The following is a 51,460-nucleotide window of genomic DNA, read 5'->3' as shown; positions in this document are numbered from 1 at the left end:
TGTGGTTACCCCCCCCCCACCCCCCCCCCCCCCCCCCCCCCCCCCCCCCCTTCCCCCCCCCCCCCCCCCGCCTTCGTGTCCGCGGCTACTTCTCCAGCTCCCGCCGGGACGTCTCCGGCAGCGTCAGATAGACGAGGAACGACACCAGACACAGCCCGGCCACGTACCAGGGGAAGAGATCGGCGTGGCCGGCCTGCTTGAACCAGGTGCCGACATAGGGGGCCGTGCCGCCGAAGAGAGCGACGGTGAGCGAGTACGGGAAACCGATGCCGGCCGCGCGCACCCGCGCGGGGAACACCTCGGCGTTCACGGCCGCGGCGATCGAGGTGTATCCGGTGAGCAGCACCATGCCCGCGCACTGCACCAGCAGGAGCGAGACGAACGAGTCGGTGACCAGGTGCAGCAGCGGAACGGCCAGGACAGCGAAGCCCAGGGCGAAGCCGAGCAGCAGCGGTTTGCGGCCGATGCGGTCCGAGAGCAGCCCGCCGAGCGGCTGGAGCAGCGCGAAGAAGATGAGCGAGAGGGTCCCGACGGTGAGCGCCTCGCCCTTGTCGAAGCCCACGTTGACCTGCGCGTAGGTGGGCAGGTAGGTGGTCCAGGTGTAGTAGGCGATGGTGCCGCCCGCGGTGATACCGCAGATCAGCAGCGACTGGCGGGGGTGGCGGCGCAGCGCCTCGAAGAGGCCGGGGCGATCGGCCGCCCGCTTTTCATCCGGGGTCTCCCCCGCTCGGACGGAGGGGAGAGCTTGCGGAAGGGTCTCCTGGGCGCCGCGCCGGATCCACAGTCCCAGCAGGCTCAGCAGTGCGCCGATCAGGAAGGCCACCCGCCAGCCCCACTGTCCCATCTGCTGCTCGGTGAGCAGCATCGCGAGCAGCGCCGCGGTCCCGGACGCCAGCAGCTGGCCGGCGGTGGTGGACACGTACTGGAAGCTGGAGAACAGCCCGCGCCGGCCGGGCCCCGCCGATTCGACGAGGAAGGTCGTGGAGGCGGCGAACTCCCCGCCCACCGACAGGCCCTGGACCAGGCGGGCGAGGACCAGCACGAGCGGGGCGAGGACGCCGGTGGTCGCATAGGTGGGGGTGAGCGCGACCAGCAGGCTGCCGCCGCCCATCAGCAGGATGGTGAGGGTCAGTGCGGTCCGCCGGCCACGGCGGTCGGCAATCGCACCCATCAGCAGTCCGCCGACCGGCCGCATGAAGAAGCCGACCGCGAAGACCGCGAACGTCGAGAGCAACGGGACCAGGGAGTTGCCGGCGCCCTTCGGGAAGACCTGCTCGGCGAAGTAGACCGCGAGGAAGGAGTACGCGTACCAGTCGTACCACTCGACGGCGTTGCCGATGGAGGCCGCGGCCAGCTGCCGCAGCCGCGACGGCGGGCGGGCGCTGTCGGGCGCCCCGGCCTTGGCTATGTGTTCGGCGTTCGGCATGGTCCTCCGCTCCCGGTTCTTCTCCTCGCCCTGCTGCGGTGATCATGTCCCGGGTAAGCGGCCGGCCGCCAGGGGTTGGCGTGGCCGAAAGGAGAAGGCAACGTGCGCGTAGCACGGGCGGCGCTCGCGAGGCACGCGGCGTGGCTGGGCGTTCGCGGCGTTCGCGGCGCCCAAGACGTCCGGGCTGACCCGGGTTCGGGGGCCGCGGCCCGCAGGCCGGGCCGGGGATACCGGCCGGGAAGGGCTGCGACAGGTGTGCGACCCCGCTGTCAGTGGGGATTCCTACACTGATCGGGCTGCCCTTCGCACAGGCCGTGCGGGGGCGCGCGCCCGGGGGGAGGGAGCAGCAGATGGTGCTGCGGCAGGACTTACCACCACAGCGTTCCGGTGCGGCCGACCGCGCGCCCGTGGCGGATCCGGGCCCGCCGACCGACGCCGCCCCGCGGGCCCTGGCGCCGGCCCGGCTGCTGCCGTGGCTGGGGCGGCTGGGTGTGCCGGCCGCCGCGTTCGCCGTGTTTCAGGCGCTGTTGGGGATCCTGCCGCAGAATCTCGCGGGCGAGGCGGCGCGCTACTGCGTGGCGGCGACCGCCGGGTGCGGCGTCGGCGCCGTGGTGTGGCTGGCGGCGGCCCTGCTGCGGGCCCGCGCCGCGACCGCCTCCGCCGTACCACCGCCCGCCCCCGTGCCGGCGCCCGCCGGGTCGCTGCCGGAGCTGGTGGACGGCACCTACCAGGCGCTCCGGCGCGGTCTCACGGTGATCGAGGTGCCCGGCCGCGGACCGCTCACGGGCTGGCCGCACTCCCTCGCGGAGAGCGAACCGCCGGTGCATCCAACGGCGTTCGGCACGGCGTACGGGCTGCATCTGCTGCTGGACATCGCGCCCTGCGACGGCCGAATACGGGCCGGTGAGGTGGCCGAGACACTGTGGCGGCTGCGGCTTCCCGGTGGCGGGTGGGCCGCCCGTTCCCAGGGCAGCGGGGCGCGCCCCGAGGTGTCCGCGATCGTGCTGGGTGCGCTGGCACGGGCCGGTGCCGATCCACGGCTGCTGGAGGCCGAAATACGGTCCTGCGAGGTGCTGTGGGACCCGGACCACGACGCGTCGGGGCTGGCGAACACCTATGTGGTCACCAATGTGCTGCGGGGGCTGCTGCGGGCGGCGCCCGGGGCCGTCGCGCTGGACGGACTTCGGGAGGTGCTGGTCAATGGCGCCACGGCCGATCCGGCGCGCGGCCACCACCGCTGCTGGGGCGCGGCGCTGGCAACCGGCCACGGCAATCCGGCCCCGTCCGCGGTGCACACCGCGCGGGCGGTGGTGGCGCTGGACCGGGCCGCACGGGTTCTGGGTGAGGACGAACGGCAGCGTGCGGTGCGCGAGGAGGGGCTGCGCTGGCTGCTGGCCGGCCCGGCGGCGCCAGGGGGCGGCGCGTCCGATCTGCTGAACTGCCAGGAGGAGGTACGGCGGCCGGTGGAGGAGGATCCGCTGCATCAAGAGCTGCTGTCCGTACGCCACTTCGGGGCCGCGTGGGTGGCCCGTGCGCTGATGACGGATGGTGCCCGGCAGGTGGCGGCCGAGGAGGTGGGGTTGCCGGTGTGGGAGGCGCAGCTGACCGCTGCTGTGGCGCGGGTGCACGGTATGCAGCAGGGCGGGGTGTGGCGGTGGGACGACGGACCCATGGGCCATCCGGTGTGGATGGCCTATCAGGGCCTGTCGGTGCTGCGGCGGTACGCCCTGATGGTCTACCGGCCGTGAGGCGGCCCGGGTTCCGACGGGCGGGGTGCTGTCCTGGGCCGGTTCGGCTCGGGAGACGGGTGCGGGCCGGGGATCGGCGAAGGGGAGGCGGAGATGCAGGTCGAGGAGGCCCGGCGGCTGCTGGTGGAAGAGCTGGGCGCGGGGCCGGAGCCGCCGTCGCCCGAGTCGGCGCGCCGGGTGACCGCCCAACTGGCGCACCCCGGCACGCTCGGTCCGCTGGTGCGCCGATTATCCGTCGGCGATCTGGAGCTCGCGGAGTGCGTCCGGCTGTCGTACCGCCATGTGCTGGGCTTCGACAAGCTGTTGCTGCTGCCCGGTGCTCCCCGGTTCATGCTGCGGATCCACTTCTGGCACGGCGCGGCCGGCGCCGTCTCCGAGGACATCCACAATCACCGCTGTGCGATCGCCTCGGCGGTGGTCCGCGGCCGGGTGCGGATGGAGTGCTACGAGCCGGCCGCGGACGGTGTGCCCGCGGTCGCCTACCGGGAGACCATCGACGGCCCCGGCGGGGCCTGGCGCCTGCGGCGGGTCGGCGACGCACGGCTGCGGCTGCTGCGCACCGAGCAGTACGGCGCCGGGCGGAGCTATGGCCTGGCCGCCCGTACGCTGCACCGGGTGGTGAGCGAGGAGCCGACGGTGACGCTGTTCCTGGAGACCGCCCCACAGCGGTCGGTGACCGATGTCTATGTCAGGAGCCGCGGCCGTGTCAGGGACTGCGGCTCCGTCAGGAACATCGGTGATCCTGGCCGGACCGGCGGCGCCGGCCAGGCCACCGGCACCGGCCGGACCGGCGAGGCGCCGGCCGGCGGTGCGGTCAGGGCAGGCGCCGCCGAACGCGGGGATCCACCGCCCAAGACTCCGCTGTCGCCGGCCGTCTACCTTGCTGAACTCGACGCTCTGGCAGCCTCTTTGGGCTATTGAAAGGGGGCGGGCCCGGGTGCCCGAAGCGGGCCGTCATGGCGCGGAGCCCGGCGGCGTCCAGCCGGCCGCCGAGCGCCTGCCGGATCACCGTGAGGTTGTACGCGTCCACCCCGGCCTCGGCCAGCTCGGCGGGCCGCACCCACCGGAAAGCCTGGTCCGGGCTGGGCAGGACGACATCCAGGGTGAGCGGGCGGACGACGAAGTTCTCCTGATGGTTGTGGACGCGGCGGCCCCGGTAGTCGCTGAGGAAGCTGGTCGAGCCGGTGTGCGCGACGATGGTGCCGAGCAGCCCGGTCTCCTCCTTCAACTCCCGCAGGGCACCGCTCTCGGCGGACTCCCCGCGATCGAGCTTCCCGCACGGCACCCCCCAGGCGCCGGGCAGAAATCGCTCGCGGTAACTACGGCGGACGATCAGCACACGGGCGTGGTGCACCACCACCGCCGCGGCCAGATACGTGTCGGCTGCAATCTGGTTCATCGGACTTCTCGCAATCCGAAGAGACGGGCCTCAGGCCCGTGGCGGACGTCCACCGTACCGGCGATGAATCACCGGCGGACCGGTTCCGGAGCACCTGACACCCAGGCTTCCGGGCCCCCGGAGCGGCGGCACAAGCCCCTACCCCCGCAACTCCTCAAGACGTGCCAGCTCGTCGTGTACCGACTCCCGTTCCTGTGCGGTGAGGTGGACCGCGGCGGCCTCGGCGAGGGCGGAAGCGGAGGCCCGGTCGTCACCGAGGCGCCCGGCGACATCCGCCCGGAGTACGAGGAGGCGGAGCCGCTGCACGGGCGTGGGTCGCTCGTCCGCCATGTGCAGCACTCGGTCGATGATCTTCGCGGCGCCCGCGGGGTCGTCCTTCGAGTCCGCGAGGAGGGCCGCGTGGTGCAGGGCCCGGGAAAAGGTCCCCTTCGGTGCGGGCCGGTGGTGGTGGTCATCGCTGATCTGCTGCCCGATGCGCAGGCAGTTGCCGCCCGGATCGGTCACGAGGAACTGCCGCATACCGTGCGAGGTGTCCTTCAGCGACCCGATGCGCGGCAGTCCGCGGGTCGGGATTCTTCCGTACGCCGCCTTGAGCCCGGTCCGGAAGTCCTCGTGCAGCCCGTCGATGTCATCGGTACGGATATAGCAGGTGCTGTATGACTCCGCCGGGTCGTACCCCTTCATCCCGAAGAAGTGCAGCTGGATGCCGCCGCGCTGCACGACCGCGTACGGATTGGGGCTCTTCTGCTGGAAGGTCACCTCGAACCCGAGGACGGTGTAGAAGTCGAGAACGGGCTGGAGGGTCGGGCACGGCAGCATCGGAATGGTGTTCTCGGTCATGGTCGGGGAGTCTAGTCAAAGTTGAGTAGTGAGGGCGAGGGGTTTACTGGTGGTGGAGACACCAGGTTCAGCACACACTGTCGGTCATCGCGCCCTGCCCGCAGGCTGGTTGCCATGACACGACGCACCACCTTGATCACCGGCGCCACCCAGGGAATGGGCCGCGGCCTGGCACTCGATCTCGCCGCCCGCGGGGGCACCGTTCTGCTGCACGGCCGCGATCCCGCCCGTCTCGGGAAGGTGGCGGCCGAGGTACGCGCCGCCGCCCCCGGCTCCACCGTCCGCACCTACCTCGCGGATCTGGCCGACCTCGACCAGGTGTATGCGATGGCCGACCGGATCCGGGCGGCGGAGCCCCGGCTCGACGGAGTGATCAACAACGCCGTCGCCGGAGGGGGCACCGAGCCGCTCCGGCGCGAGGTGAGCCGGCAGGGACATGAGCTGCGGTTCGCCGTGAACCACCTCGCCCCGTACGCCCTCACCCGTGCGCTGCTGCCGCTGCTGACCGCCTCGGCACCGGCCCGCGTGGTCAATGTCGCCTCGATCGGGCAGGAGGCCCTCGACTTCGACAACCTCATGCTGGAGCGGGACTACGAGGGGCTGCGCGCCTACTGCCGGAGCAAGCTCGCGCTGATCATGGCGACCTTCCACCTGGCCGCCGAGCTGGCGGGGACCGGCGTCACGGTCAACACACTGCACCCGGCCCATCTGATGGACACCGACGGAGTGCGCGCGTACGGGCTGACTCCGGTCACCGGCATCGAGGAGGGGGTGCGCCCGACCGTCCGTCTGCTGCTCGATCCGGATCTCGACACCACCACGGGCCGCTACTTCGACCAGTTCACCGACACCCGGGCACATGCCCAGGCGTACGACATCGACGCCAGGGAGCGCCTGATGCGGCTGACCCACACCCTCATCGACCGGCCGGCTGCCGGACAGCCGTCACCGCGCCTCAGATGATCCGGCGCAGCAGCCGCTCCTTGGCCGTGGTGAAGGGCGGATAGACGGCCCGCACGGTGTCGGGGCGGAGCGGCTTGTCGAGAACGGCCTTGACGTTGCTGAACGTCTCGACCGAGTGCCGTCCGTGGTAGCGGCCGAGGCCGCTCTCGCCGACGCCGCCGAAGGGCAGCCCGGGGACGGTGAGATGGGCGTGCGGCAGCCCGAAGCCCACCGCGCCGGAGGAGGTTTCGGTGAGCAGCCGCCGTCTGGTCCGCCGGTCGGTGGTGAAGGCATAGAGGGCGAGCGGCTTGCCGTGGGCGTTGATGAAGGCGAGCGCGGAGTCGAGGTCGGGCATGCGCAGGATCGGCAGGAGGGGGCCGAAGATCTCCTCGGCCATGACGGGGGCGTCCGGTGCGACATCGGCGAGCACCGTCGGGGCGATGTAGCGGGCGGCGCGGTCGTGTCCGCCGCCGGTCACCACCCGGCCGTGGCCCAGCAGCGCGGTGAGCCGGTCGAAGTGGTGGTCGTTGACGATACGGCCGTAGTCGGGGCTGCGGGCGGGGTCCGGGCCGTACATGGTCCGGACGGCCTCGGTGAGGTGCCGCTCCAGGGCGTCGGCGGTGTCACCGATGGCCAGTACGTGGTCGGGAGCCGTGCAACTCTGCCCGGCGTTGAGGAACTTGGCCCAGGCGATCCGCCGGGCCGCGGTGGCGAGATCGTCCCCGGGGCCGACAAGTACGGGGCACTTGCCGCCGAGTTCCAGCGTGACGGGGGTGAGATGGCGGGCGGCGGCCGTCATCACGACGCGCCCCACGGCACCGTTCCCGGTGTAGAAGAGGTGGTCGAAGCGCTGCTCCAGCAGCGCGGTGGTCTCCCGGACCGCGCCTTCGACGACGGCCACGGCGTCCTGGTCGAGGTAACGCGGCAGCAGCCGGGCCAGCTCGGCCGAGGTCGCCGGGGCCAGCTCGCTCGGCTTGAGCACCGCGCAGTTCCCCGCGGCCAGCGCGCCCACCAGCGGCGCCAGCGAGAGCTGGACGGGATAGTTCCACGCACTGATGATCAACACCACGCCGAGCGGTTCGCGCACCGTCCGCGCCCGCGCCGGGAGCAGCGCCACGGGGACCGGCACGCGCTGCGGGCGCAGCCAGCGGCGCAGATGGCGCAGCGTGTGATCGATCTCGTTGGTGACGAAGCGCACCTCGGAGGTCAGCGTTTCGACCGGGCTCTTCCCCAGGTCACATCGTAGCGCCTCGACGAGTACGGGACCTTGCTCGGTCAACAAGGCGTGCAGGGCCGTTAGTTGACGGCGCCGCCAGCTCAAGGGCCGGGTCCGGCCGGTACTGAAGGTGTCCCGCAAGCGGGCGACGGTCCGCGCCGCCGCGTCGTTCGCGTCCGCCGCGCCCTGGGCCCTCTCGGCGAACAGGTGGTTCCGCACTGTGCCCCCTCCTCAGCAACGCAACGGTGCGTTGCGTTGCGAGGGTGACGGTAGCGCCCCAACCCCCCGTACGCAACGCACCGTTGCGTTGCGGCGCGACAGTTATGACTCTCGCACGAGGACCTGGGCCGGCAGCAGGGAACCGCCGCGCCTCACCGGCCCGGACCGGCGGCCTTGAGCGCCCGCCGGGCGAAGACGTCCTCGCGGCGGTCCTCCATCTGCCGCAGGGCGTCCTTGCGGTCCCGCTTGGAGAGCCGGTCAAGGTAGGTGTGGCCGATGAGGTGATCCGTTTCGTGCTGGAGGCACCGGGCGAAGTAGCCCGTCCCCTCGATGACGAGCGGGTGGCCGTCCTTGTCGAATCCGCGGACGACGGCACGGTCGGTGCGCGGAACCGCCATGGTGGCACCGGGCACGGACAGACAGCCCTCGAAGTCGTCAATGAGCCGGCGGCTCCCTGGATCGGGCAGCTCCAGCACCGGGTTGACGAGGTGGCCGACATGCCGGACCCCGGCGTCGTCCGGGCAGTCATACACGAACAGCCGCAGATCGACGCCGACTTGGTTGGCCGCCAGGCCCGCGCCGTCGGCCACATACATGGTGCGGAACATGTCGTCGATCAACGCCGACAGCTCCGGGGTTCCGAACGCGGTCACCTCCCGGCACCGACGGCTCAGCACCTCCTCCCCCACCACCGTGACCCGGCGCACCGCTCCCCGTTCCGCCTCCGCGGGCAGCGCCGGATACGAGTCAACCGGCCGGCCCTGCAGCCGCACCCGCCGGTCGACGGGACCGGACCGCTCGTGACGAACAGGCATGACTGTCTCCCCTTTTGCGCACGCCACAGATGCCGCGGAGGTCACCGCGACGGAATACCGGCAGCAGGACTGCCGCTTGCCAACTCCTTTGCAAAGTAGCAGACTTTGCAAAGTGACCGAAGATGACCTCAACGCCCCGGACGAGCGGACGGCCGGTACCGACGGCGCATTGCGCGAGCACGAAGTCCGCACCGCCCTGTTGGACCTGCTCGCCGAAGTCGGCACCGTCACGGCCACCGAAGCCGCCTCCCGGCTGGGCTACAGCTCGGGGCTCTGCTCCTTTCACCTGCGGCAGCTCGCCCGGCACGGATACGTCGAGGAGGCACCCCACAGCGGGGGCCGCGCACGCCCCTGGCGCCTGCGGCAGCACACCCCCGCTGCCGACGGACCCATGGAGAAGCAGTTCGGCGATCTGGCCCGGGGGCTGGAGGACGAGAGCTGGCAGCGGTGGCTGACCCAGCGGGAGGAGGCACCGCCCGCATGGCGCCACGACGAGGCCTTCAGCGCCGTCACCTACCTGACGCCCGAGGAGATGAGCCGGGTCGCGGACGTGATCCGGCGGGCGCTCGCGCCTTACCAGGACCGCGAACAGCGCCCCCTGGCCCGGCCCGACGGCGCGCTGCCGGTGGCCCTCATCACGCGACTGTTCCCGCTGCTTCCCCACCCGGGAGACGGCGCGGAGCGGGACTGAGGAGCCGCCGGCCGTCCCACTGGACGACCGGCCCCGTCCGTACGGTGCCCGAAGCGGAAGGCGGTGACCGGCAAGGGCCGGCGGGAAGCCGGAGCTGACACGGCTTCCCGCCGACGATTGAGTGCGGCGGCCACCCCGACCAATGAACTGGCCGCCGCGCCTTCGACCTTACCCGTGGGTCACTTACGGGGTCATCACTTGCTCGGCGACGGGGGTGAGGTATGCGTCACGCCGTACCAGCGCCGCATAGCGCCCGTCCGCGGCGAGCAGCTCGTCATGGGTGCCGCGCTCGGCGATCCGGCCGGCGTCCAGCACGACGATCTGGTCGGCGTCGCGGACCGTGGACAGGCGGTGCGCGATGGTGAGGGTGGTGCGGCCCGCGGACAGCTCGTCGATGGCCTGCTGTACGGCGTGTTCGGTGCGGGTGTCCAGGGCGCTGGTCGCCTCGTCCAGGACGAGGACCGGCGGGTCCCGCAGAATGGTGCGGGCGATCGCGAGGCGCTGTTTCTCGCCGCCGGAGAAGCGGTAGCCGCGCTCGCCGACGAGGGTGTCGTAGCCGTCGGGGAGGGCGGCGATGTGGTCGTGGATCTGGGCGGCCCTGGCGGCGCGTTCGATCTCCTCGTCGGTGGCGTCCGGTTTGGCGAAGCGGAGGTTGTCGGCGACCGAGGCGTGGAAGAGGTAGGTCTCCTGGGAGACCACGCCGACCGAGCGCGCGAGGGTGTCGAAGTCGAGGTCGCGGACGTCCGCGCCGTCGAGGGTGACCCGGCCGCCGGTCACGTCGTAGAGCCGTGGCACGAGATAGCTCAGGGTGCTCTTGCCGCTGCCGGTCGGGCCGACGATGGCGAGGCTGCCGCCGGCGGGGACGGTCAGATCGATGCCGTCGAGGGTGGCGGCGGCCTCCGGGTCGTAGCGGAACGTCACGTTCTCGAAGCGGACTTCGCCCCGCGGGGCCGGGATACGGACCGGCTCGGCGGGTTCGGTGATGGCGACCGGCAGATCGAGGTATTCGAAGATGCGCTGGAAGAGCGCGAGTGAGGTCTGTATCTGCACGCCGGTGGACAGCAGCGAGACGGTGGGACGCAGCAGGCCCTGCTGGAGCGAGACGAAGGCGACCAGGGTGCCGAGGGAGAAGACCGGGCCGCCGAACTGGAGGACCAGACCCGCCGCCCAGTAGATCAGTGCGGGCATGGCCGCCATGACGATCCCGATGGTGGCCATCCGCCAGCGGCCGGCCATGTTGGCGCGGACCTCCAGGTCGACCAGGCGCTCGGATTCGCCGGCGAAGGTGCGGGTGAGGGAGTCGGCGCGGCCCATCGTGCGGCCGAGCAGGATGCCGCTGACCGAGAGGGACTCGGTGACCATCGCGGACATGGCGGCCATCTGCTTCTGCCGCTGGGTGGTGATCTTCTTGCGTTCGTTGCCGACCCGGCGGCTGATCCAGACGAACAGCGGAAGCAGCAGCAGCGAGACGAGGGTCAGCCGCCAGTCGAGGGCGAGCATGGCGCAGACGGTGGCGAGGACGGAGGTCAGGTTGGAGACCAGGGAGGTGGCGGTGGAGGTGACCGTCGCCTGCATGCCGCCGATGTCATTGGCGATCCGGGACTGGACCTCGCCGGTGCGGGTGCGGGTGAAGAAGGCCAGTGGCATCCGCTGGAGCTTGGCGTAGACCGCGGTGCGCAGATCGTGCATCACCCGCTGGCCGACGGTGGTGGACAGCAGGGTCTGCAGCACACCGAACACGCTGGTGGTGACGGCGGTGACGATCATGCCGAGGGCGAGCAGGGTGAGCAGTCCGGTGCGCCGGCCGGGGATCGCCACGTCCAGGATCTCGCGGAGGAGGAACGGGGAGGCGACCGAGACCAGCGAGGAGGCGCCGACGAGCAGGCCGACGAGGGCGAGCCGGGCGCGGTAGGGGCGGAAGAGCGCGAGGATCCGCCGCAACGGGACCGGCTTTCCCGGGTCCTTGGGCGGTGGGGTCCACTGGGGTTCGTCGCTGCGCATGGGCTCCTTCGAAGGGGTGCGGAAGACAGGTGGTGCAGACGGGCGCACAAGCATCGTGGAGCTTAGCTCATTGTTACCTAAGCTCACAATGAATAAGATCCTGCTGTCCGCTATCCTCGCGGTATGCCCTCCCCCGAGCCGACGGTCAGCACCACCAACCTCGCCGAGCAGCTGGTACGGCTGACCCGCCGGATGCACCGCGCCCAGAAGCACCATCTGGAGCACCTGGACCTCGCCTTCACCCCCGCGCAGTCCCGGCTGCTGCGGATCGTCGGCCACTACGGCGACACCCCGCCACGGATGGCCGACCTCGCCGAGCGGCTGGAGGTCGTCCCCCGCGCGGTGACCACGCTGGTGGACGCGCTGGAGGACCGTGGCGCGGTGCGCCGGGTACCCGATCCGGCCAGCCGGCGGGTGATCCGGATCGAGCTGACCGACACCGGCCGTTCCACACTGCGGGCGTTGCGCAGTGCCCGGCGGGCCGCGGCGGAGGAGATCCTGGCACCGCTCACCGCCGAGCAGCGCGAGGTGCTCGGTGAACTGCTGTCCACCCTGGTCGACGGACCGGGGGCCGCGCAGTGAGCCGGGGCCGGTCCGGTGGACCGGTGGTGCACACCGTCCCACCGGACCGGCCCTGACACCCAGTCAACCGGAGGAGTGCCGCCATGCCCCTGCTGGAGCCGGACCCCCAGACCCTGCGGCCCACCGCCCCCGGCGGCCCGGCCCCCGACCGGGTGGCCGGCCCGCGGGCGTCCGGCACCCCCGAGCCGCTGCGCGGTGACCTGATCGCGCTGCTCGGTGCGGACAAGGTGCTCCACTCGCTCTCCGACCTGGTCCGCTATGCCTCCGACGCCAGCCCGTACCGCTTCGTACCGCAGGTCGTGGTGGTGGCCGAGGGCCTCGACGACATCTCCGCGGTCTTCTCCTACGCGCACGGCAAGGGCCGCAAGGTCGTCTTCCGGGCCGCCGGGACCTCGCTCAACGGGCAGGCGCAGGGCGAGGACATCCTCATCGACGTACGCCGGCACTGGACCGGCATCGAGGTGCTCGACGGCGGGGCCCGCGCCCGCATCCGGCCGGGCACCACCGTGCTGCGCGCCAACACCACGCTGGCCCGCTACGGCCGGCTGCTCGGGCCCGATCCGGCCAGCGCCGTGGCCTGCACGCTGGGCGGCGTGGTCGCCAACAACGCCTCCGGTATGACGGCCGGCACCACCCGCAACTCCTACCGGACGCTGGCCTCGGCCACCCTCGTGCTGCCCTCGGGCACCATCGTCGACACCGCGGAACCGGATGCCGACGCGGAGCTGGCGCACGCCGAACCGGCGCTGTGCGCGGGCCTGCTGGCGCTGAAGGCGGAGATCGAGGCGGATCCGGAACTGGTGGCCAGGATCCGCGCCAAGTACGAGATCAAGAACACCAACGGCTACCGCCTGGACGCCTTCCTCGACGGCACGACACCCGTGGAGATCCTGCGCGGCCTGATCGTCGGCTCCCAGGGCACCCTCGGCTTCCTGGCCGAGACCGTCTTCGACACCCTGCCGCTGGACCGGTACACCTCCAGTGCGCTGCTGTTCTTCCCGACGCTCGGCGCCGCGGCCGCGGCCGTACCGCGGTTCAACGCGGCGGGCGCACGGGCCGTGGAGCTGATGGACGGCAACACGCTGCGCGCCTCGGTGCGGGTGGCCGGGGTGCCCGCCGACTGGGCGGCGCTGCCCAAGGAGACCACCGCGCTGCTGGTGGAGTTCCGGGCGCCCGACGAGGCGGGCCGGCAGGCGTACGAGCGGGCCGCGGCGCGGGTGCTGACGGAACTGGAGCTGGTCGCGCCGGTCCCGTCGGTCACCAATGCCTTCACCCGGGACGCGGGGGCGATCGGCGGCTACTGGAAGGCCCGCAAGGCGTTCGTGACGGCGGTGGGTGGCTCCCGGCCGCCCGGGACGACGCTGATCACCGAGGACTTCGCGGTGCCGCCGGCCCGGCTCGCCGAGGCCGGGACGGCCCTGCTGGAACTCCAGTCCCGGCACGGCTTCGACGCGGCCGTGGCGGGCCACGCCGCACACGGCAATCTGCACTTCCTGCTCGCCTTCGACGCCTCGGAGCCGGCCGAGGTGGCGCGCTACGCGGCGTTCATGGACGAGTTCTGCCGGCTGACCGTGGAGCGCTTCGACGGATCGCTGAAGGCCGAGCACGCCACCGGCCGGAACATCGCGCCGTTCCTGGAGCTCGAATGGGGCCCGCGGGCAACGGAGTTGATGTGGCGGATCAAGGAGACCGTGGACCCGCACGGCATCCTGGCGCCACGCGTCCTGCTCGACCGCGACCCGCGGGCGCATCTGCGCGGTCTGAAGACCCTCCCCCGGATCGAGGCCCGCGCCGACCCGTGCATCGAATGCGGTTTCTGCGAACCGGCCTGCCCCAGCGGAGACCTGACCACCACACCCCGCCAGCGGATCGTGCTGCGCCGCGAGATGCTGCGCCAGCCGGCCGGCTCCCCCGTCACCACCGCACTGCTCGGCGCCTATGGCTATGACGCCGTGGACACCTGCGCCGGCGACTCGGTCTGCCAACTGGCCTGCCCGGTGGGCATCGACACCGGCGCCCTGATGAAGGACTTCCGGCACCTGCGGCACACTCCGCGCGAGGAATGGATCGCCGCGCAGTCCGCCCGGCGGTTCAAGGCCGTCGAGCGGGGGGCGCGGCTGGCGGTGGCCGCCGCCGGCCGGATCGGCGACCGGCTGCTGCGGCCGGTGACCGGCGCCGCCCGTAAGGCCGTACGCCCCGACCTGGTGCCCGAGTGGCTGCCGCGGATGCCCGGCGCGGCGCCCCGTACGCGGCCGGTGACCCGGCGGGCGGGCGCGGTCGCGGTCTACTACCCGGCGTGTGTGAACCGGATCTTCGGGCCGCCCGCCGGGTTCCCCGGGCTGTCGCTGCCCGAGGCGGTGGTGACGGTGTCGCGGCGGGCGGGCCGCCCGGTGTGGATCCCGCCGGACGTGGCCGGCACCTGCTGCGCCACGATCTGGCACTCCAAGGGGTACCGGCGCGGCACCGAGGTGATGGCCAACCGCATCGTCGAGGCAGCCTGGGGGTGGACCGCGGGCGGCCGGCTGCCGCTGGTGGTGGACGCCTCCTCGTGCACCCTGGGCCTCGCGCATGAGGTCGTGCCGTATCTGACGCCCGGCAATCGCGCGCTGCACGAGGAGCTGACCGTCGTCGACTCGGTCGTCTGGGCCGCCGAGGAGCTGCTGCCCCGTCTGGAGACGGTGCGCGCGGTCGGGTCGGCGGTGCTCCATCCGACCTGCGCCATGCAGCACTTGGGCAACGCGGCACAGCTGCGCCGGGTCGCCGGGGCCTGTGCGCGGGAGGTCGTGGTGCCGGACGAGGTGGGCTGCTGTGCGTTCGCCGGGGACCGCGGGATGCTGCACCGGGAGCTGACCGAGTCGGCCACCGCGAAGGAGGCGGCGGAGGTGACCGCGCGGCACTTCGACGCGCATCTGTCGGCGAACCGGATGTGCGAGGTCGGGATGGACCATGCGACGGCGGGCCGGGGCTATCACTCGGTCCTTCAGGCGCTGGAGCTGGCCACCCGGCCCGCCTGAGGGTGTCGCCGGGCGGCGTCCGGCCCGCATCCGCCGGAGCGTCAGGCCCACCGGCGGATGCGGGAGTGGGGGTCAGCGCGCGACGTGCAGCGCCACCGCTCCCCTGGCGGGGACCGAGAGCTGTGCCTTGCCGTCGTCTCCTACGGTGACCGTGTGGCCGTCGCACGAAGACGGTGCGGCCGCCACGACATTGCAGTAGGTGCCGGCGGGCAGTGAGGTCGCGAAGGTCTGCTTCAGCTCCCCGGCACCGTTGTTGAGGGCGACGAACCCCTTGCCGTCCCGGCCGAAGGCGATCGCGCTGCCGCCGTTGTCCCACCAGTCGGTCAGCTTCGCCGAGCCCACCGCGTTACGGAAACCGACCATCCCGGTGACCGCCCGCTTGGCGTGCTGACGGGTCCAGCCGTTGTTGCCGCTGGGCGGTCCGGCGTCCTTGTCGGACCACTCGTAGCCGGAGTAGACATTCGGCGACCCGTAGGGCGAGGCGAGCATGAAGACATGGGCGAGCGTGTATGCCGCGCCGTCCTTGTAGGTGAGCGTCGAACCGTTGCGCTCGGTGTCCCAGTTGTCGACGAAGGTACGGGCCTTGTCGCTGCCGAGCTTGCCGTCCGCGACGGACTTGAGCTGGGCGAGATTGCCACCCTGGAAGGCGCTCTTGAGGTGGTGACCGTAACGGAACTCGTCCACGTCGCCGTTGCCGGTGTACTCCTCGGGCTGCACCGCCTCACCGGCGCCGTGGATGACTTCCTGCACCCAGTAACCCGGGGCGCGCATCTTGCTCTTGATGGCGGCGAGGTCGGCGGCGGAGATGTGCTTGGCGGCGTCCACCCGGAAGCCGTCCACGCCCAGTGACCGCAGGTCGTCGAGGTACTTGGCGAGGGTGGTGCGGACGTAGTCACGGCCGGTGTCGAGGTCGGCGAGGCCCACCAGTTCGCAGGTCTGGACGTCATTGCGGTCGCCGTAGTCGGAGATGCTCTTGCGGCAGCCGTGGAAGTCCTGGTCCTGATAGGTGCCGGGGTAGTCGTACTTGGTGTACTTGGTGCCGCCGGTGCCCGTACCGGAGCCGGCCGCCATGTGGTTGATGACGGCGTCGGCGACGACCTTGACGCCCGCTCCGTGGCAGGCACGGACCATCGAGGCGAACGCGGCCCGGTCGCCCAGCCGTCCGGCGATCTTGTAGCTGACGGGCTGGTAGGAGGTCCACCACTGGTCGCCCTGGATGTGCTCGGAGGCCGGTGAGACCTCGACATGGCCGTAGCCGGCCGGGCCGAGCTCCTCGGTGCAGGCCTTGGCGACGTCCGCGTACTTCCACTCGAACAGCGTGGCGGTGACGGTCTTTTCGCCGGGCGGGGTGGCCTGGGAGGACCACGGCGCGAAGGTGGCGAGGCCGGCCGCGGCCAGCACACCGGCCAGCGCCCCGCCCAGCACACGGGAACGTTGCTGCATCTTGCGGCTCCTTGGTCATGGGGCGCGGCAGCGCGCACCGCGCCCACGAGAGCAGCCACGCGCCGGGCCGCCGTGGGGGGATTTCCGTACCGGAGCCTGCCGTTTGCCTTGTGGACACGTCAAGGCTTTCTGCAAGGCTTTTCAGTGCCTTGCGAAAGGTCGTGACGGCGGCGCGTCCGGCCTTGCCGTGATGGATCCGCTCTTGCGGCAAAGAGTCCAAGCGTGCCGTAACAAGAGTCCAATCGGCCCTCTTGTGCCTCGGGCCGACGGCCGACAGGGTCCTGACCGAGGTTCACGTATGCCCCGGCACCCCACCGTTCCTGGAGGACCGATGAACGAGGCACCATCGCAGAACCACGACCCCAACGAGGCCGGTCCGAGCCGCCGTTCGGTCCTGTGGACCGCCGGTGCGGCGGGCGCCGGACTGGGGCTCGGCGGCCTCTCGGCCGGACCGGCCGCGGCGGCCGCACCCGGCGCGGCAGCTCCCGCGACCGCCGCGGCGGCGCCCCGCGCCACCGGCCGGACGATGATCGGAGTGCCCTTCGAGCGGCGCGGCACCGTACGCGTCGGCATCATCGGCCTGGGCAACCGGGGCGGCAGCATGATCGACCTGTTCCTCGCGGTGCCGGGCGTCCGGGTCGTCGCCCTGTGCGACCCGGTGAAGGAGAAGACCGCCAGGGCCGCCAAGAAGGTCACCGACGCGGGGCAGCCGGCGCCCGCCGTCTACACCAAGGGCGACCATGACTTCGAGAACCTCTGCAAGCGCGGCGACATCGACTTCGTCTACGCGGCCACGCCCTGGGACTGGCACTTCGACATGGCGAAGACCGCGATGCTCAACGGCAAACACGTAGGCGTGGAATGCCCCCTGGCGCTGCGGCTGAACCAGCTGTGGGAGCTGGTCGATCTCTCCGAGCGCACCCGCAGACACTGTATGCAGCTGGAGAACTGCTGTTACGGCAAGAACGAGATGCGGGTGCTGCGGATGGCCCATGCCGGCCTGTTCGGCGATCTGCTGCACGGCGCCGGCGCGTACAACCACGATCTGCGCGGCCTGATGTTCGACCCCAAGTACTACGAGGGGCCCTGGCGCCGGCTGTGGCACACCCGGCTGCGCGGTGACCTCTACCCCAACCACGGGTTCGGTCCGGTCGCCAACTACATGGACATCAACCGCGGCGACCGCGCCGTACGCATCTCCAGCTTCGGCACCCCCGCGCTGGGTCTCGCCGCCTACCGCAAGGAGCACATGCCGGCGAACGACCCCAGCTGGAAGGAGTCGTACATCGAGAGCGACCGGACCATCAGCCTCGTCCAGACCGCCAAGGGGCGGGTGATCCGGCTGGAGCACGATGTCTCCACCCCGCACCCCTACAGCCGGATCAACAGCCTCGGCGGCACCAAGGGCGTCTTCGAGGACTATCCGGAGCGGATCTATATCGAGCCGGACCAGAGCAACGACGAGTGGGGCGACTTCAGCAAGTACGCGGAGTGGGACCACTGGCTGTGGAAGGAGCACGCCAACCCGCCCGGCGGGCACGGCGGCATGGACTACATGCTGGTCTTCCGGCTGATGCAGTGCATGCGGCTGGGCCTGGTACCGGACTTCGACGTCTATGACGCGGCGACCTGGACCGCTCCGGTGCCGTTGAGCGATCTGTCGATCAAGGCGAAGGGCGCGCCGCAGGAGATTCCCGACTTCACCCGCGGGCTGTGGAAGAAGGCCCGGCCGGGGATGGATTCGAAGAAGCCGGAGGAGTAAGAGGGAGCGGCGCTCCGGGGCCCGGCGGGCGGTGGTGGCGCGCCGGCCGGGCCCGGCCCCGTCCCCGGCCCCGGCCCCGCCCCGGCTTCGTACGTCCCGTACGTCCCGTGCGCTCCGTGGCGCCGCTCAGGCCGCGAGGTGCGCCTTGTCCCCCATGACGATGACGGGGTGCCGCGCCGGATCGAGGGCGCGCAGCAAGGCCCGCATCCCGGCCTTCGGGACGCTGACGCAGGCGGATGTGCCGCTGCCGTGGTCCAGATGCAGCCAGACCCCGCCGCCCTTGGACTGCCCCTGCGGCCGGGTCGGGTCCAGCGGGGAGGTCCCCTTGACGCGGTTGTAGTTGATCGCGACGACGTAGTCGAAGTCGTGGCGGGTGTTCTTGGACCAGTACGACGGCGGGGTGAACGCCGAGGAGTGGGTGTAGGGCAGCTTGGCGCCGGGGTCCGGGAGCACACCGCCCGCATCGGTCAGCGGGAACACGCCCACGGGGCTGCGCTTGTCCCCCTCGTGATGATTCACCGTCCAGCCGCGCCGGCCGTTGTGCCCGCCCCAACTCGCCTTGCGGTCCCAGCCGTTGGCGTTCTTGTCGTAGAGGACGACGGTGGCGTCGGCGGAGTTCACGCCCGCGCCGTAGACCGCCACCACCTGCCGGGAGGCGGCCGGGATCCGGGACCGCAGGGCCGTGCCGACCTCGGGGATGTTCTTGAGGTGTGTGGTGGACGACCCGCCGCGGGCCGGGCCGCCGGGGCGCTCCCCCTTCGCCGCACCGTCGTCCTTGCCGCCGCCGTCCCGGCCGCCGCCCGCACCGCCACAGCCCGCCAGAAGAACCAGCCCCGCCGCGGCCACCGCCGCCGTCCGTATCGCACTGCCCGCTGTCCGCATGGCCCCATGGTCGCACCCTGCATCCGACGCCCGGTCAGCACTCGCCCGCCGCGCACCGACCACCGGCCACCAGTCACCAGCCGCCAGCCGCCAGCCGCCAGCCGCCGCACGATTGTCCGAATCGCGTGGTCACAGCGGAAAAAACCGTTTGAAATCCGCCCAGTCCGCGGGCCAATCTTCCAGGACCTCCACCGGCGACGAGACATCCGCGGAGGGGCATTTCGCCTGCCGGGACGGCCTGCTGCCGCCCCTTCACCACGACTCCGGCTGGGACACCATGCACCTTCGTGACCTTCCGCACCCCGACCCGGGCGTCCCGGACGTCCGTACGGGCGGCGCCTTCCTCCGGTGGCTCTGCCGCCGGCAGCTCGGCGGCCAGCTCAAGGCCCTGGCCTGGGGGCTGGTGAACATCGGCGCCATCGCCGCCTCCCCGCTGCCGGTGGGCCTCGCCGTGCAGGCCGTGGTGGACCGCGACGGCGGGCGGCTCCTCCTGGCCGGCGGCCTGATCCTGGTCCTGGGCGCGCTGATCGCGGCCGGCGATACCATGCTGCACCGCGCGGCCGTGACCAACTGGATCACCGCCGTGGCCCGGATGCAGCAACTGCTCGCCCGCAAGACCACGGAACTGGGCTCGGTCATGACCCGGCGGGTGGCGGCCGGCGAGATCGTCACCGTCAGCACCGGCGACCTGGAGAAGATCGGCTGGTTCGTCGAGGCCCTCTCCCGGTTCGCTGCGGCAGCCCTGACCACCCTCGGCGTCTCCGTCGCCCTGGCCTTCTACCAGCCGGAACTGGGCATCCTGGTGGCCGTCGCGGTACCCGTACTCGCGCTGGCCGTCCTGCCGCTGCTGCCGCCCGCCACCCGGCGCGCCGACGCCCAGCGCGAGAAGGCCGGCCAGGCCACCGAGCTGGCCTCCGACACCGTCGCCGGGCTGCGGGTGCTGCGCGGCATCGGCGGCGAGGAACTCTTCCTCGGCCGCTACCGCAGCGCCTCCCAAGAGGTACGCAAGGCCGCCGTCCGCAGCGCCCGGATGTGGGCCCTGATCTCGGCCCTCCAAGTACTGCTGCCGGGCCTGCTGCTCATCGCGGTGGTCTCGTACGGCGCCCGGCTCGCCCTCGACGGCACCATCGCGGTCGGCGATCTCGTCACCCTCTACAGCGCGGTCACCTTCCTGCTCTTCCCGCTGCGCCGCTTCGAAGAGATCGCCCAGGCCTACTCCTTCGCCAAACCCTCCGCGAAGCGCACGGCCCGCGTCCTGTCCCAGCACCGCCCGGCCGGCGGACGGACCGGGGACCGCGGGACGCCGCCCACCGGCGCGCTGCACGATCCGGTCAGCGGTCTGACCGCCCCGGCCGGCCGGCTGACCGCGGTGGTCTGTGGCGACCCCGACGCCGCGGGCCGGCTCGCCGAACGCCTCGGCGGACACCCGCCGCGGGCCGACGAGGACGGCGCGGACGGCGCCGGGCTGTCCGTCGTCCTCGGCGGCACCCCGCTGGACGACCTGCCACGGGACACCGCCCGCAGGGCCGTACTCGTCCAGGACAAGGACCCGATGCTGCTCTCCGGCACCCTCGGCGAGCTGCTGGACGTCCCGGCCTCCGGGCGGGTGGGCGCCACGGACGCGCTGGCCGCGGCCCAGTGCGGCGATGTGCTGACCGCGCTGGCCCAGGCCTCGGTGGACGACTCGGGCGACCCGATGCGGACCTACATCACCGAGCGCGGCCGGTCGTTGTCCGGCGGGCAGCGACAGCGGCTGGCACTGGCCCGGTCGCTGGTCACCGACCCGGAGGTGCTGGTGCTCGACGAGCCGACCAGCGCCGTCGACGCCCACACCGAGGCCCGGATCGCCGACGGTCTGCGGACGATCAGGACCGGCCGGACGACGGTCGTGTTCACCTCCAGCCCGCTCCTCCTGGACCGGGCCGAACAGGTGGTGTTCCTCCAGGAGGGCAAGGCCGTCGCCACAGCCGGCCACCGCGAACTGCTGCGCAGCCACCCCGCCTACCGCGCGGTCGTCACCCGCGAAACGGACCCCGAGCCGGCGCTGTCGACCGGCCAGATCGAGGAGACCGCATGATCGGCCTGGCGCCTCCGGCATACGATCCGAACGCCCCGCAGACCCTTACGACGCTCCCCGTCGGCTCACCGGCCACCGTCCGCAGCTACGTCCGCGGCCTGATCCGCCGTCACCGCACCGCGTTCACGGTACTGATCGCCGTCAACGCGGCCGCGGTGATCGCCTCCATGGCCGGCCCGTATCTGCTCGGCGGCATCGTCGAGGACCTGTCCGCGGGCGCCCGCGATATCCCCCTGGGGCGCACGGTCGCGGTGTTCGCCGTCGCGCTGGCCGCCCAGACGGTGTTCGTCCGTATGGTCCGGCTGCGCGGGGCGATGCTCGGCGAGCGGATGCTGGCGGATCTGCGGGAGGACTTCCTCGTACGGTCGGTGGCGCTGCCGCCGGGCGTACTGGAGCGGGCCGGCACCGGCGATCTGCTGTCGCGGATCACCACGGACATCGACCGGCTCTCCAGCGCGATGCGCGAGGCCGTACCTCAGCTGGCCATCGGCGTGGTGTGGGTGGCGCTGCTGATCGGCGGGCTGACCGTGACCGCGCCGCCGCTGGCCCTGTCCGTGCTGATCGCGCTGCCGCTGCTGACCGTCGGCTGCCGCTGGTACTACAAGCGGGCGCCGGGCGCCTACCGTTCGGAGTCCGCCGGGTACGCCGCGGTGTCCGCCGTGCTCACCGAGTCCGTGGACGCGGGGCGTACGGTCGAGGCCCACCGGCTGGGCGCCCGCCGGATCGCGCTGTCGGAGCGCCGCATCCGGGAATGGACCCAGTGGGAGCGCTACACGCTCTATCTGCGCTCGGTGCTCTTCCCCGTCATCGATCTGTCCCATGTGCTGCTCCTGGCCGCGGTGTTGCTGCTCGGCGGCGCGTTCGTCCTGGAGGGCTGGATCAGCCCCGGGCAGCTGACGACGGGGGCGCTGCTGGCGCAGATGATGATCGATCCGGTCGGCATCATCGTGCGCTGGTACGACGAGCTCCAGGAGGCCCAGGTGTCCATCGCGCGCCTCGTCGGCGTCCGGGAGATCGCCCCGGAAGCCACCGACGCGGACCGGCATCCGGACGGCCGGGAGGTCCACGCCGACGGGGTGAGCTTCGGCTACCGTCCGGACGTCGACGTGCTGCGCGAGGTCTCGCTACGGGTCCGCCCGGGGAGCCGACTGGCGCTGGTCGGTCCGTCCGGCGCCGGCAAATCGACGCTGGGCCGGCTGCTGGCCGGTATCTACGGGCCCCGGGTCGGCAGTGTCACCCTGGGCGGCGCCGAGCTCTCCAGGATGCCGGCCGAGCGTCTCCGCGAGCAGGTGGCGCTGGTCAACCAGGAACACCATGTCTTCGTCGGCTCGCTCCGCGACAACCTCCTGCTGGCACGCACCGGAGCGGCCGATGCCGAACTGTGGGCCGCGCTCGGCGCGGTGGACGCCGACGACTGGGCGCGGGCCCTGGACAAGGGGCTGGACACCGAGGTCGGCTCGGGCGGACACACCCTGACTCCCGCCCAGGCCCAACAGATCGCGCTGGCCCGGCTGGTACTGGCCGATCCGCACACCCTGGTGCTGGACGAGGCGACCTCCCTGCTCGACCCACGGGCGGCCCGCCACCTGGAGCGCTCACTGGGAAGAGTGCTGGACGGCCGTACCGTGGTGGCCATCGCGCACCGCCTGCACACCGCACATGACGCCGATGTGATCGCGGTCGTCGAGGAGGGCCGGATCAGCGAACTGGGCAGCCACGACGAACTGGTCGCCGCCGACGGTGCGTACGCGGCACTCTGGCGGTCCTGGCACGGCTGAGGTGGGGCCCGGCCGTGGCCGGTCGTTGCTGCCGTACGGCGACCGCTACGGAACGGCGGCGCAGACCTTGAAGTCCGCGCCGCCGTTCCGCTGTGCGGGACGACGGGTCAGCCGGCGGAGCCGCCGCGCATGGCCGTGCGCAGATCGCTCGTCTGCTGCGCCAGCGTCTTCAGGTCGATCTTTTTGAGGGAACGCGTGGACGCCCCGCCCACGCCGATCACGTCACCGACCGAGGTGCTGTCGGCCCAGATGCACAGGGGGATGTAGTCGCCACCGCCCTGGGCGACGCCGCAGCGCAGAACGGCTCCCTTCGCGTCGGGGCCCTGGAGAGCGAAGTCCTTCGGCGCGACGGCCATCGAGTTCGGGCCGAAGGCCGCCTTCACCCGCTGCGCGGGGTCGGTCACCGTACCCGTACCGGTGTGGACGCCGAGGGTGACCGAGGGCTTGTCCTGCGGGCGGTAGACCGCGTCGGTCTGGGTCAGGCCCTTCATCTCCGGGTACATCTCGGGCTTCCGCTTTTCCGGCGGGTACATCTGCGCGGTGCTCTTCGCGTCATAACGAAGTTCCGTCGGACCCGACTTCACCACCTTGGGGACGGCCAGCCCCTTGGGGTTGCTCTCCCCCTCGCCCGTGCCCTGTCCCTGCCCCGGGCCCTGGCTCGGTCCCCGTTCCTGGCTCTGCTCCCCGCTCTGACTCTGCTCTTGCCCCTTTCGCGCCTCGGGGTCGTCGCCGCCCCCGAGCTGTGACCACGCCAGGTAGCCGCCCCCGGCGAGCAGCACGACGGCGACCAGGACGACGGTGAGGATCAGTCCGGTGCGGCGCCGGGGAGGCGGCGGAGGCGGCGGCACGAAGCCCGGGCCCCCACCCTGGCCCGGCAGCCCGGCCGGCGGCGTCTGGCCGTTCTGCGGCGCGACCGGTGCGCCGGGGTAGGACGGCAGCGGGGCGCCAAATCCGGGTGGTGGTGTCTGCGGCGGCTGGTGGGTCACAGTTGTCGGTTCCCTCGTCATCGGTTGCAGGAGCCCGGACATCCTTCCGCATCGCTCGAAGTCACCGACGTCAGGGGGCTGGTGCGGAACAACCGGGCAGCCACCCACTCGGCCGGTGACCGACGCTCGTCCAGCCGGCGTCAGCTGCTCGTGAGGATGACGAGTCGCTGGGTCGCCCGGGTCATCGCGACATAGCGGTCGACCGTTCCTTCGATGCCCTGGCCGAACTCCTCCGGATCGATGAGGACGACCAGGTCGAACTCCAGCCCCTTCGACAGCTCCGGGGTCAGCGACCGGACGCGGGAGGTCGTCCGGACGGTGGGGTCGCCGATGACACAGGCGATCCCGTCGCTCTGCGCGGCGAGCCAGCAGTCGAGGACCGAGTCCAGATCCGAGGTGGAGCCGTGAACGACGGGGATGCCGCTGCGGCGGATGGAGCTCGGCACATTGGCGTCCGGGAGCACGGCCCGGATGACCGGCTCGGCTTCCGTCATGACTTCTTCCGGCGTCCGGTAGTTGATGCTCAGGGAGGCCAGGCTGACCCGGTCGAGACCGACCCGCTCAAGCCGTTCCTGCCACGACTCCGTGAATCCGTGCCTGGCCTGCGCACGGTCCCCGACGATGGTGAAGCTCCGCGACGGGCAGCGGAGCAACAGCATCCGCCACTCCGCGTCGGTCAGTTCTTGCGCCTCGTCCACGACGATATGCGCGAACGGGCCGGCGAGCAGGTCCGGTTCGACGGCGGGCAACGCGGACTCATCGACCAGGGTGTCCCGCAGGTCCTGGCCGCGCAGCATCGTCACCGCACCCTCGCCGTCGTCATCGGCCGCGAGCACATTGTCGATGACATCGGCCATACGCTCGCGTTCGGCGGCGACCGCGGCCTGGTGCCGGCGCTGTCGCCGTGCCGTCTCCGGGTCACCGAGCCGCTGCCGTGCCGCGTCCAGGAGCGGCAGGTCGGACACCGTCCAGGCGTCGGGAGCGTCCTTGCGCTGCAACTTCCGTACCTCGTCGGCGCTGAGCCACGGAGCGCACATCCGCAGGTACGCGGGTACCGACCACAGGTCTCCGACGAGATCGGCCGCTTCCAGCAGCGGCCAGGCGCGGTGGAGTGCGGTCACCAGTTCTTCGTCGCGCAGCAGCGACCTGCGGAAAACGTCGGGCGGCACATCACCGTCGTACTTGCCCCGCAGGATCGTGAGCAGCTCCTCCCAGATCTGCTCGCGCGCCTCGTTGTGCGGGGTGCCCGGTTCCGGTGCGTCGAATGCCTCGGCCCAGTCGTCGGCGCTCAGCCAGAGGTCGGCCCAGTCGGTCGTGACCGTCATCCCCTCGGCGGGCGGCTCCTCGTAGAGCCTGACGGCCGCCTCGATCGCCTGCACCAGCTTCGCGGACGACTTCAGACGCGCCACCTCCGGGTCGGCCTCGACCGCTGCGGTCGCGCCCTCGGCGACAAGGTCCCGCAGGGTGCACGTCTGCACACCCTCCTCTCCGAGGCTGGGCAGGACGTCGGCGACGTAGGCCAGGTAGGGGCGGTGCGGACCGACGAACAGCACACCGCCCCGACGGTGACCGAGACGGGGGTCGGAGTAGAGGAGGTAGGCGGAACGGTGCAGCGCGACGACGGTCTTCCCCGTACCCGGACCGCCGTCAACGACGAGAGAGCCACGGGAGCCCGCACGGATGATGGCGTCCTGGTCGGCCTGGAGGGTGCCGAGCACATCACGCATCCGTGCCGACCTGTGGCCACCCAGGCTCGCGATGAAGGCGGACTGGTCGTCGAGCGCGGCATGCCCGGCAAACACGTCCGAGGTGAACACCTCGTCCCAGTAGTCGCTGATCCGGCCGCGGGTCCACCGATATCTGCGGCGGCTGGCCAGACCCATGGGGTGGGCGTGGGTGGCTCCGAAGAACGGCTCGGCCGCGGGAGAACGCCAGTCGAGCAGCAGCCGGCGCCCCGCGCTGTCCGTAAGGCCAAGCCGCCCGACGTACACCGGCTCGGGGTCGTCCGCGCCCACCATGTGCCCGAGGCACAGGTCCAGCCCGAAGCGACGCAGTGCGCGCAGGCGCGCGGTCAGCCGATGGATCTCCGCGTCCCGGTCCATCGCCTGCCGGCCCACCCCGCCGGGCGCCCTGCGCTCGGCATCGAGACGGTCGGACAACTCGGCGATCACCTGCTCCAGGCTCTCCGCGAGAGCCGCGAAGTGCTGCTCATCGCCGCCGATCAGCGCCGGGTCGGCCTTGGCGGAAAGACGCTCGGGAAGGTCAAACACGCTGGTGGTCAGCGGGTTCACGGCATGGACTCCGATCTGCGGGCGCGCGGTCATGGCGCGCGGCAAGGTGTTGGGAATGGAGTGCGGAATGGGGTACGGAAACTGGCGGGCGGCGTGACGGGCGAGCTGCGCTTCGGCGGGCAGGGCACGGGGCGTCGTTGATTCAGCCCGCTGTGGTGGGCGATTCAGTTCGCCAGGGTCTCCCCACCAGCGGTTCAACGTCCCCGCGCGACCCACGCGACCTCTACGTGGAGAACACCCCACACACCACACGCACTTCACAGCCCCGTTTTCCTGCATTCCGGTTCAGGCCGGTGATTCTGCGGCACAACGGGGGCCTTGCCGCAAGCCCCCCAGTGCGCTATATCTTGAGAGTGGAAAGGAGCGGATATCTCCTTTCCTTTTCTTTTTCCTCCTCCGCGTTCTCCTTCTCCCGGCCTAGCGGGCGTTGCGATCAGTGGCGGGAAAAGCGTTGAAGGGATGAAGACCGGGCTGGTAGGCGGCAGTTGCCGTGACACCGCCCGAGGAGGTGAGACCCAGGAACGCTGTATCGGTGTGGGTGCGGTTCTTCGCCCGGCATCTTGGCCAGACGACCACCTCACCGCCCTGAAGGTGAGCGGCAGAGGCATCCGGTCCGCCCATCGGGCGCCGCTACCGCGGCCCGGGTTGAGGATGCGTATCCCGAAGATGGATCCGCGTAGCGGGAGCCCAGTCATGTAGCGGGAGCCTTGCCACGTAGCGGGAGCCCTGCCACGTTGCCGGAGCCCTGCCAGGTAGCTCGCGGGCATCTTGAGCGAGCACCGCGAAGCCCCCTCGTACCCGGCCTCACGAGACTTGTGCAGGGTCGGCGAGCGCGCGGTCAGAACCAATGCAGGCAGTGCGGGGAACGGTCGGCGCGGAAGAGGGCATCGGCGAGGGCGGCCGCGCGCGGGCGGTGGGCCCGGATGTGTCCGGCGCGTACGAGCGTGCTCGGCGCGGTGCCGCCGAGGTAAACCGCGCCCAGGTCGCTCACGCCCAGGGAAAGATCGGGCTCCCGGTCCGTCGGGACGCAGTCCGCCTTGCCGTCCCGAATGGTCAGCAGGTAGCGGCCGTGTTCGCCGAGGAATGGGTCGTCGACCTCCAGGACGAGCTCGCCGTCCGTGAACCAGCCGCGTGCGGTCAACGCACGCGGGACGTCCAGCAGCCGCACCCAGAGCCAGTCGGTGTCGTCGCTCACCTCACCGGCGCGGAAGTCCGCGAGCTGCCAGCGCAGCGGGTGCTCGGGCGGAAAGTGCTTGAACACGACCCGACTGACCAGGTCATGTCCGAGCACGAACCGGGCCAGGGCCGTGAAGACGGCGTCGTCGGTGGCGATGGTCTCGTCGACCGTCAGGGTGCCGGACTCGACCGAGTAGCTGGCGTACCCGTCCGGGACGCCGTCGGCATCTCGGTGGACGGCGATGTAGCGCGGCGCCGGAGAGAGCGGGGGCTGCCCCGCGCCCACGGCCCACCAGCGGTGCGGCCGGGACAGCGCGCCGGGCTGTGCACGGCGGTACCGGTCGTAGACCTCTTCCAGGATCTCGCCACACTCGGCACGCCGCAGCACCTCGACCGAGCCCGTGTCCGATCCGCTCGCTGGGACGCCGGCTATTCCGCGCGCTCGGGGGAGGGCGAAGGCGGCCTGGTGGCGCGGCACCGTCAGCCGCTGCGTGTAGGTCGCCGGTCCGTAGCCGAACCTGCCGTAGATCGGGGCCTCGGAGGCCAGCAGTACGGAGAGGAACTCCCCGCGGGCCCGCAGTTCGGCGAGCTGATGCTGCATCATCGCGCTGAGGACGCCCTGGCGCCGGTGCGAGGGCAGGACGCCGACGGCGGTTACTCCGGCGGCCGGGACAACGGTCTCGCCGGGCAGGGTGAGCGCGAAGGAGTAAGCACCGGCGGTGCCGACGGGCCGCCCGTCCGCCGTCATGGCGAGCAGGTTGCGGTCCATTTCGAGCGCCGACCACCAGACCCCGCCGCCGCCCTCGGCCGGGATTTCCGGGAAGCGCCCGAACGCGGCATGGAGTGTGTCGACGAAGACATCGAGATCCTCGTCGGTCGTGGAACGGATCTCCATTGCTGCCGCTGCCTCCCCCGGGATACCGGCACCACGACTCGTGATGCCCCGCCACAGTGCAGCCTTCATGCGTGTGCCGGGGCAAGCGAATTACGGCCGGGCCCGCGGCGGGTCGCAGGACAGTCCAGTCCCAGTCCCAGTCCGGCCCCCCGGGGGGGGGTGTTGCGATGGTCGGGGTGGGTTGCGATGGTCGGGCTCGGCAGCGGGGGGCTCGGCGGCGGTGAGCCCCGCGCGGGAGCGAAGGCGTCAGCTGTGACTGGCAGTGGTCAACCGCCGCCCCCAGACAGCGTCCTGGAGACGGCCATCGAACCGGTCCACCTTCATCACGCCAGCCGCCCTGAGCCGACACCACCGCATCGGTGACCTGCCGCTGTCCTGCCTACGTCGGAGGAGTGCGCCGGCTCGGGGCATCTGATGCTCAGCAGATGGCAACGCAGCGGGCCCAGCCCGACGGGTCAGATGTAGCCGAGCGCGCCCAGACCACCGAGGCCGCCGAGCACCATGAACAGCGGCATCAGCACCTTCAGCTCCACCCAGCTGCCGGCCTTGAAGCGCATGCCCTTGGGCGGGCCGACGGGGTACCAGCGCTTACGGCCTATCGGGATGGGCCACAGGACGGGGCAGCCGGAAACGGTCAGGGCATCGCCGATGTCATGGACCAGCGCGCCGAGGACGACCGGCAGACCCAGCCAGAGGTACTGCTGCCCCGGCTCGGTGAACAGCCAGCTCGCACCATTGCCCGGCTGGTCGAGAACGCCGGCCAGGATCCACGCCGAGGCCGCACCCAGCAGCCACACCAGTACGTCGCTGGAGACCCGTGCCGCCCGCCACAGCAACCCCTCGATGGCGAGCACCATATGGACGAACAGGATGCCGAGTACCGCCCAGCGTCCGCCCTGCATTGCCAGCAACGACATACCGCCGCCGACCAGCACGGCCCAGACCCAGGTGTGAGTGAGCGTGCGATGACCGCCATTGCGGTTCGAGTCGCCGCGCATCTTTGTCGCCTTGTAGACAGCGTGCGAGATGGCATCGACCACCTCGCACAACATCCGCGACAGCGGCCCGAAAGCCCGGGAGATGGTCGCGGATTTGTGGTCGAGGTCGGGGGCAAGCGCCGCTCCGGCGCAGATCAGAGCCCCACACACGAGCACCGGCCAGGGCATCGGATGTCCTGCGGCAGCCGCCGCCGCACCCACCCCCAGCCAGGCCGCGGCCCCGGACAGCGAGTGCGCCGGTCCCATCATGGTTACTCCCACCCCTTGTTCTCTCGCGCATGTCCACCTGCGCGGCACGTCGATCCCGCACTGCTGAGCCGCGCCACTGACGCCCGGTCGGCGACTCAGCGTAGCGCCAGATGATCTCCACCCGAGGAGCGGGTAAGCCAACTCCTCCCTGCTGGGCCGGGCCAACCCGCTGCTGCTGGGCGGAGGCGTGGGGTGCCTGGGGAGCACTGGCCATCGACGACGCAGCCCTAACGCCACGTCAGTTCCTGCACAAGGTCGCCGACTACAGCGCGTTGCTGGGGCGAGAACGAGGAACAAGGGGAGCCGCAGCGGGGCGAAGGGGCGAGCGGGGGTCAGGGGGGAGCAACGGGGAGGTGGAGGTGGGGAGGGTGGGGCCGAGAGGGGCGAGCAAAGGCGGGGCGGCGGGGACGAGCGGACGTTGGCGAGTGCCCAAGAAGGGCGAGCAAAGGCCGCAGGACGAAGAGAGCGACCACGCGCCGGGGTGGGAGGACTAAGGCGTGTCCGTTAAATGCGAGCCCAGACCAGCGCTGCGGCGAGGACCGCAGCCGAGCGGTAGACGATCGCGAGCTTGTCGAACCTCGTGGCCAGGCCCCGCCACTGTTTGAGCAGGGCGAAGGACCGCTCGACCACGTTGCGGTTCTTGTAGGCCACCAGATCGAACTTCGACGGACGCCCGCCTGCTGAACCGCGGCGGCGACGGTGCTCCTGCTGGTCACGCCGTTCAGGGATGACCGCGGTGATCCCGCGGGCCTTGAGCGCCGCTCGGATCGCGCGGGAGGAGTAGGCCTTGTCCCCGAGCAGCATGGTCGGGGTCGTGCGCGGGCGGCCTGCTCCGGTCCTGGGGACTCGCAGGTCGCCCAGCAGCAACGGCAGGGTCTGGCCGTCGTTCGCCTGCCCGGGCGTCACGACGACGGCCAGCGGTCGGCCCTGACCGTCCACGGCGTGGTGGATCTTCGTGGTCAGCCCGCCACGGGAACGGCCGATCGCGTGCCCGGCGGGCTCTCGGTGGGCGTCGAGGCCCTGCCCTCGGGCTGCAGCCTGGCACTTCCTGGGGCGGCGGGTGTTGGTGGCGTGCTGGTGGGCCCGGGTGATGGTGGAGTCCACCGCCACTCGCCAGTCGATCAGCCCATCGTCGTCCGCGCGGGCGAGCAGGACACCGAGCACGCGGTCCCAGGTCCCGTCGGCGGCCCAGCGGCGGTGGCGGGCCCACACGGTCTTCCAGGATCCGAACCTGGCTGGGAGGTCTCGCCAAGGAATACCGGTGCGGTACCGGTAGACGATCGCCTCCACAATGCGGCGGTGATCGGCCCACGGCCTGCCACGACGACCGGTACTGGAGGGCAGCAGAGGTCGGATGCGGTCCCACTGCCGGTCGGTCAGCCGGGCGTGACGAGGCATCAGGATCGGACCGCAGAGGTGCGGTGCACCTGAGCCGGCAGCCTGGCCGGGCTCAGTCGATCGTCTTGATCACCCGGGCAGGCACTCCCGCGACCACGGTGCCGGCAGGAACATCACGAGTGACCACCGCACCGGCGGCGACCACCGCACCGGCACCGATGGTCACCCCCTGCGTGATCACGGCAGCCGTCCCGATCCAGACGTCGTCCTCGATGACGATCGGCGCGAAGGAGAGGTACTCGCGGCGCTCGGCCAGGGACAGTGGATGGCCTCCGGTGATGAGGCTGACCTTCGGGGCGATCATGACGCCATTGCCGATACGGATGCCTCCCTTGTCCATGAAGGTGCATCCCTGGTTGACGAAGACGTTCTCACCGAACGTCGTGTTCAGCCCGTACTCGGTAAAGAACGGCGGGTAGATCATCACCGACTCCGGCAGCGGGCCACCGAACACAACAGAAAGTAGTTCCGCACGACATTCGCTGTCGCTGAACGGAAGCACGTTCAGTCGAGACGTCGCATCGGACACCTCCACGATCCGCTCCGCATGACGCGCGAACTCAGGCGTCTGTACATACATAACCTGCTCTGTGCGGGTAGACATGCGTTGATCCCACCACCGCGCAGAACACCCGATCAAACAACCCTGCATCACACCAGACACAACCAATGGTTGTGGAAGTAAGTGTGGATGTTGAAGCGCTGCGGACGTTCCTGACCGTCGCCGAGACCGGCCAGTTCCAGGCTGCGGCCGACGAGCTGGGGATCAGCCAGCAGGCGGTCTCCAAGCGGATCGCGGCCCTGGAGAGGCACATCGAGGTCACGCTCCTGGTGCGGACCTCCCGAGGCTCCCGGCTGAGCCTGGACGGGCAGGTCTTCCTGCCGCACGCCAAGAAGGTCCTGGCGGCCATCGAGCAGGCCGAGCAGGCCGTGCGCCCCGGCAGCCGTCCCTTGCGCGTCGATGTCCTCAATCGGCGCATCTCCCCGGCCCAGGCCGTCTACCGGTTCTACCGCTCCCACCCCGAGACGGACCTAGACGCGGTCACGTTGAGCAAGGAGAACGCCGCCCAGGCCGCCCAGGCGGTGCTCGAAGGGACCGTCGACGCGTCCTTCCGTGCCCTGCCGGCAGACCAGGTCCCGGCCGGGGTCAGCGCCGAACGACTCCTGGACGCACCCCTGGAGCTCCTAGTCGGACCCGGCCACCCGCTGGCTGACGCGCCCTGGGTCAGTCCTGCGGACCTGGCCGGCCACCGCATCTGGATCCCCGGGATCAGGCCGGGCACGGAGTGGGCGGCGTTCTACCAGGCGTTGTCCGAGGCCTTCGGCCTGAGCATCGACGCTCTCGGCCCCAACTTCGGTGACGAGGCCCTGATGGACGCGCTGGCCGGCTCGGCCTCGCTGGCCGCCCTCGTCGGCAGCGGGGACCGATACCTGTGGCCCGAGACCCACGACCTACGGCGCATCCCGTTGCACGACCCGACCCCGGTCTACCCGCACGTGCTGCTGTTCCGCAGCGGAGACCAGCACCCCGTGCTGACCGCGCTACGCGACCAGGACGGCGAGGATGAGGGTTGGGAGCGGGGGCGGGATTGGGGGCGGATTCGGGGTGCGGCGTGGCGCACAGCCGGAGACAGGACGACCGTCGGGGGCCTGGGGCAGGGGGTGGGTGAGGTGGGATGGGGCGGGCTCCTTGGGGGCTCCCCTCCCCCTCCCCACCCCTCCCGCCACCACCTCCACCCCAGCCCTCACCGCTCACGCTCGCGACAAGGCACCCCCCATCGCACGATGCACCGCTCCCGCGACGCCCCGACAGCGCCACACCCCCCGCGCCCCCGCCCCGGAACGGACACCCTCCCGCCGCCTCTGCACCGCCCACCTCGGGTGATCTCCGACACGCACCGAGCGCGCTGCCGCGCCAGGGCGCCTTGACCGCGACAGTGCGTCCGCAGTCGTGTACGGGTTGTAAAGACCTTGCATGGAAGCCTCCCTCTATGCCGGGGCTACTCGGAGCATCCAGGCACCGCCGCGATCTTGCTTCCCTCGGCGCCGCAGGTCCGCTCACCCCTGCGAGAAGTGACCACCCCCGGGTGCGACGGCCTACGTTTCCGCAGGTCAGGCCAGATATCGCGGCAGCTACCAGGGCTACGTCTGCGGCCTTCCAAGGAAGGGCCGGGCCGCAGGGGGACCCGTGTACGGCGCTGTCGATCTTTGGCTGGGCTCCCCTTTGGCCGCCGGTTCCCTGATCTGGGCCGAAGACAGGCAGTATGGGGGCGTGACCCTCATCGATCATCTGCCGAACGACGCCGACCCCGATGCCCTCTTCGAAGCCTTTTCGGGCTGGGCCGAGCAGCAGGGCATCTCGCTCTACCCTGCCCAGGAGGAGGCGCTGATCGAGGTGGTCTCCGGAGCGAACCTCATCCTGTCCACCCCCACCGGCTCCGGTAAGAGCCTGGTGGCGGCCGGCGCGCACTTCACCGCTCTCGCCAATGATCAGGTCACCTTCTACACCGCGCCCATCAAGGCGCTGGTCTCGGAGAAGTTCTTCGATCTGTGCAAGCTGTTCGGCACCGAGAACGTCGGCATGCTCACCGGTGACGCATCGGTCAACGCCGACGCACCCGTCATCTGCTGCACCGCCGAGGTGCTCGCCTCGATAGCGCTGCGGGACGGCAAGGACGCCGACATCGGCCAGGTCGTGATGGACGAGTTCCATTTCTATGCCGAGCCGGACCGTGGCTGGGCCTGGCAGATTCCGCTGCTCGAACTGCCGCAGGCGCAGTTCATCCTGATGTCGGCGACGCTCGGCGACATGTCGCGCTTCGAGGAGGATCTGACCCGGCGCACGGGGAAGCCGACGTCGGTCGTGCGCTCGGCCACGCGGCCGGTGCCGCTGTCGTACGAGTACCGCACGACGGCGCTGACGGAGACGCTCACCGAACTGCTGGAGACCCGCCAGTCTCCCGTCTACATCGTGCACTTCACTCAGGCCGCCGCCGTGGAGCGGGCGCAGGCCCTGATGAGCATCAATATGTGTACGCGTGCCGAGAAGGACGAGATCGCTCAGCTCATCGGGAACTTCCGGTTCACCACGAAGTTCGGCCGGAACCTGTCGCGGTATGTCCGCCACGGCATCGGCGTGCACCACGCCGGCATGCTGCCGAAGTACCGCCGGCTCGTCGAGAAGCTGGCGCAGGCGGGTCTGCTGAAGGTCATCTGCGGTACGGACACGCTCGGCGTGGGCGTCAATGTGCCGATCCGTACGGTGTTGTTCACCGCGCTGACGAAGTACGACGGCTCGCGGGTGCGGACGCTGCGGGCGCGGGAGTTCCATCAGATCGCCGGCCGCGCCGGCCGGGCGGGCTTCGACACCGCGGGCTTTGTGGTCGGGCAGGCTCCCGAGCATGTCGTGGAGAACGAGAAGGCGCTGGCGAAGGCCGGCGACGACCCCAAGAAGCGCCGGAAGGTGGTGCGCAAGAAGGCGCCGGAGGGCTTCGTCAACTGGGGTGAGAACACCTTCGAGAAGTTGATTGCCTCCGACCCCGAGCCGCTGAACTCCCGTTTCCGGGTGACGCACACGATGCTGTTGTCCGTGATCGCCCGGCCGGGTAATGCCTTCGAAGCGATGCGCAAGCTCCTCGAGGACAACCATGAGCCGCGCAGGAACCAGCTCCGGCATATCCGGCGGGCCATCGCGATCTACCGCTCGCTGGTGGACGGCGGGATCGTGGAACGGCTGGCGGAGCCGGACGCGGAGGGGCGGATCGTCCGACTGACCGTGGACCTTCAGCAGGACTTCGCCCTCAACCAGCCGCTGTCGACGTTCGCCCTGGCCGCGTTCGACCTGCTCGACCCCGAGTCGCCGTCGTACGCCCTGGACATGGTCTCGGTGGTGGAGTCCACGCTGGACGATCCGCGGCAGATCCTGGCCGCGCAGCAGAACAAGGCCCGGGGCGAGGCCGTCGCCCAGATGAAGGCCGATGGCGTCGAGTACGAAGAGCGCATGGAACGGCTCATGGACGTCGAGTACCCCAAGCCGCTGGAAGAGCTGCTCTTCCACGCCTACGGCCTCTACCGCAAGAGTCACCCGTGGGTCGGCGACCACCCGCTGTCGCCGAAGTCGGTCATCCGCGATATGTACGAACGCGCCATGACCTTCACGGAGTTCACGTCCTTCTACGAGCTGGCGCGCACCGAGGGGATCGTGCTGCGCTACCTGGCGAGTGCGTACAAGGCGCTGGATCACACCGTGCCGGACGATCTGAAGTCCGAGGACTTCGAGGACATCATCGCCTGGCTGGGCGAGATGGTGCGGCAGGTCGACTCCAGTCTGCTGGACGAGTGGGAGCAGCTCGCCAATCCGGAATTGGAGACGGCGGAGCAGGCCGCGGAGCGGGCGGATCAGGTCCGGCCGGTCACGTCCAACGCGCGGGCGTTCCGTGTGCTGGTGCGCAATGCGATGTTCCGGCGGGTGGAGCTGGCGGCGCTGGACAAGGTCGAGGAGCTCGGCGAGATGGATGCCGATTCCGGCTGGGACGTGGACGCCTGGGGCGAGGCGATGGACGCCTACTGGGATGAATACGACGAGCTGGGCACCGGCCCGGATGCGCGCGGCCCGAAGCTGCTTCAGATTGAAGAGGATGCCGCGCACGGGCTGTGGAAGGTGCGGCAGACTTTCGCCGACCCGAACGGCGATCACGACTGGGGCATCTCCGCGGAGGTGGATCTGGCCGCCTCCGACGAGGAGGGGCGCGCGGTCGTGCGGGTCACGGACGTGGGTCAGTTGTAAGGCGGTGGCTTCGGCCGAAGCCACCGGAGGATATGACGGAGGGCCACCGGTCATGACCAATCCCGCCGAGAGGCTGGTCGATCTGCTGGATCTCGAGCAGATCGAGGTGAACATCTTCCGGGGCCGCAGTCCCCAGGAATCGCTCCAGCGGGTCTTCGGCGGGCAGGTCGCGGGCCAGGCGTTGGTGGCGGCCGGGCGGACCACGGAAGGGGACCGCCCGGTCCACTCGCTCCATGCGTACTTTCTGCGGCCCGGCCGGCCAGGAGTGCCGATCGTGTACCAGGTCGAGCGGGTCCGGGACGGGCGGTCCTTCACCACCCGACGGGTCGTCGCCGTCCAGCAGGGACGCACGATCTTCAATCTGACCGCCTCCTTTCACAAGCCGGAGCCCGGCTTCGATCATCAGTTGCCGATGCGTCGGGCGGTGCCCGACCCGGAGGAACTGCCGACGGTCGCGGACGAGGTCCGCGAGCGCCTGCGCGATCTGCCCGAGGGTCTGGAGCGGATGGCGCGCCGGATGCCGTTCGAGATCCGGTATGTCGACCGGCTGCGCTGGACGCCGGACGAGATCGAGGGCGCGGAAGCGCGCAGCGCGGTGTGGATGCGCGCGGTCGGGCCGCTGGGCGACGATCCGCTAGTCCATACCTGCGCGCTGACCTACGCCAGCGATATGACGCTGCTGGACGCGGTCCGCATCCCCATCGAACCGCTCTGGGGACCGCGGGGGTTCGACATGGCCTCACTCGACCACGCGATGTGGTTTCACCGTCCGTTCCGCGCGGACGAGTGGTTCCTCTACGACCAGGAGTCGCCGATCGCCACCGGCGGCCGGGGCCTGGCCCGCGGGCGGATCTACGACCGGGAGGGCAGGCTGTTGGTGTCAGTAGTCCAAGAGGGGTTGTTCAGGAAACTCGGCGGCTGACCGGGGCGAGCGGCGGAGGTCGCGGCGGCGGGTGTCCGCAGGCGTCCCGGGGCTTCCCTGCGGGCCGTTTCGAGTTCTCGGGAGAGGTTGACGCGGTACCACATCACCTCGTCGAAGTCGTCCGCCGTCAGCACGCGCTCGTAGGATTCCCGGGCGGCCGGGGTCACCGTGATCACGGATGCCAGGACGGGCCTGAGCCGGCGCAGCAGGGCCCGCTCCCGCGGGTCCTCGGCCACCGAGGCGAGTTCCTCCGGGGGCAGCACGGCGGCGATCACCGCGGCCGTTGCCCAGGGGTCGTCGGTCTGGCCCATGAGCTGGGCGACCCGTCGGCTGCGCCACTGGCGGGCCCGCCAGTCCTGTCCGCTGTCGAGCATCACCCGCATCGCCGCAGGGGTGTTGCCCCGCATCAGGTCGGGTTCACGGTCGGCGAAGTCGGAGACCTCGGCCGCGAGATAGAGCCAGACCACCGCGCCGAAGCGGTTCACATAGAACCTGACGGGGCCGAAGCAGCCGGCCCGGGTCAGGCGCAGGACGCGGCCGGGGCCGATGCCCATCAGCGCGGCGGCCTCGTTCGTGCTGACCGTGCGGATCCGTTCGCGGAGCGCGTCCGGGAAGCCGGGCTCGGCCTGGAGGCGGGTGATTTCCTCCGCCGGGACCCGGCGGCGGCCGAGCGATCCGGCGGCTCCCGGCCGGCCGTCGGGCCCGGCCGGGACCGTCCGCACTTTTCCGAGCTGGGTGGCGAGCTCGAACTCGCCGTTCCTCAGCTCCAGTTCACGGGCCGCTCGTCCCATCGTGAGCGTCTGCTGCCCGTCGCACATCACTGTCATGTCGTTTCCCCCGCAACTCGGTCGATCACTGACAGTGACGACTGTAGCCGCAGGCGATGACAGCGGGTCAACCCCCGCCTCAGACCTGTGGATAACTTTCCGGCTGGCGGGCCGCGACGCCCAGATGCTCGCCGACACGATTGACCAGCAGCGTCATTTCGTAGGCGACCTGGCCCAAATCGGCGTCGGCCCCGGCCAGCACGCACAGACAGCTGCCGTCGCCCGCCGCCGTCACGAACAACAAGCCGTCGTCGAACTCCACCATGGTCTGGCGCACCCGCCCGACGCCGAAGTGGAGCGCAGAACCTTTCGCGAGGCTGTGCAGTCCCGAGGCGACCGCCGCGAGATGCTCGGCGTCGTCGCGCTGGAGTCCTTCACTCGCCCCGGTCACCAAACCGTCGTTGGAGAGCACCAGCACATGCCGTACCTTCTCCACCCGTTTGGTCAGGTCGTCCAGCAGCCAGTCGAGTCCGCTGCTCAATGCCATTGCTGCTTCCTCCCCGTGTCTGTGCCCGCACTCGTGGCCGGACCGCGGCCCGTGGTCCGTTCGAAGGCCGTCGTGCCAGCCTGTCCCACCTCGGCCGTCTCGGCAAGCGGCCCCTCGTACCGGCGTGCCAGGGGAGACCGGTTCGTGCCGCATGGCCGAGGATGTCGGCATGGCACACAAGATGACGAAGGACGAGTGGCAGAGGTTCCTTTCCGAGGGGACCCGGACCGGCAAGCTGGCGACCGTACGGGACGACGGCAGCCCGCACATCGCGCCGGTGTGGTTCCTCATGGACGGTGACGAGCTGGTGTTCAACACCGGGGAGGAGACGGTCAAGGGCCGCAACCTCGCCCGCGACGGCAGGATGGCACTGTGCGTCGACGACGACCGGCCACCGTTTTCCTTCGTGGTGGTGCACGGGACGGCGGAGATCAGCAGCGATCTGGCGGAGGTCCGTCACTGGGCGGCCAGGATCGCGGCCCGCTACATGGGCGAGGAGCGGGCGGAGGAGTACGGCGCCCGCAACGGCGTGCCGGGCGAGCTGGTGGTGCGGGTCAGGATCGACAAGGTCGTCGCCCTGGCGGCCGTGGCGGACTGAGGGCGCAGGTGGCGCGGCCCGTCCGCGCCGCGCCACCTGCCGCCGCGGTCATCCCACCGAATCCAGCACCCTGCCGGAGTGCCGCCGCCCCGCGTGCTCGACGAGCCGTACCAGCACCTCCTTGCCGGAGTCGCGGTCCCTCGCGTCGCAGAGCACGACGGGGGTGCCACGGTCCAGATCCAGCGCGCGGGCCACCTCGTCGGCGCCGTAGGACCGGGACTCCGCGAAGCAGTTGACGGCTACCAGGAACGGGATCGCGCGGCGCTCGAAGTAGTCGACCGCCGGGAAGCAGTCCTGGAGCCGCCGGGTGTCGGCCAGGACGACGGCGCCCAGGGCGCCCTCCGACAGGTCGTCCCACAGGAACCAGAAGCGGTCCTGCCCCGGGGTGCCGAAGAGATAGAGCGACAGGCCCTGCCGAATGGTGATGCGGCCGAAGTCCATCGCCACGGTGGTGGTGCCCTTGAGGTCCACTCCCCCGGTGTCGTCGACCGTCTCACCCGCCTCGCTGAGCCGTTCCTCCGTACGCAGCGGGTGGATCTCACTGACCGAGCCCACCAGTGTTGTCTTGCCCACGCCGAAGCCGCCCGCGACTAAGATCTTCAGGGTCAACTCGGCGTCGAGGCCCGGGGCTGCGCCCTCCGGGGCCCCTTGTGCGGCGTTCATCGGCCGTCTCCTCCAGGATGCAGGGTCCTGCGTGTCACGGGGTGTGCGGATCCATGGCTCGACGGGGGGGAGCCTTCGGCGGCAGAGGGCCGCCCGAAATCCATGGCGAGGACCGTACCGCCCGCTGACAGGGATTTTCCCGGAATTGCCAAAGCCGTCACGTCATCCGATCAAGAAGCCCATCAGCCTCCGGATTCGTGATAGTTGGGCCGAGGAGCGGCATCCGCCGCCGGAGGCCGGGCCGTCCGCGGCGGCGTTCGCCCGGTGACCGGCCGGGCCGTGCGGGATCATGGGCTCATGAGGCGGCAGCAGGCACCGGAGCGGCGCGGATCACCGCTCGTGACGCATGTCTCGCCGGGTGCCGTCGAGTGCCACGGCGTCGCCGTCCTCGCCGTCTCCGCCGCCCGTCGCATCCCCGGAGGAGCCCGATGACCGACCACCACGCCGACCGTCCGCAGGAGGTCCGTGCGTTCTTCGCGTCCCGCGCCGCCACCTGGGACACGAAGTTCCCCGACGACGGCCCCGCCTATGCGGCCGGCGTCGCCGAACTGGGCCTCCAGGAAGGCGAACGGGTCCTGGACGCCGGCTGCGGTACCGGACGCGCGCTACCCGCGCTCCGGGCAGCCGTGGGACCGCGCGGAACGGTGCTGGGCGCCGATCTCACGCCCGAGATGCTGGCGGCCGCCGTACGGGCCGGGCGTGACCGGGACGCGGCGCTGCTGCTCGCGGACGTGGCCCGGCTGCCGCTGCCCGATGCCGCGCTGGACGCCGTTTTTGCCGCGGGGCTGCTGTCGCATCTGCCGGACTCGGCGGGCGGCCTCACCGAACTCGCCAGGACCGTCCGCCCCGGTGGCCGGCTGGCCCTCTTCCACCCCATCGGGCGGGCCGCCCTCGCCGCGCGCAAGGGCCGCCCGATCACGCCCGACGATCTGCGGGCCGAGCCGAATCTGCGGCCCCTCCTCGCCGGCTGCGGCTGGGACCTCATCCGGTACGAGGACGAGGACTCCCGCTACCTGGCGCTGGCGGTCCGCCAGGGCTGACGCCCAACTGGACGGGACACCCACCCGGACGGGACGCCCGCTCGGATGGACCGGTCTCAGGACGCCGGGCCCTCCCCGTGCGGAACCGGGCAGGTGCCGGTGGGACGGGAGGTGGGGAAGGTGCCGAGCTCGGCCACCCGGAAGCCGTTCGGGTAGCCCTTGATCTCGGGGTTCTGGCGGGCGTAGTGCGGGGTGCGGCGGGGCGGCAGCAGTCGTACGGCCTTGGCGCGCAGCTTCAGGGCGGTACGCACCGTCTTCTGGACCGCCGGCTTGGGCCGCTCGTACCGGAAGGCGTCCAGAAGTGAGTCGTCCAGGAGGGCCATGCTGGCACCGCGCACCACCGGGGCGAGCGGGCCGTACCACCCCGCCATCAGGTCCAAGGTCGCGTCCGAGACCCGTCGCGCGCCCTCGTCCCAGCCGAAGTGCGCCTCCTCGTAGGCGTCGAGGCACTGCTCGAAGTCCTCGTAGGTCCGCGGGAGTTCGGTGATGCCCATGTGGCGGCCGAGGGTACGGTAATAGGTGGCCACGGCATGCTGCTCATGTGCGGTCAGCCGCCGCCAGCCGTACTCGTCCAGCCAGCGCTTGGGCACCACCACGAAGGTGCACAGGACATAGCGCATGTCCTCGTTGCTGATGTCATAGCTGCGGTGCATCTGGTTGATGCGCCGGATCGCCGTCCGGCCGTCCTCGCTGTCGAAGCCGTGCTCGACGACGGCGTCCAGGAGGAGGGCGGTGTCGTCATAGCGCTTTTGGGTGCGGTCCGTCAGCTCCGCCGTCTCGGCGAGCAGCCGGCCGATGCTCGGCACGGCATAGGTGCGGTAAAGCGCCAGCTCCAGGGCCCGGGTGATGTCCCAGGGGAATTCATGGGTCGCGATGATGCGGTAGATCCGCAGGAAGTCGCGCTCCGGGTCGAGTCGCCGGATCTCCCTCAACCAGTCGTAGCGCCGCACCTGACAACCGTCCCTTCGTTCGCCGAAGCGCCAATTTTACGGGCGTGGGCGGCACTTGAACGGTGTGGCGGGGTGTCAGATCGCGCCCCGCGGTGGCCGGAATCAGCCGCGCCGGGTGGTCTCCCGTGAGCGCTTCGGCACATCGGCCGGCTGCCGGGCGCTGCGGGTGCCGCGTCCCGGGGTACGGGCGTCGGCACCGTAGCGGTCGGTGAGAGTGGCATCCACTACGGCCAGCGCCGCCCTGACCGGCATACCGGTGCGGCCGGCGAGCGCCAGCCGGTCCTTGACCTCGCGTGGTGTGCGCGGGCGGTAGCCCGGTCCGGTACCGCAGCACCCGCCGTGGAAGGTCAGCCCCGCGCGCAGCACGGCCTCCAGCGCGCGCCACCCGGCCCTGTCGCGCCGCTTGCGCACCGCCACGTCCGCGCCCGCGTTGATCAGCTCACCACGGCACTGCGGGCAGCGGCCCGGTCCCCGCGAGGCCGGCCTCTTCTTCCACGCGGCCCGGCAGACCAGGCACACGAAGTGCATCCGGCGGCTGTAAAAACACATCCGCGCAGCGTACGGCTGGTGACAAGCCCGTACCAAGGCAATTAGGGTGCGCCGACGTACTCCGCAATGGACCCGATGGGGAGGCCCGCGTGCCCACGACCGAGAGCGCCGACAACGATCAGTTGTTCGTGCTGACGGCGGTACTGCTGACGCCCGCGCAGTTCCCGAGCGTGCTCGGCGACGACTACCCCGAGGTGTGCGCGGGCCTGGGGCTCGAACCGTACGCGGAGGGCTACGGACTGGTCCTCGGTCAGGACGGTGACGGCGGGCGCTGGACCGTGGTGACGGAGGATGTGTCACTCGTCGCCTGCGCGATCGCGGCCTGGGACTGCGGCATGGAGTACGACCTCTCGCCCGGCGAGGACAGCATCGTCGGGGCGCTGCCCGGCTGGCCGCTCGCGCTCGCCGTGGCGGCACCCGGTGTGCCGAAGCCGCACGATCCCGAGCCGCAGGAGGGCGACCCGGCGCCCCTCACCCCTCCGGACGCCGAGGAGTGGGGGCCCGCGCAACGGCGGCTCGGCGCGGACGAGATCGCCATGCAATGGGCGGCGTGGCGTGAGCAGGTGGAGGGCGACGTCAGCTTTGCCGAGCCGGGGGATGAGGCGCACGAGGGGGTGCGGCGGGTGCTGAAGGAGGCGCGCGGCTATGTGAACGAGCCGCCGCCGCCCGGGCGGGTGCGGTCGTCGTTCGCGGCGGGGGAGGCGCGGACGCTGCGGGTGGATGGGCCCGGGTGGAGCATGGTTGCCCGTACCGATGACATTGCGTTCGTGCTGCTGGATGACGAACCGGGGGAAGTGCATCCGGTGGGGCGGGGGCCCGAGCTGCCGGGGCTGTTGGCGGCGCTTGACGAGTTGGCGGCGCGGCCCGTTTGAAAAGTCGGTGCCCTCCGCTTGGGGCGATGTCTGGCGGTGGGTGCGGCTGTTGTTTGGCTGCGGCGCCGTTGTGGCTGGGCGCGCCCCTGTTAGGTCGCCGTACGTCGTTTGGTGCGGCGCCGCTGTGGCTGGGCGCGCCCCTGTTAGGTCGCCGTACGTTGTTTGGTGCGGCGCCGCTGTGGCTGGGCGCGCCCCTGTTAGGTCGCCGTACGTCGTTTGGTGCGGCGCCGCTGTGGCTGGGCGCGCAGTTCCCCGCGCCCCTGTGTTGGCGCCGTGCGTTGTTTGGTGCGGCGCCGTTGTGGCTGGCGCCGTTGCGGGGTCCGTGGGTGCCGCGGGGGTCGGAGGGGACGCACCGGGACCCGTCCTCGGCGCGGGCGACGCGGCTACGAGCGATAGAGCACCCCGGCGTTTGCTCCGGTCCTGCGGGCGGGCCCCGGTACATCCCCTCCGACCGTCCCCCGTTGCCGACCGCCGGGCGGTGACACCGCGCCTCACAGCCCAGCCCGGCCCGCGCCCGTCCTGCGGGGACCAGATGCCTGCCAAGAGGTGCCGCTGCATGGCCGCCGTAACGGTCATCGGTACGGCGGGGCGGCCGCGCATGGACGGAGGTCGGAGGGGATGTCCGGTGAGCCGCCCGCAGGACCCGGAGCGGACAACGGGGTGAGGAACCTCTGGGACCCGCGTCGCCCGCGCCGTGGGGGCACCTCCCGGCCGGAGGCTGGGGGAGGCTTACCGGGCGTCCCCTCCGACCCGCCACCCACAAGCCATAGGCGCACCGGCCCCAGCCACCGGCAAACCCCTCAGCGGCCGAGTTGTTTGCGGCTGACGCGGCGTAGGCGGCGGCGTTGGGAGGAGTCGAGGGTCAGATACGCGACGGCCGGGATTCCGACCATGACCAAGAGGGCCGCCCAGAAGGGCAGCAGCCACAGCAGGATCACTCCCACCGCGACGCCGCCGACCGCGACCTTCGCTTGAGTGGACATCTTCACGCCCCTTCCGCGGCGCATGCCGCGCTCTGTGTACTCCATTGAACGCCGATTTCGCGCCGCAGGTTCCTGCCGGGGGCACGTCGTCCTGTACTCTCGGGCGCTCCAGGCGCGACTAGTCAAACTTGAGGAGCTCGCAACCCCGTGACATCCCTCCCCGCGGCCAGCCCCGCTCAGCTCTCCGTACTCACGCACTGCGCAGCGGTTTTTCTGCCGTCGGATCCGCCGCGGGCCGGGCGGATCGCGTTCTGGCGGCCTGATGGTGAAGGCGTGGGGGACGCGTCGCTCAGCGTTGCGCTGCCGGATGACGACGGCGGGGCTTCCCTGTGCGAGGTTCCGGCCCTGGTGCTGACGGTGGCGGAGGCGGTGCCGGTGCTCACCCGTGCGCGGGCCGGTGGGGACGCCCATCCGGCCGCCGCCTTCTGGGGGGCAGCGTCCGTATTGGCGCTCCAGCTCGCGGCCCGTGGGCGGATACTGCCGGGGGTCAGTCCGGCGGGGTACGACGCCTGGCGGCTGGGTCCGCTCGATCCGGCGGACCTGGCGCGGCTGCGTGATCTCGCCGCCGCGATGCCGCCGTACGCGCACGCGAGCCCGCTCCCGGACACCGACCCGTTGCAGCTGCCGGAGCCCGAACGGCATGTGCGGGCCTTCCTCGACGCGGTGGCGGACGGGCTGCCGCGCTCCCCCGGCGCCGCTTTGGCCACCGGGGCGCCGGCCTTCGCGGTGACCGCGCCGCAGCACATCCCCGAACAGCGCGCCTGGGCGGCGGAGGTCGCCGCGGGGCATGACGCGGGGGTACGGATCTCGCTGCGGGTGGAGGTGCGGGGCGGGGAGCAGGCCGGTGAGGCGGGTGTGCGCCCAGGCCGGCTGCTGCGCGGCGGTGTGGCCGGGGAGGCCGAGGGCGGTCCTGAGGGGGGTCCCCACGGGGGTTCCGACGGGGATTCCGAGGGGGCTTCCGACGGGGCTTCCGACGGGGTGCACTTCACGTTCAGGGCCGTGGTGCAGTTGCACGGTCTCAGTGATCCGGCGCTGGTCGCGGATGCCGCGGAGGTATGGGCGGGGGCTTCGGCGGCGGGGCAGGCTTTCGGGGCGGGGGCGCGGATGGACACGCTGCTGACGTTGCGGCGGGCGGCGGCCGCCTGGGCGCCGCTCACCCCGTTGCTGTCCGCGGCGGTGCCCGATGCGCTGGAGCTCGCCGATGAGGAGATCGCCGAGTTGCTCGGGCCGGCCGCCGGTGCGCTGGCCGCCGCGGGGGTGGCGGTGCACTGGCCGAAGGAGCTGGCACGCACGCTGACCGCCCGTGCCGTGGTGGGGCCGCCCGGTGGGGGCGAGGACGGGGACGGGGGGCAGTGGACGGGGATTCCTTCGTTGTTGTCGGCGGATGCTCTGTTGTCGTTCAGCTGGCGGTTCGCGGTGGGGGACCAGGAGGTCGACAAGGCGGAGCTGGACCGGCTTGCCGAGGCGGGGCGGCCGCTGGTGCGGCTGAACGGTCAGTGGATGCTGATCGATCCGGCGGCGGTGCGGGCCGCCCGGGACCGGCAGGAACGGAAGGTCACCCCGCTCGACGCGCTCGGCGCCGCGCTCACCGGCAGTGCCGAGGACGGGGACGGCGGCCGGGTGGCGGTGGCCGCCTCCGGCTGGCTGGCCCGGCTGCGCGACCGGATCGCCGACCCGGAGGACGACGCCGCGCCCCTCCGGCAGCCGGCGGCGCTCACCGCGACGCTGCGCGACTATCAGCTGCGCGGGCTCGGCTGGCTGCACCGGATGACCTCGCTGGGGCTGGGCGCCTGTCTCGCCGACGACATGGGGCTGGGAAAGACGATCACGCTCATCTCCCTGCATCTGCACCGCCAGACCGCTCCCGAGTCGGCCGGCCCCACCCTTGTCGTCTGTCCCGCCTCCCTCATGGGCAACTGGCAGCGGGAGATCGAGAAGTTCGCACCGGGCACTCCGGTACGCCGCTTCCATGGCGGGCGGCGCAGTCTGGCGGGGCCGGCGGCCGGTGAGTTCGTGCTGACCACGTACGGGACGATGCGGCTCGATGCCGGGAAGCTGGCGGAGGTGGGCTGGGGGCTGGTCGTCGCCGACGAGGCCCAGCACATCAAGAACCCGTTCTCCGCGACCGCCAAGGCGCTGCGGACCCTGCCCGCCAAGGCCCGGGTGGCGCTGACCGGTACCCCGGTGGAGAACAATCTGTCGGAGCTGTGGGCGATCCTGGACTGGACGACTCCGGGCCTGCTGGGGCCGCTGGGCCGGTTCCGTACGCACTATGCGCGGGCCATCGAGGGCGGTGCGGCGGCGTCCCCGGAGGCGGGGGCGGCGGCCGAGCGGCTGGCCCGGCTGGTGCGGCCGTTCCTGCTGCGCCGCCGTAAGTCCGATCCGGGGATCGCGCCGGAGCTGCCGCCCAAGACGGAGACCGACCGTGCGGTAGCGCTGACCAAGGAGCAGGCCGGGCTGTACGAGGCCGTGGTGCGCGAGGGGCTCGACGAGATCGCCGGGACGGACGGGTTCGCCCGCCGCGGGCTGGTGGTCAAGCTGCTCACCTCGCTCAAGCAGATCTGCAACCACCCCGCGCAGTACCTGAAGGAGAGCGGCCCGGCCGCGGACGGCCGTGCGGCGGAAGCGGTGCGGATCGCGGGGCGTTCGGGAAAGGTCGAGCTGCTGGACGAGTTGCTGGACAGCATCCTCGCCGAGGGCGCGAGCGTGCTGGTGTTCACCCAGTACGTGCAGATGGCGCGGCTGCTGGAGGGGCATCTGGCGGCGCGCGGGGTGCCGACGCAGTTGTTGCACGGCGGGACGCCGGTGGCCCGCCGGGAGGAGATGGTGCGGCGCTTCCAGGAGGGGGCGGCGCCGGTGTTCCTGCTGTCGTTGAAGGCGGCGGGTACCGGTCTCAACCTCACCAGGGCGGCGCATGTCGTGCACTTCGACCGCTGGTGGAATCCGGCCGTCGAGGCGCAGGCCACCGACCGCGCCTACCGCATCGGGCAGACCCAGCCGGTGCAGGTCCACCGGATCATCACGGAGGGCACGATCGAGGACCGGATCGCCGACATGCTCGCCCGTAAGCAGCAGTTGGCCGATGCGGTGCTGGGGTCCGGCGAGGCCGCGCTGACCGAACTCAGCGACGCCGAGCTGGCGGATCTGGTCGCCCTGCGGGGGAACGAGCGATGAACATGCGGGGAGATGAGGGACGGATGTATCTGGACGAGGGGGCTTCCGCCGCCGTTGAGCGGACGTTCGAGGCGTTGCCCGCGGCGCCCGGGCGGGCCTTCGCCCGCAGCTGGTGGGGGCAGGCGTGGCTCAAGGCGCTGGAGGACACCGCGCTGGACGGCGCGCAGGTGAAGCTGGGGCGGCGGCATGCGCGGGCCGGTGCGGTCGGTGCGGTGTCGGTGCGTCCCGGCCGGATCACCGCGGTGGTGCAGGACCCGGACCATACGCGGCACCGTTCCGATGTCCTGCTCCAGCAGTTGAGCGCGGCGGACTGGGACCGCTTCCTGGACCTGGTCGCGGACCGGGCCGGGCACATCGCGGCGCTGCTGGACCGTGACATGCCGCCGGTGCTCGTCGAGGATGCCGCCGCGGCCGGGATCGAACTCCTGCCGGGCATCGGTGACCTGGAGCCGGAGTGCAGCTGTGGGGCATGGGACCACTGCGCGCATTCGACCGCGCTGTGCTACCAGATGGCGCGGCTCCTGGACCAGGATCCGTTCGTGCTGCTGCTGATGCGCGGCCGGGGTGAGCGGGAGCTGCTGGACGAGTTGCAGGCGCGCAGTGCGTCGCGGGCGGCGGGACCGGTGGGCGCGGGCGTGGCGGAGCCTTCCGGTGCGGGGGTGCCGGCGGTCGAGGCGTACGCGGCGCGCGACATTCTGCCGCCGCTGCCCGCGCCCCCGCCGCCGGTCGCCGCGCCGGGCACCCCGCCGGTGCTCGGTGGCGGCACCCCGCCCGCGGCCGGGGTGGACGTGGCCGCGCTGGAGTTCCTGATCGGGGACGCGGCGGCGCGCGCCCAGCGGCTGCTGGCGGAGGCGCTGTCCCCGCGGCATCCGGACGGTCCGCCGCCGCCCGTCCTGACGCCTGCCCAGGATGCGGTGCGGCTGGCGGCGGCCCTACCGGGGGCGGCCATATCGGCGCGGCTGGCGGCCGGTTCGGGGCGCGATACGCGGGGTCTGGCGTCGGCCGTACGGGCCTGGGAGCTGGGCGGCGCGGCGGGGCTGGCGGTCCTGGAGGAGGACTGGACACCGGAGCCCGAGGCGCTGGCGCGGGCCACCAGCCGGCTGGCGGCCGCGTGGGAGGACGAGGAGACCCGGCCGCGGCTGCGGGTCACCCGTAACCGCTGGACGGTGGTGGGCGGGGCGGCCCAGTTGCGCTACGGGCGGGACGGCCGCTGGTGGCCGTATCGCCGGGAGGGCGGGCGGTGGGTGCCCGCGGGGCCGGCCACGGACGATCCGGCGGGCGCGCTGGCGGGGTTGTCGGCGGAGGGGTGAGGAGGGAAGAGGTGCGGCGGGGCAGCCATCGGCCGGGGACGGCCTCGCGGGTGGCTCGGCGGAGGGGCGGCCGCTGAGGCGGGGCGGGCCGGGTGGACGGGCGGCTCGGCGGCGGGCCGCCGGGGGCCGGGCGGGCGGCTCAGCAGGTGGCCAGCCGCTGACCGGGGCCGGGCAGCTCGTAGGCCGGCCCGGCCCAATCCCCCCATCCGCCTGCGCCGGGCCGCCGCTCGTGCTTCGCTGAACCGATCCCCCACCGCCCGGCACCTCGCCCGCAGCAGGAGGACCAGTGACCGGCACTTCGCCGCACGCGCCGCACCCCACCTCGTCCGCACCGCCCGCACGGACCCCCGACGGGACGGATGACGCACCGCCCCGCCCCGGCCGCCCGCCGTACTACGAGGACCGCTCGCCGGGAAGCGGGGTACTGCCGCCCCGCGCCTGGTACGCGGGCTCTGACGCCGCCCGGATCTCGCTGCACGGCACCTGGCGGTTCCGGCTCTCGGCCGGCGCCACCGCCGAGGACGACTCGTTCGCCCGGCCGGACTTCGACGACACGCAGTGGCAGGAGCTGCGGGTGCCCGGCCACTGGCCGCTCCAGGGGCGCTTCGCCGCCGAGGGCTCGTACGGGGGCGGGGACCGGCCGCAGCTCGGCGGGGCGCCCGTCTACACCAACACCGCCTACCCCTTCCCGGTCGATCCGCCGCGGGTCCCGGACGAGAACCCGACCGGTGATCACCGGCGCGGCTTCGATCTGCCCGGGGAATGGGGCGACGGGCCCGCGGTGCTGCACTTCGGCGGGGTGGAGTCCTGCGCCCGGGTCTGGCTCAACGGGGTGGAGCTGGGGCACTTCAAGGGCAGCCGGCTGCCGCACGAGTTCGAGGTCGGGCAGCTGCTGCGGCCGCGCGGCAATGTGCTGGCGGTGCGGGTCCACCAGTGGTCGTCGGGCAGTTATCTGGAGGACCAGGACCAGTGGTGGCTCCCCGGCATCTTCCGGGACGTCTCGCTCCACCGCCGTCCCGAGGGCTCGGTCGCCGACCACTTCGTGCACGCCGGATTCGATCACGTCACGGGCCACGGCACCCTGCGGGTGGCATGCGAACCGGCCGGCCGGGTGACCGTCCCCGCACTCGGTCTCGATCTGGCGACCGGGGAGAGCGCCACGGTGCCGGTGCGTCCCTGGACGGCCGAGGAACCGCACCTCTACGACGGGGAGCTGGTCACCCCGGGCGAGCGGATCCGGCTGCGGATCGGCTTCCGTACGGTCCGCGTCGAGGGCGGCCTGCTGACGGTCAACGGCCGGCGGATCCTGCTGCGCGGCGTCAACCGGCATGAGTTCCATCCGCGTTCCGGACGCACCCTCGGGCCGGAGACGATGCGCCGTGATCTGCTGCTGATGAAGCAGCACAACATCAACGCGGTGCGCACCAGCCACTATCCCCCGCACCCCGCCTTTCTGGATCTGTGCGACGAGCTGGGCCTGTGGGTGGTCGACGAGTGCGATCTGGAGACGCACGGTTTCGCCCAGCAGGGCCGGCGGGACAATCCGGTCGACGACGAGCGCTGGGAGCCGGCGCTGCTCGACCGGGCCCGGCGGATGGTCGAGCGGGACAAGAACCACCCCTGCATCGTGCTGTGGTCGCTGGGCAACGAGTGCGGCACGGGGCGCGGGCTGTCCGCGATGGCCGCCTGGATGCGCGAGCGTGACCCGTCCCGGCCGCTGCACTATGAGGGCGATCCCAGCTGCGCCGACACCGATGTCTACTCCCGGATGTACGCCGACCATGCCGAGGTGGAGCGCATCGGGCGCCGTCAGGAGGCACCGCTGCCCGACCCGGAGCTGGACGCCCGGCGGCGGGCGCTCCCCTTCCTGCTGTGTGAGTACGCGCACGCCATGGGCAACGGCCCCGGCGGACTGAGCGAGTACCAGCGGCTGTTCGAGCGCCATGAGCGCTGCCAGGGCGGTTTCGTCTGGGAGTGGATCGATCACGGGCTGCGGCAGCACACGGCCGACGGTGAGGTCTTTTACGCCTACGGCGGCGACTTCGGCGAGGAGCTGCACGACGGGAACTTCGTCTGCGACGGGCTGGTCCTGCCCAACCGGGTGCCCTCCCCCGGCCTGCTGGAGTTCAAGAAGGTCATCGAACCGGTGCGGATCGAGGCCGCGAGCGACGACGGCACGGCGGGCGCGGTCCGGATCACCAATCGGTATGACTTCGCCGGCCTGGAGCATCTCGACTTCCGCTACGTCCACGAGGTGGAGGGCGAGCCGCGCGGGCAGGGCCGGCTGGCGGTGCCGCCGTTGGCGCCCGGCGCGTCGGCCGTGGTGGAGCTGCCAACCCCGCCGTGCGCACCGGGCGACGAGGGCGAGGCGATCTGGACGGTCCAGGCCGTACTGGACCGGGACACCGCATGGGCGCCCGCCGGGCACGAGGTCGCCTGGGGCCAGCTCCCGGCCGCGCCGCGCCCCGCCGCCACTCCCCCGGCGGCCACCGCCACCCCGCGCCGCGGCGAGGGCAAGGTGATCGTCCTCGGTCCGGGGACGTTCGACGCCACCACGGGAAGCCTGGACCATCTGGGCGGCGTACGGCTCGGCGGGCCCCGGCTGGACGTGTGGCGGGCGCCGACCGACAACGACGAGGCCGCGCCCTGGCAGCCGGAGCCGCGGCCGGCCACCGAGTGGCGGCGGCTCGGTCTGCACCGGATGCGGCACCGCGTCGATGCCGTCGAGACCGGCCCGGACTCCTTGGTGGTGCGCACCCGGGTCGCCCCGGCCGGCACGCCGCTGGCGCTGCGCACGGTCTACCACTGGACGGCACAACCCGGCCTGCTGCGGCTGGAGTTGAGCGTCGAACCGGAAGGCGACTGGCCGGTTCCGCTGCCGCGGCTGGGGGTGCGGATGCGGGTCTGCGGCAGTCTGGGTCTCGCCACGTGGTTCGGCGGCGGGCCCGGCGAGGCCTATCCGGACACCCGGGCCGCCGCCCGGGTCGGCCGCTGGTCGATGCCGGTGGACGCGCTCCAGACGCCGTATGTCCGGCCGCAGGAGAACGGGGCGCGGCCCGGCGTGCGCTGGGCGGAGCTGACCCGTACGGACGGCTCGGGTCTGCGGATCGAGGGTGCCCCGGACTTCTTCTTCACCGCCCGCCGGTGGCCGGCCGAGGAGCTGACCGCGGCCCGCCACACCACGGATCTGCGGCCGGGCGAGGATCTGTGGGTCCATCTCGACCACGCGCTGCACGGCATCGGCAGTCAGTCGTGCGGGCCGGGGGTGCTGCCGCAGCACCGGCTGGAGCCGGCTCCGGCGCGCTTCTCGTTCGTGTTCTCGTCGCTGCGCTGAGCCGTGTGCCGCGCCGTGGGGGGGGGGGGGGGGGGGGGGGGGGGGTCCCCCCCTTTGGCGAGGAGAAAGCCGGAGGGCGCGAAGAAAAAGGGCACGGAATAGCTCTCCCCCCCCCGCCCCAAGCCCTTGTTGTGAGT

General features: G+C 71.7%; 38 protein-coding genes and 1 pseudogene. 19 read left to right on the top strand and 20 right to left on the bottom strand.

Going from position 1 to position 51,460, the window contains the following annotated elements:
• Positions 1-85 precede the first annotated feature (85 nt).
• A complete protein-coding gene (locus tag ACZ4XD_RS25945) occupies positions 86-1,426 on the bottom strand; it encodes an MFS transporter (protein ID WP_468045868.1) in 1,341 nt (446 codons plus the stop codon).
• 350 nt (positions 1,427-1,776) lie between these two features.
• On the opposite strand from ACZ4XD_RS25945, the gene ACZ4XD_RS25940 reads away from it, so the two are divergent.
• A complete protein-coding gene (locus ACZ4XD_RS25940; protein ID WP_468045866.1) occupies positions 1,777-3,174 on the top strand; it encodes a hypothetical protein in 1,398 nt (465 codons plus the stop codon).
• Between the two features lie 93 nt (positions 3,175-3,267).
• Entirely contained in the window at positions 3,268-4,095 is an 828-nt protein-coding gene (locus tag ACZ4XD_RS25935; protein WP_468045864.1) for a hypothetical protein, read from the top strand.
• Here the strand turns inward: ACZ4XD_RS25935 and ACZ4XD_RS25930 are convergent.
• Both ACZ4XD_RS25930 and ACZ4XD_RS25925 read right to left on the bottom strand, forming a co-directional pair.
• Complete coding sequence (locus ACZ4XD_RS25930) at positions 3,989-4,573, bottom strand: NUDIX hydrolase (protein WP_468045862.1); 585 nt, start codon at positions 4,571-4,573, stop codon at positions 3,989-3,991. The genes ACZ4XD_RS25935 and ACZ4XD_RS25930 overlap by 107 nt on opposite strands.
• A 138-nt stretch (positions 4,574-4,711) precedes the next feature.
• Complete coding sequence (locus ACZ4XD_RS25925) at positions 4,712-5,413, bottom strand: bleomycin resistance protein (protein WP_468045860.1); 702 nt, start codon at positions 5,411-5,413, stop codon at positions 4,712-4,714.
• Between the two features lie 114 nt (positions 5,414-5,527).
• Here ACZ4XD_RS25925 and ACZ4XD_RS25920 point away from each other — a divergent pair, with 114 nt between their 5' ends.
• The gene (locus ACZ4XD_RS25920; protein ID WP_468045858.1) at positions 5,528-6,376 is read left to right on the top strand and encodes an SDR family NAD(P)-dependent oxidoreductase; all 849 of its coding nucleotides are present in this window, start codon (positions 5,528-5,530) and stop codon (positions 6,374-6,376) included.
• Here ACZ4XD_RS25920 and ACZ4XD_RS25915 read toward each other — a convergent pair.
• A complete protein-coding gene (locus ACZ4XD_RS25915; RefSeq protein ID WP_468045856.1) occupies positions 6,369-7,790 on the bottom strand; it encodes an aldehyde dehydrogenase family protein in 1,422 nt (473 codons plus the stop codon). The two genes, ACZ4XD_RS25920 and ACZ4XD_RS25915, sit on opposite strands and share 8 nt — an antisense overlap.
• Before the next feature lie 152 nt (positions 7,791-7,942).
• The gene (def, locus tag ACZ4XD_RS25910; RefSeq protein WP_468045854.1) at positions 7,943-8,605 is read right to left on the bottom strand and encodes a peptide deformylase; all 663 of its coding nucleotides are present in this window, start codon (positions 8,603-8,605) and stop codon (positions 7,943-7,945) included.
• 112 nt (positions 8,606-8,717) lie between these two features.
• On the opposite strand from def, the gene ACZ4XD_RS25905 reads away from it, so the two are divergent.
• The gene (locus ACZ4XD_RS25905; protein ID WP_468045852.1) at positions 8,718-9,296 is read left to right on the top strand and encodes a helix-turn-helix domain-containing protein; all 579 of its coding nucleotides are present in this window, start codon (positions 8,718-8,720) and stop codon (positions 9,294-9,296) included.
• A 183-nt stretch (positions 9,297-9,479) separates the two neighbouring features.
• Here ACZ4XD_RS25905 and ACZ4XD_RS25900 read toward each other — a convergent pair whose 3' ends face one another.
• Positions 9,480-11,297: an ABC transporter ATP-binding protein gene (locus tag ACZ4XD_RS25900; protein ID WP_468045850.1), complete on the bottom strand. Its 1,818-nt coding sequence runs from the start codon at positions 11,295-11,297 to the stop codon at positions 9,480-9,482.
• Positions 11,298-11,420: 123 nt separating this feature from the next.
• On the opposite strand from ACZ4XD_RS25900, the gene ACZ4XD_RS25895 reads away from it, so the two are divergent.
• Positions 11,421-11,879, top strand: coding sequence for a MarR family winged helix-turn-helix transcriptional regulator (locus ACZ4XD_RS25895; protein WP_468045848.1), 459 nt, complete (start codon positions 11,421-11,423; stop codon positions 11,877-11,879).
• Between the two features lie 83 nt (positions 11,880-11,962).
• Positions 11,963-14,893, top strand: a complete 2,931-nt coding sequence (locus tag ACZ4XD_RS25890) for an FAD-binding and (Fe-S)-binding domain-containing protein (protein ID WP_468045846.1) — start codon at positions 11,963-11,965, stop codon at positions 14,891-14,893.
• Between the two features lie 72 nt (positions 14,894-14,965).
• Here the strand turns inward: ACZ4XD_RS25890 and ACZ4XD_RS25885 are convergent, their stop codons facing one another.
• Positions 14,966-16,336: an alpha-amylase gene (locus ACZ4XD_RS25885; protein ID WP_468045844.1), complete on the bottom strand. Its 1,371-nt coding sequence runs from the start codon at positions 16,334-16,336 to the stop codon at positions 14,966-14,968.
• A gap of 331 nt (positions 16,337-16,667) precedes the next feature.
• Here ACZ4XD_RS25885 and ACZ4XD_RS25880 point away from each other — a divergent pair, with 331 nt between their 5' ends.
• Positions 16,668-18,098 (top strand): Gfo/Idh/MocA family protein, encoded by a 1,431-nt coding sequence (locus ACZ4XD_RS25880; RefSeq protein WP_468045842.1) that lies wholly within the window; start codon positions 16,668-16,670, stop codon positions 18,096-18,098.
• A 126-nt stretch (positions 18,099-18,224) separates the two neighbouring features.
• On the opposite strand, the gene ACZ4XD_RS25875 is transcribed toward ACZ4XD_RS25880, so the two are convergent.
• Complete coding sequence (locus tag ACZ4XD_RS25875) at positions 18,225-18,980, bottom strand: hypothetical protein (RefSeq protein ID WP_468045840.1); 756 nt, start codon at positions 18,978-18,980, stop codon at positions 18,225-18,227.
• A gap of 277 nt (positions 18,981-19,257) precedes the next feature.
• Here ACZ4XD_RS25875 and ACZ4XD_RS25870 point away from each other — a divergent pair, with 277 nt between their 5' ends.
• Positions 19,258-21,057 carry an ABC transporter transmembrane domain-containing protein gene (locus tag ACZ4XD_RS25870; RefSeq protein ID WP_468045954.1) on the top strand — a complete coding sequence of 600 codons (1,800 nt, stop codon included), beginning with the start codon at positions 19,258-19,260 and terminating at the stop codon, positions 21,055-21,057.
• On the top strand, positions 21,054-22,835 hold the full coding sequence (locus ACZ4XD_RS25865; RefSeq protein WP_468045838.1) for an ABC transporter ATP-binding protein: 1,782 nt from the start codon (positions 21,054-21,056) through the stop codon (positions 22,833-22,835). Before ACZ4XD_RS25870 ends, ACZ4XD_RS25865 begins: the two co-directional genes overlap by 4 nt.
• A 107-nt stretch (positions 22,836-22,942) precedes the next feature.
• On the opposite strand, the gene ACZ4XD_RS25860 is transcribed toward ACZ4XD_RS25865, so the two are convergent.
• The 6 genes from ACZ4XD_RS25860 to ACZ4XD_RS25835 form a co-directional block, all read right to left on the bottom strand.
• Positions 22,943-23,821, bottom strand: coding sequence for a hypothetical protein (locus ACZ4XD_RS25860; protein WP_468045836.1), 879 nt, complete (start codon positions 23,819-23,821; stop codon positions 22,943-22,945).
• 140 nt (positions 23,822-23,961) lie between these two features.
• Positions 23,962-26,145, bottom strand: a complete 2,184-nt coding sequence (gene helR / locus ACZ4XD_RS25855) for an RNA polymerase recycling motor ATPase HelR (RefSeq protein WP_468045834.1) — start codon at positions 26,143-26,145, stop codon at positions 23,962-23,964.
• 805 nt (positions 26,146-26,950) lie between these two features.
• A complete protein-coding gene (locus tag ACZ4XD_RS25850) occupies positions 26,951-28,183 on the bottom strand; it encodes a GNAT family N-acetyltransferase (RefSeq protein ID WP_468045832.1) in 1,233 nt (410 codons plus the stop codon).
• Positions 28,184-28,638: 455 nt separating this feature from the next.
• Positions 28,639-29,430, bottom strand: coding sequence for a metal-dependent hydrolase (locus ACZ4XD_RS25845; RefSeq protein WP_367790374.1), 792 nt, complete (start codon positions 29,428-29,430; stop codon positions 28,639-28,641).
• 504 nt (positions 29,431-29,934) lie between these two features.
• Positions 29,935-30,828 carry an IS5 family transposase gene (locus tag ACZ4XD_RS25840; protein WP_468045829.1) on the bottom strand — a complete coding sequence of 298 codons (894 nt, stop codon included), beginning with the start codon at positions 30,826-30,828 and terminating at the stop codon, positions 29,935-29,937.
• 52 nt (positions 30,829-30,880) lie between these two features.
• Positions 30,881-31,408 carry a sugar O-acetyltransferase gene (locus tag ACZ4XD_RS25835; RefSeq protein ID WP_468045827.1) on the bottom strand — a complete coding sequence of 176 codons (528 nt, stop codon included), beginning with the start codon at positions 31,406-31,408 and terminating at the stop codon, positions 30,881-30,883.
• Positions 31,409-31,515: 107 nt separating this feature from the next.
• On the opposite strand from ACZ4XD_RS25835, the pseudogene ACZ4XD_RS25830 reads away from it, so the two are divergent.
• The 3 genes and pseudogenes from ACZ4XD_RS25830 to ACZ4XD_RS25820 form a co-directional block, all read left to right on the top strand.
• Positions 31,516-32,379 (top strand): annotated as a pseudogene (locus tag ACZ4XD_RS25830) (LysR family transcriptional regulator); the annotation flags it as partial.
• Positions 32,380-33,100: 721 nt separating this feature from the next.
• Entirely contained in the window at positions 33,101-35,614 is a 2,514-nt protein-coding gene (locus ACZ4XD_RS25825; protein WP_468045825.1) for a DEAD/DEAH box helicase, read from the top strand.
• A gap of 52 nt (positions 35,615-35,666) precedes the next feature.
• Positions 35,667-36,536, top strand: coding sequence for an acyl-CoA thioesterase (locus ACZ4XD_RS25820; protein ID WP_468045823.1), 870 nt, complete (start codon positions 35,667-35,669; stop codon positions 36,534-36,536).
• On the opposite strand, the gene ACZ4XD_RS25815 is transcribed toward ACZ4XD_RS25820, so the two are convergent.
• On the bottom strand, positions 36,467-37,363 hold the full coding sequence (locus ACZ4XD_RS25815; protein WP_468045821.1) for a DUF6397 family protein: 897 nt from the start codon (positions 37,361-37,363) through the stop codon (positions 36,467-36,469). The genes ACZ4XD_RS25820 and ACZ4XD_RS25815 overlap by 70 nt on opposite strands.
• A 79-nt stretch (positions 37,364-37,442) precedes the next feature.
• Positions 37,443-37,850, bottom strand: coding sequence for a roadblock/LC7 domain-containing protein (locus ACZ4XD_RS25810; protein ID WP_468045819.1), 408 nt, complete (start codon positions 37,848-37,850; stop codon positions 37,443-37,445).
• A gap of 169 nt (positions 37,851-38,019) precedes the next feature.
• Between ACZ4XD_RS25810 and ACZ4XD_RS25805 the strand changes: the two genes are divergently transcribed.
• Positions 38,020-38,448 (top strand): PPOX class F420-dependent oxidoreductase, encoded by a 429-nt coding sequence (locus tag ACZ4XD_RS25805; RefSeq protein WP_468045817.1) that lies wholly within the window; start codon positions 38,020-38,022, stop codon positions 38,446-38,448.
• Between the two features lie 48 nt (positions 38,449-38,496).
• Here the strand turns inward: ACZ4XD_RS25805 and ACZ4XD_RS25800 are convergent, their stop codons facing one another.
• Positions 38,497-39,111 (bottom strand): GTP-binding protein, encoded by a 615-nt coding sequence (locus tag ACZ4XD_RS25800; protein ID WP_398834116.1) that lies wholly within the window; start codon positions 39,109-39,111, stop codon positions 38,497-38,499.
• Positions 39,112-39,408: 297 nt separating this feature from the next.
• Between ACZ4XD_RS25800 and ACZ4XD_RS25795 the strand changes: the two genes are divergently transcribed.
• Both ACZ4XD_RS25795 and ACZ4XD_RS25790 read left to right on the top strand, forming a co-directional pair.
• Positions 39,409-39,543 carry a hypothetical protein gene (locus ACZ4XD_RS25795; RefSeq protein WP_468045814.1) on the top strand — a complete coding sequence of 45 codons (135 nt, stop codon included), beginning with the start codon at positions 39,409-39,411 and terminating at the stop codon, positions 39,541-39,543.
• Positions 39,540-40,151 carry a class I SAM-dependent methyltransferase gene (locus tag ACZ4XD_RS25790; RefSeq protein WP_468045812.1) on the top strand — a complete coding sequence of 204 codons (612 nt, stop codon included), beginning with the start codon at positions 39,540-39,542 and terminating at the stop codon, positions 40,149-40,151. The genes ACZ4XD_RS25795 and ACZ4XD_RS25790 overlap by 4 nt, the downstream gene beginning before the upstream one ends.
• 56 nt (positions 40,152-40,207) lie before the next feature.
• Here the strand turns inward: ACZ4XD_RS25790 and ACZ4XD_RS25785 are convergent, their stop codons facing one another.
• On the bottom strand, positions 40,208-41,101 hold the full coding sequence (locus ACZ4XD_RS25785; protein WP_468045810.1) for an oxygenase MpaB family protein: 894 nt from the start codon (positions 41,099-41,101) through the stop codon (positions 40,208-40,210).
• A 102-nt stretch (positions 41,102-41,203) separates the two neighbouring features.
• Positions 41,204-41,650 carry a hypothetical protein gene (locus ACZ4XD_RS25780; protein WP_468045808.1) on the bottom strand — a complete coding sequence of 149 codons (447 nt, stop codon included), beginning with the start codon at positions 41,648-41,650 and terminating at the stop codon, positions 41,204-41,206.
• A gap of 89 nt (positions 41,651-41,739) precedes the next feature.
• Between ACZ4XD_RS25780 and ACZ4XD_RS25775 the strand changes: the two genes are divergently transcribed.
• Positions 41,740-42,522, top strand: a complete 783-nt coding sequence (locus ACZ4XD_RS25775) for a hypothetical protein (protein ID WP_468045806.1) — start codon at positions 41,740-41,742, stop codon at positions 42,520-42,522.
• Between the two features lie 800 nt (positions 42,523-43,322).
• Here ACZ4XD_RS25775 and ACZ4XD_RS25770 read toward each other — a convergent pair.
• Entirely contained in the window at positions 43,323-43,505 is a 183-nt protein-coding gene (locus tag ACZ4XD_RS25770; RefSeq protein ID WP_042161392.1) for a hypothetical protein, read from the bottom strand.
• A gap of 147 nt (positions 43,506-43,652) precedes the next feature.
• Between ACZ4XD_RS25770 and ACZ4XD_RS25765 the strand changes: the two genes are divergently transcribed.
• From ACZ4XD_RS25765 to ACZ4XD_RS25755, 3 genes are all read left to right on the top strand, one after another.
• Positions 43,653-46,679 (top strand): DEAD/DEAH box helicase, encoded by a 3,027-nt coding sequence (locus tag ACZ4XD_RS25765; protein ID WP_468045804.1) that lies wholly within the window; start codon positions 43,653-43,655, stop codon positions 46,677-46,679.
• The gene (locus ACZ4XD_RS25760; RefSeq protein ID WP_468045802.1) at positions 46,676-47,989 is read left to right on the top strand and encodes an SWIM zinc finger family protein; all 1,314 of its coding nucleotides are present in this window, start codon (positions 46,676-46,678) and stop codon (positions 47,987-47,989) included. The genes ACZ4XD_RS25765 and ACZ4XD_RS25760 overlap by 4 nt, the downstream gene beginning before the upstream one ends.
• 286 nt (positions 47,990-48,275) lie before the next feature.
• Positions 48,276-51,323 carry a glycoside hydrolase family 2 TIM barrel-domain containing protein gene (locus tag ACZ4XD_RS25755; protein ID WP_468045800.1) on the top strand — a complete coding sequence of 1,016 codons (3,048 nt, stop codon included), beginning with the start codon at positions 48,276-48,278 and terminating at the stop codon, positions 51,321-51,323.
• Positions 51,324-51,460: the final 137 nt, after the last annotated feature.

Source organism: Streptomyces sp. NPDC029466 (assembly GCF_055574515.1).
Note: the sequence above shows the minus strand (reverse complement) of the source record. Positions and strands in the feature narration are given on the sequence as shown.

Coding starts and splice junctions, on each gene's coding strand:
- def (WP_468045854.1), bottom strand. CDS start 8,605: ATGCCTGTTCGTCACGAGCGGTCCGGTCCCGTCGACCGGCGGGTGCGG.
- ACZ4XD_RS25790 (WP_468045812.1), top strand. CDS start 39,540: ATGACCGACCACCACGCCGACCGTCCGCAGGAGGTCCGTGCGTTCTTC.
- ACZ4XD_RS25770 (WP_042161392.1), bottom strand. CDS start 43,505: ATGTCCACTCAAGCGAAGGTCGCGGTCGGCGGCGTCGCGGTGGGAGTG.
- ACZ4XD_RS25815 (WP_468045821.1), bottom strand. CDS start 37,363: ATGACAGTGATGTGCGACGGGCAGCAGACGCTCACGATGGGACGAGCG.
- ACZ4XD_RS25780 (WP_468045808.1), bottom strand. CDS start 41,650: ATGTGTTTTTACAGCCGCCGGATGCACTTCGTGTGCCTGGTCTGCCGG.
- ACZ4XD_RS25870 (WP_468045954.1), top strand. CDS start 19,258: ATGCACCTTCGTGACCTTCCGCACCCCGACCCGGGCGTCCCGGACGTC.
- ACZ4XD_RS25885 (WP_468045844.1), bottom strand. CDS start 16,336: ATGCAGCAACGTTCCCGTGTGCTGGGCGGGGCGCTGGCCGGTGTGCTG.
- ACZ4XD_RS25895 (WP_468045848.1), top strand. CDS start 11,421: ATGCCCTCCCCCGAGCCGACGGTCAGCACCACCAACCTCGCCGAGCAG.
- ACZ4XD_RS25865 (WP_468045838.1), top strand. CDS start 21,054: ATGATCGGCCTGGCGCCTCCGGCATACGATCCGAACGCCCCGCAGACC.
- ACZ4XD_RS25875 (WP_468045840.1), bottom strand. CDS start 18,980: ATGCGGACAGCGGGCAGTGCGATACGGACGGCGGCGGTGGCCGCGGCG.
- helR (WP_468045834.1), bottom strand. CDS start 26,145: ATGACCGCGCGCCCGCAGATCGGAGTCCATGCCGTGAACCCGCTGACC.
- ACZ4XD_RS25940 (WP_468045866.1), top strand. CDS start 1,777: ATGGTGCTGCGGCAGGACTTACCACCACAGCGTTCCGGTGCGGCCGAC.
- ACZ4XD_RS25760 (WP_468045802.1), top strand. CDS start 46,676: ATGAACATGCGGGGAGATGAGGGACGGATGTATCTGGACGAGGGGGCT.
- ACZ4XD_RS25850 (WP_468045832.1), bottom strand. CDS start 28,183: ATGGAGATCCGTTCCACGACCGACGAGGATCTCGATGTCTTCGTCGAC.
- ACZ4XD_RS25795 (WP_468045814.1), top strand. CDS start 39,409: ATGAGGCGGCAGCAGGCACCGGAGCGGCGCGGATCACCGCTCGTGACG.
- ACZ4XD_RS25835 (WP_468045827.1), bottom strand. CDS start 31,408: ATGTATGTACAGACGCCTGAGTTCGCGCGTCATGCGGAGCGGATCGTG.
- ACZ4XD_RS25945 (WP_468045868.1), bottom strand. CDS start 1,426: ATGCCGAACGCCGAACACATAGCCAAGGCCGGGGCGCCCGACAGCGCC.
- ACZ4XD_RS25845 (WP_367790374.1), bottom strand. CDS start 29,430: ATGATGGGACCGGCGCACTCGCTGTCCGGGGCCGCGGCCTGGCTGGGG.
- ACZ4XD_RS25920 (WP_468045858.1), top strand. CDS start 5,528: ATGACACGACGCACCACCTTGATCACCGGCGCCACCCAGGGAATGGGC.
- ACZ4XD_RS25925 (WP_468045860.1), bottom strand. CDS start 5,413: ATGACCGAGAACACCATTCCGATGCTGCCGTGCCCGACCCTCCAGCCC.
- ACZ4XD_RS25890 (WP_468045846.1), top strand. CDS start 11,963: ATGCCCCTGCTGGAGCCGGACCCCCAGACCCTGCGGCCCACCGCCCCC.
- ACZ4XD_RS25820 (WP_468045823.1), top strand. CDS start 35,667: ATGACCAATCCCGCCGAGAGGCTGGTCGATCTGCTGGATCTCGAGCAG.
- ACZ4XD_RS25800 (WP_398834116.1), bottom strand. CDS start 39,111: ATGAACGCCGCACAAGGGGCCCCGGAGGGCGCAGCCCCGGGCCTCGAC.
- ACZ4XD_RS25805 (WP_468045817.1), top strand. CDS start 38,020: ATGGCACACAAGATGACGAAGGACGAGTGGCAGAGGTTCCTTTCCGAG.
- ACZ4XD_RS25810 (WP_468045819.1), bottom strand. CDS start 37,850: ATGGCATTGAGCAGCGGACTCGACTGGCTGCTGGACGACCTGACCAAA.
- ACZ4XD_RS25880 (WP_468045842.1), top strand. CDS start 16,668: ATGAACGAGGCACCATCGCAGAACCACGACCCCAACGAGGCCGGTCCG.
- ACZ4XD_RS25935 (WP_468045864.1), top strand. CDS start 3,268: ATGCAGGTCGAGGAGGCCCGGCGGCTGCTGGTGGAAGAGCTGGGCGCG.
- ACZ4XD_RS25930 (WP_468045862.1), bottom strand. CDS start 4,573: ATGAACCAGATTGCAGCCGACACGTATCTGGCCGCGGCGGTGGTGGTG.
- ACZ4XD_RS25900 (WP_468045850.1), bottom strand. CDS start 11,297: ATGCGCAGCGACGAACCCCAGTGGACCCCACCGCCCAAGGACCCGGGA.
- ACZ4XD_RS25840 (WP_468045829.1), bottom strand. CDS start 30,828: ATGCCTCGTCACGCCCGGCTGACCGACCGGCAGTGGGACCGCATCCGA.